We start from the raw sequence: 57,671 nt of genomic DNA, 5'->3' as shown, positions 1-57,671 counted from the left end.
TGTAGGTCAGCCAATGATTCGTATTAGTGAAATAACCGTCGGTGGAACAAAGGGGGAATAAAAGATGAATATTACTGACTTCCAGGAAGAGTTACTAAACAAGGCGATGGATGCAGGGTTTAAAGAAGCTGAAGTCTATTACGAACGTACTGAATCATTCCAATGTATGATTTTTGAAGGGGAAATTGACAGCTACGAAACTTCTGAAGATGGAGGTCTTGGTTTACGAGGTCTGTATAACGGGAAAATGGGTTACGCCTATACAGAAAAAATGGATGAAGATTCCATATCATTTTTAATCGATCGAGCTAAAGCGAATGCAGACGTGCTTGACGAAGATGATGGGACCGATATTTTCGAAGGAAGCAGAGAATATGTGGGTTATGATTTTTACAGTGAAGAGCTTGCAAATGTACAAATCCCTGAAAAAATTGAACTAATTAAATCCATTGAAAAGAAAGTCCTTTCATATGATCCACGGATTGTCTCGCTCAACTATTGCGCACTGCAAAGTTTTTCTGGAGATCGTGTGATGGCAAACAGTAAAGGCCTTTCATTAAAAGAAAAAAAGAACGGCCTAATCATCTTCATTTCCGCAGTCGTGAAAGATGGAGAAGAAATGAAGACAGGTGGCACCTATAAAGTAACACGTAATTTTGGTTCTTTCGATGCGGATGAAATTGCAAAAGAAGTGGCAGAAGAAGCTCTTTCGAATCTTGGGGAGAAATCAATTCCAACAGGAAAATATCCAATTATTATGCGACATAATGCGGCAGCATCCCTTCTTGCTACGTTTACGCCCATCTTTTCAGCTGAAAATACACAAAAGGGTCTGTCCCTATTAAAAGGGAAGGTTGGAGAAAAAATTGCATCTGATTCCTTTACCCTGCTTGATGATCCATTTCATCCGGATGCAGTTGCGGGATCAAATTTTGATGGAGAAGGTGTAGCAACAAAAAAACAGACAATCATATCAAATGGTATATTAGAAACGCTTCTTCATAACAGAAAAACAGCAAAAATAGAAGGTATCCAAACAACAGCCCATGCACATAAATCTTCTTATAAAAGTACACTTTCCATTGCACCACTGAATATGTATATTGCACCAGGAGTAAGAACGAAGGAAGAATTGATTTCTTCTCTAACTGAAGGTGTCCTTATTTCGGACTTGGCTGGTCTTCATTCCGGTACGAGTACGGTTTCTGGAGATTTTTCCGTTGCAGCAACGGGCTTTTATATTAAAGATGGTAAAATTGCCTCCCCTGTAAAACAGATGACAATAGCAGGTAACTTCTTCGATTTTATGAAGGATATCGAAGAAATTGCATCAGATTTATACTTTAGCCCGGGTGGTTTTGGTGCACCATCTGTCCTTTTGAAAGAAATTTCCATTACGGTTGACTGAGAACTTCAAGGGGCATCCTCCAAAACAGAGGGTGTCTTTTTTCTTTCGTTTAAACAAAACCATCCCTATCACTACAAAAGGAATGTAGAGATAAGGATGGTTATTACTATTTTGGTTTGGACTATTCGAAGTCTTCCTCGAGTCGTTTCACAAATTCCTCTGCAGCACTATAACCTTGTTGTTTTAAATACCAATTATTAGCCGCTGCTTCTATTAAACCAGCAACATCACGACCTGGTTGTAGTTGAATTTGAATATGCGGAATTTGAACACCCATATATTCGGTAAATTTCGTTTGCAACTCCAAGTCGTTATTCAGGGTATTTTGCTCCCACTTGGTCAATTCGATATCAAGTGCTATTCGTGTTTCTTCCTGAAATGCTGCTCTTCCATAAAGACGTACGACATTCAATAATCCGATACTTCTTAACGCCAGAAATTCCTTGTTCTTTTCATTATGTGATCCAAGAAGGGTTTGTGGACTTAACTTCTTCAACACGATTACATCATCTGCCACTAGTCTATGGCCACGTCCTATCAATGTGTGGGCTGTTTCACTTTTTCCAACACCCGACTTGCCTCGTAATAGAATACCAATTCCGGAGACATTCACACATACACCGTGAATTGCAATTTCCGGTGCCATTGCTTTCACGACAAATGCGTCCAGTTTCGCACTTACCTCACTCGTCGAGTCATGTGTACGTAAAACTGGTATTTCCTTTCCCACACAGTAATGAATTAATCCCAGCGGTTCTTCTTGATCGGATGTAATGATAATGCACGGAGGATCGTATTGAACGATATTTCCAATGCGTAGTTTACATTCTTCATCTGTCAGTGTATGTAAATAATTTATTTCATTCTTCCCTAAAATTTGGACATGCTCAGTAGCAATGAAATCGAATTTATCCATAAACTCAAGACCTGGACGTCGTACTTTCGATTGTTTTAACAGCCGATGCAATTGATCGTGACCCGTTAACACTTCAAAGGAATATTTCCGAACAATATCTTCTACTGTTATTGTTTTCATACTTAAACCACTCACCTTCTAGATTACAACTTACAAGCAATAATGCTTTATATTCTATTAATATATACGCCTATATATTATGAAATTATTAGTAATGCTACCTTAATAGTCTATCCAGTGCAAGTAAAAAAGATAAATAATCAATGGATAAATGTTACCTGTTTTAATAAATAATTGCGCCAACCATAATAAATCCAATTATTCCAGAAAGACTATATATCTTTATAATAGATAATAAAATGACTTTTTTCGATAACATCTTACAATTTCTTCATATTATGTTGACAATATTTGAAGTAATCATACAATATAATTAGGACATTCGTAGTTTATCGGAGTATTACCAATTAATTTATTCTACTTACTATCCTAGTTTATTTTGTTAATTGGCTTCAATTAATGGAAAATATTAAATTACAGGAGATGAACTTATGACTAAGGATAATAAAAATAAGTCCATGGGTTGGTTTAAAGGCGTTCTTTCCAATCCTCAAATAGAAAATGAAACCAAAGAAGTTTCAATTGAACTAATTGAGGAGTTTAGTAATATGGAAGATTTTATTCCTCCAGCAAACTCAACAAAAATATATACACTATCAAAGGATAATCAGGATAAATTATCTTTGGATTTAATCGTTTCTTTAGAAAATGTACTAAATGATCGACAATTGATGCTATATAAAAACGAAGGACTCGAAGGCCAGTTACATACAGCAAATGAGACGATTAGCCGTTTAAAGCATGATTTATTAATGAAAGAACAGCTTGTTCAGGATAAGAATAAAGAAATTCGTACATTAGAAGGTAATCTTACAAATAAACAGATGGGTTATGACCAACTGCTAGAAGATTATAAAGAATATCAAAGTAATTCTAGTAACGATTTTGAAAAGATCTCCAGTCAGCTGGAGAAAGAAATTAATAAATACAATTTGCTAAGAGAAGAATCTTCTAATATTCAATATCAAAATATGTTAGCTATTAGAGAATTAGAAGAAAAAATTAGAAACCTAGAAGTAGAAAATCAAAAATCTTCAGAGCAATACATAAAAATTCTTGATGAAAAAGAGGAATTAATGAGAACAATTAATGATTTTACAGAGCGAATGTCTTTCTCTTTCACCTCTAAAACTAATATTAACAAAGAATAATCTAAAGTAGACTCTCCATTCACAAGTAGAGAGAGGAGACAACTATGTCAGTCTATTTAGTAAAAATACTTGAATTATTATCACTCGATATAGAAATTAATCAATCTGTTTTGAGAGTAAGATTATCAACTGAGCACGATGTGGAACTACTTTGGGAAATCGACCAATATACAGCGGAGCATCTAAAGGAATTAACTGTACTAGGTGAACAATACAAGTACAGATTATCTTTCCATAGTTCATGGGATTCCAATAAAAATCACTATATAAGCTTCTTAACGAAAACTTATAAAGATCAAAGTGAAAAAATTTATTTCCCTTGCTCCGAAGCTTACGTCAATGGATTAAAAGCTATTAAATACAACGAACACATTACTCAGATTAGTATTGTAACACCTTTATCTGAGACCCCTTCATCAATTGATTTATTGGAAACAGAAGTAGTAGCTCCTAAAAAGTTTAACAGGAAGTTTGCTTGGATATCTCTAGCACTAATGTGTGTACTGACAATCATTAGTATAGACAACAGTTTTTTACATAAGGTAGAAATAAAAGGAATTACAAATGTAAAGTCAGAAAGTATACGTAAAGAGAACATTATAAATGTAGAAGAGACAGAAACTATAAAATCAAGTAGTGTTGAGAAAACCAAGCCTTCTAATAAATCAACTACTTCAGTAAATGAATCTGCAATTCCAATAGAAGAATTAAACGAGGTAATTAACTTTAATATCCAGGAAGGTAATGTAGCACTTACATTCGATGACGGGCCGTCCAAATTCACAAAAGAAATCACGGATATATTAAAGACATATGAAGTCGGTGGCACATTCTTTTTTATCGGAAATAATGTAGAAAAGCATCCTGATTCCGTTCAGTATGTACAAGCTAATGGTTACTCAATTGGCAACCATTCAATGAGCCACCCTAATTTTGCAAAATTACCTTCCGTTAAACAAGAGTACGAAATCTTACATACAAATCGCTTAATTGAAGAATTAATTCAGGAGAAAATTACTCTCTTTAGACCTCCTTATGGTATCAAAAATGAAACAACAATAGATTTAATGAATTTAACAAATAGTAAGATGGTTCTTTGGAATTCGGATACCGAAGATTGGAAAAGTAATAATGCGAATGAAATTTTTAAGAAAGTTGTTAATACTAAAGCATCTGGATCTATTATCTTACTACATGAATCACAAGCTGTAATAGACGCATTACCAAGAATTATTGAATATTTGCAAGGACAAGATTTGAATATTGTGAGTTTAAACTAAGATAAACAATATATTTAAGCCTGATAATTACTAAATATTATCGGGCTTATTTTAACTTACCTTTCTTCTATTATCTCCACAAACTTTGTGGAAGCTGGTGATAGAGGTACACTTTTTAAATAACATACTCCTATGCTTCGCTTCGGTATATTTTCCATTAGATTTACTTCGTATAGTAAGCCTTTATTTATATAGTCCTGTGAAAATTCTTTTGTCACACAGGCTATTCCTAAATTTATTTTAGCAAATTCTAATAATAAATCATGTGAGCCAAGTTCAAATTCTGGTGAAATCGCAATGCCTTTGGTACGGATATAATTTTCTACATACTTTCTGGAATTTGATTTTCGTTCTAGTAATATTAAAGGCAATTCCACTAACTCCTCTAGGCTTGTTGGTTTAGATAACCTATTCATATATTTCTCCCCACAAACAAAAATGTCCTGGATATCAATACACGGTCTTACCACTAAAGTAGGATCTTCAATCGGAAAGTTACAAATGGCAATATCGACTCCTCCCGATTTTAAAATGGAACAAATTTCTAATGTTGTACCATTAACAATGTTAAATTTAATGTTGGGATATTCATTGTGAAAGGCTTCTAAATACGGAAGTAAAAAATACCTTGAAATCGTATCACCTACACCTATCTTTAGTTTCCCCGTAGTTAAATTCTTATGCTCTAATATTTTTTCTTCTCCAGCGAGAATAAGGTTAAGCGCAGAATTGGCATATTCAAAGAGTAGAGTTCCTTCATTTGTTAATGTTACCCCTCTCGATGTTCTATTAAATAGACGTATTTCTAATTCTCTTTCTAATTGCATGATTGCTTGACTAACAGCTGGTTGTGTCATGAATAGATCCTTTGCCGCCTTTGAAAAGCTTTTGCTATTCGCTACCTTACAAAATACTTTATATAAGTCTAATTTGCTTATCATATAATTTCTCCTTATACCTGATATTACATATATTAATTTCACTTATACCATTAAATTGAGGTATAGTACAAGAGGAAACATTACATATATAACTATTATTGCTATAAGGAGCGATTATTTTGGAAAGAGTAGTTGGAACAGTTGTTAGAGGTCTTCGATGCCCAATCATCAATCAAGGCGATAATATTGAGGAAATTGTTGTAGATAGCGTACTAAAAGCTTCTGAAACAGAAGGTTTTAACATTAACGATAAAGACATTATTACCGTTACAGAATCAATCGTTGCACGCGCTCAAGGGAACTATGCTACGATCGATCATATTGCTAAAGATGTTAGCTCAAAATTTGGAGATGATACAGTAGGAGTAATATTCCCTATCTTGAGTCGTAATCGTTTTGCAATCTGTCTACGAGGTATTGCGAAAGGATCTAAAAAAATTGTATTAATGCTTAGCTACCCATCTGATGAAGTTGGAAATCACTTAGTAGATTTAGATATGCTTGATGAAAAAGGTGTTAATCCTTGGACTGACGTTTTAACAGAAAAACAATTCCGTGACCATTTTGGATACAATAAGCATCCTTTTACCGGTGTTGATTATATTGATTATTATAAGTCTTTAATTGAAGAGTATGGTGTGGAATGTGAAGTTATCTTCTCTAATAATCCAAAGACCATTTTAGAATATACAAAAAATGTTCTTACTTGTGATATTCATACAAGATTTAGAACAAAGAAAATATTAAGAGCAAACGGCGGAGAAAAAATCTTTAGCCTGGATAACATATTATCAGAGTCTATTGATGGCAGTGGATGTAATGAAGCATATGGTTTGTTAGGTTCAAATAAATCAACAGAGGATTCTGTTAAGCTATTCCCACGTAATTGCCAGCCTATAGTTGATAACATTCAACAAAAGATGAAAGAAAAGACAGGCAAAGATGTGGAAGTTATGATATACGGAGATGGAGCATTCAAAGATCCAGTAGGTAAGATATGGGAACTTGCCGATCCAGTAGTATCTCCTGCTTACACAGCTGGCCTTGATGGAACACCTAACGAAATTAAACTAAAATATCTTGCGGATAATAATTTTGCTGATTTAAGAGGAGAAGAGCTTCAACAAGCTATCTCTCAATATATTACAAATAAAGGCTCAAATCTTGTAGGCGCGATGGAAGCACAAGGAACTACCCCTAGAAGACTTACTGATCTTATCGGTTCTCTATCCGATTTAACATCAGGAAGCGGCGATAAAGGAACACCTATTGTCTTCATCCAAGGTTATTTTGATAACTATACAAAGTAATGCAAAAAGACGTTCACTTATAGACAGTGAACGTCTTTTCTATTAAATTTTTAATTTCTTGATTTCATTTCATAAATGATTGAAGCGGCTGGCGGCGACTCCAGCGGGATGTGTGAGAGGGCACTGAAAAAGTGGTATTCTAATAAAATTCGTAATAAATATCCGCTAATTGGATTTAGCACGGCTCTGTTCGCTTTCCGTGGGCGAGCGCCGAGCCTCCTCCTACGCTACGCTTCGTGCGGGGTCTCGGCTGTCTCGCTTTCCCACAGGAGTCTCACGCCGCCGTGCTAAATCCTATAGTACACAGTATCGTCACATCAAATATTTATCATAAAAAATTCTGTAATAGAGTTTTTCAGTGCCCTCATGTGTGAGACAGATAAGCCATCACCACGCGTGAGCAGTGGTGATGGCTTATCGCCCCCCTGCGGAAAGCGCCGCCTATAGCGGAAATCACCTATACTTTATTCCGTGTAAAATATATATTTCTTTAGTATTGTTCGTGTTTTTTGTGTAAATTAGAATGATGAAATTGATTCTCTTAGCAGTTTATTTCTTTAAAATATCGATAAACTTTGTCTAGTTTTTTTGTTTGTTTCCCTTTGGAGTTTTCCATATTACCAAATTCAAAAAACTTCACTTTCTTAATTCCTACAAAACTAAATAAAGCTCTTTTCATTAAAACTTTATGCGCATTATTTAACCAGAAAAACAGATAATTGGTTGGTCCCTTCATGGTAGAAATACACACAACTGACTTCCCTTTTAATAGACCATCTGGCAATAACCCTTTCTTATCCTTGTAGGCAAAATTTGCTGCAAATAATTGATCAATGTATCCCAATAGCATGGCGGGAGGTCTTCCCCACCAAATTGGATAAACAAATATTATTTTATCAGCCCAAGTAATTTGCTTTCTATACTTTTCTAGTTTTGGTTCTCGATACATGTCACGCCTTCGTTTATGCTCATTAAATACTAAAATCGGGTTAAAGTCCTCTTCATATAAATCTACAACCTGTAACTCCTTTATATGAGGGTTTTCATTACTTCCCTCAATTACTTTTTGTAAAAATGCATAATTTAAACTTTTATGATTTGGATAAGTGTAAATGACTAACGTATTCATCCTGCACCCCTTTTACTTATCAAATGATAAGTAAATAATAGCACTATATGCTTTTAGTTGTCAATTGATAATTGTTTTATGATAACTTTTTTGATATGTTATTCGTACGAGGTGATGATTATGGACAAAAATGCTCTTTTTAACAAATGTATTACATTTTTAACTTCTGTTCATCAGGTGACACACGAATTAACACAAAGCGCTAAATCAGATTCAATCACACCTGTTCAATATAAAATTCTTGAATATATAACTGTTAGCCAACCTGTTACTCCTAGTGAAATTAGTGATTGTCAACACATATCTATGCCAAATACAAGTCGTGAGTTAAAAAAATTAATTGAGAAAAATTTAATTGAAAAATTAACTGATACCGAAGATCGAAGAAAACAATTTGTTTGTCTTTCCAAAGAAGGAGAAATCATGATGAACGAAGCCTTTGCATCCATAGAATTACGTTTTCTAAATCGAATCCAAAATGCTTCAAAAGAAGATTTACAAGAAATTGATCGCGCTCTAGATATACTTCAGTCTAAACTATTTAATGCACAATGAATCAGTTGAAAATGCATATGTATAAACAAAACGGCTACCGATATCCTGGTAGCCGTTTTTCCTTCTTATTTCAACATGCATTTTTCCATTAATTACTTGAGGATGAATATGGACGCTGCAGAGTGGACACTTGAAAGACCCCCCATTACCTTACATAATTTCAAAGAGTCTAGGGAATTAAAAATTCAGCAACCTATCCCATTAAACTTTCTGCCTTTCAATCTAGACCATATTAGAGCTTTTTACTTATTATAAAAAATTCAAGCTTTAGTTTCTTGCTTAATAAGGCAATTGTCCACACCATAATAAATCCTTTGCGTAATATAAACCTAAATCTGTTATTAAGGAGGTGCCTGTTATGAAAGAAATGGAAGGAAGTTCATCCTCTAGTAGCTCGTCTACTGGAAGCACATCTACAAACAGTACATCTACTAGAAGCTCGTCTTCTAGTACCTCATCTACAGGAAGTACATCTTCTAGAAGTTCGTCTTCTAGTAGGTCGAAAGGAAAAAAAGGTAAAAAAGGTAAAAGAGGTAGTTCATCTTCTGGAAGTACATCTACTGGATCAACTTCTACAGGAACTACATCTACTGGATCAACGTCTACCGGATGTACATCTACTGGATCAACATCTACTGGTAGTTCGTCTACAAGCAGTAAATCTACTAGAAGCTCGTCTTCTAAGAGCTCATCTACTGGAAGCTCATCTTCTAGTAGCTCGAATGGAAAAAAAGGTAAAAAAGGTAATTCATCTTCTGGTAGCTCATCTACTGGATCAAAGTCTACCGGAAGTACATCTACTGGATCAACATCTACTGGTAGTTCGTCTACAAGCAATACATCTACTAGAAGCTCATCTTCTAAGAGCTCATCTACTGGAAGCTCATCTTCTAGTAGCTCGAATGGAAAAAAAGGTAAAAAAGGTAATTCATCTTCTGGTAGCTCATCTACTGGATCAAAGTCTACCGGAAGTACATCTTCTAGAAGCTCGTCTTCTAGGAGCTCATCTACTGGAAGCTCGTCTACTGGATCAACGTCTACCGGAAGTACATCTACTAGAAGCTCGTCTTCTAAGAGCTCATCTTCTAGTAGCTCGAATGGAAAAAAAGGTAAAAAAGGTAATTCATCTTCTGGTAGCTCATCTACTGGATCAAAGTCTACCGGAAGTACATCTACTAGGAGCTCGTCTACTGGTAGTTCGTCTACCTAAAATAAGTCTACTAGAAACAAGCGTGTAAAAGAAATGATAAATTCGAGAGCTTTCCTTTAACTAATACTCGATTGGTTAAAGGAGGCTTTTAAAGCTTAATAGATTTGTTATTTGCATACTGATACTTAATCCCTTAACTGGCTACTAACATAGCCGTTGTTCAATAGCCATGTACTAAGGCTATGTTAGTTGTCAGCTATAGTTCTAATATATAAATATATAAACCTATAAAATAATATCAAGGTGGTGAATATATGTCATATCAAATTCCATCTTATTTCTTAATGATCGAGGAAGAAGACCTAAATCATTTAAGAAAGAATTTAAATAGTGATGAATCTGTTCCAAGCAAATTAAAAGTAGAAGACATTATCCAGGATATTCAAATTGCCTATCGTGGTGCTTATACACGAAAGTTTCGAAAAAGATCCTATGTGATTGATTTTGATGATCCTGAAAAGTTATTTGGAGTTCGTAAGATTCATCTCAATGCGGAGTATAGAGACCCCTCACTTATTCGTAACAAACTTTCTCTTGACTTCTTTCAAGATCTCGGTGTTCTATCACCCGATAGTCAACATATAAATTTTTTCCGAAACGATACTTTCAAAGGTGTATATTTACAATTAGAGTCTGTAGATGATTTGTTTTTGGAAAAAAGGGGGCTTCCTGTTGGTCCCATTTATTATGCCACCAACAATGATGCAAACTTTTCTTTTACGAGATACGAGAAGCCAAAAGAATCGTTAATGGACGGCTATTTCCAAGCATCTGGAGAACCATCCGACGATACCTTTCTTCATGAATTGATTACTACCATTAATACTACCGCTCAATCTAATTTCTTTGATGAAATCTCCCAACTTCTTAATATGGAGAAATATTTGCTTTGGTTAGTTGGCGCAGTTTGTACAATGAATAATGATGGGTTTACTCACAACTATGCCCTGTATCGCAATAGTGATACTGGCTTATTCGAAAAGCTTCCTTGGGATTATGATGCAACTTGGGGAAGAAAAGTTAGTGGTGGTATCATGGAGCATACTTACGTCCCTATTGAAGGAAAAAAAGGAAATCACCTTTTAAATCTTCTCTTTCAAATTCCAGAATTCCGAAAGCGTTACAAAGAAATGTTGGAAGAAATCCTGGAAACCAAATTTACTGTAAAATATTTAGAGGATAAAGTATTTTCCCTACATCAAATAGTACGTCCTCACATTCTTCTCGATCCCTACAAAAAAAAGAAGATTGATATTTTTGATGATGAACCAGAATTAATCTTTCAATTCATTCGAAATCGCAATGAATATATAAAAGAGCAATTAAGGAATTTTGACTAAATAATAGCTTGTTAATAGCCTTGGCTACTTAAATAGCGGAAAGGAGTTTATGCTTTGGGTCCCATATGTATTAAAGAAACTGGTAAGTATGGTAGAGGGTTATTTGCTACACGAGATATTAAAAAGGATGAACTGATTGAGGTGTCACCTGTAATAATATCACCTAAAAAAGAATGGAAGTATTTGAAAAAGACTATACTTTTTAATTACTGCTTTTATTGGGGGAAACGTAACGATACAGCCATCGCACTTGGATATGGAGCCCTATTTAATCATTCCTACTCTCCTAATGTAAATTTTGATAATAATAAAGATAATTTATCAATCGACTTTTATGCAATTGAAGATATATTGGCAGGTGAAGAATTAACAATAAATTATAATGGTGACCCCAAAGATAGGTCAGAATTATGGTTTAAAGTAATGGAGTAACTGACAGCAATGAAAACTAATTGTTTCCAAGATAAAAATAACGTATTACCATAATTCAAACAAGCATGAACTTCCATAGTATAGCCCTCTCCTATTATCCACGAATAAAAAAATAGGAAGAACGTACCGAGAGTGTCCTACGGGTTCTTCCTCTATCAATCTAACAATTACTTTTACTCTCTATTAGTTGAGTTAATTACATAAATAGTACTTTGTCATTAAAATACGAACATTTATTGCTTGTTGATTGTAGCGCCAGGCGGCGACTCCAGTGGGATGAGTGAGACAGATAAGACATCACAAACGACGCGTGAGCGGCGATGATGGCTTATCGCTCACCCCGCGGAAAGCGTCCGCCTATAGCGGAAATCAACTATACTTTATTCCGTGTAAAATATATATTTTCTTTAGTTTCCTTTAGTATTGTTTGTGTTTTTTTAAGTAAATTGGAATTATGAAATTGATTCAGTTTACCCATAGATAGGCCTTTCACTCTCAAACAAATGAAAGGCAACATTTATCTGTGAAACTATATCTTCTAGGATATGCTTTACATTTTCCAAGTAATTTTGTACATATTCAGAATGGTATCTAGCACTTTTTGTACAAAGAGAATTGCAAAATAACAAGAGCCATTCAAAAAGACGCTTTCCAACTGATTGGAAAGCGTCTTTTCTGTTTATTTTAGTAAGCCTTGTTTTAAATCAGCATGCCATTTTGAAAGCATTGGTAAATCTGTTTCTGCTATTGTACCCGCTTCACGAGCAGCGTTTGTAAGTGCGTCATAATTAGTTAAACTCACAAATGAGATTCCAGCTTCTTTAAATGCTTGTTCCGCTTTTGGTAAACCGTATGTAAAAATACTTACAACTCCAAGAACTTCTAAACCTTCTTTTTGAAGCGCTTCTACTGCAACTAAGCTGCTCCCTCCAGTAGAGATTAAATCTTCAATAACCACTACTTTTTGTCCAGCAACTACTTTACCTTCAATTTGATTGCCACGACCATGCTCTTTTGCTTTCGAACGAACATACATCATTGGAAGTTCTAGTACATCACTTACCCATGCAGCATGTGGTATACCCGCAGTTGCAGTTCCTGCTACTGCCTCTGTTCCTGGAAAGTTTTGTTGGATTGCTTCTGCTAATCCTTTTGCAATTTCTTTGCGAATGGCAGGAGATGACATCGTAATTCGGTTATCACAATAGATTGGAGATTTAATTCCGGAAGCCCATGTGAAAAGATCGTTTGGTTTTAACTCCACTGCTCCTACTTGAAGCAATGCTTTTGCAATTTTATTTTCTAAAGTCATGCGTTTTCCTCCCACATTTTTAATATAGTGTCATATGCTTGTACCGGGTTTTCAGCTTTTGTAATCGCACGTCCCACAACAATATGAGATGAGCCTAGGATTCTCGCATTTGCTGGAGTAGCAACACGTACTTGATCATGTGCTTCTCCTTCAGCTAAACGAATTCCTGGTGTTACACGTAAGAATTCAACTCCACATGCTTCTACAATTTTTTTTGCTTCAAGAACGGAACAAACTACACCGTCTAAGCTTGCTTGTTTTGCTAGTTTTGCATAGTGAACGACTGATTCATCAATCGTCGTTTGAATTAATTGTTCTACTTGCATTTGCTTTTCAGAAGTTGACGTTAACTGAGTTACTGCGATGATGGAAGGTCTTTTATTCCCAGCAGTTGTTCCTGCTTCTAGTCCTTCACGCGCTGCAATCATCATAGCCTCACCGCCAGCAGCATGAACATTAACTAAGTCGGCTCCAAGTCGAGCTAACCCTTTCATTGCTTGTCCAACTGTATTCGGAATATCATGAAGCTTTAAATCAAGAAATACGTCATGTCCCATTTCTTTCAACTTATATACGATTGAAGGGCCTTCTTGTAAATAAAGCTCCATTCCTACTTTTACAAATAGGGATTGCTCAAAAGGAGTTAAAAATTGATATGCATCTTCTGCTGAAGCAAAGTCTAATGCAATAATTGGACTGTTTTTCATAATCGATGACTCCTTCCAACTAATTCAGTGATCGTTTCAAAGCCTAGTTCATCCAATTTTTCTGGAAGTTGATCAATCAAGTTTGGACATACAAATGGATCGACAAAATTTGCCGTTCCTACTGCAACTGCACTTGCACCTGCTGATAAGAAATCGATCACATCATCCATTGTAGAGATACCACCCATTCCGATAATCGGAATGGACACTTGTTTCGCGACATCATACACCATGCGCAGTGCCACTGGTTTAATAGCTGGACCTGATAATCCACCAGTTACGTTTGCGATAACTGGTCGTCCAGTTTTCGTATCTAATCGCATACCAAGTAGTGTATTAATCATCGTAATCCCGTCTGCTCCACCTGCTTCTACTGCTCTTGCAATTTCTCCTACATCTGTCACATTAGGAGATAACTTTACATAGACAGGAACAGAGGATACTGCTTTCACAGCTCTTGTTAATTCTTCTGCTACGAGGGGATCTGTTCCAAACGTGATACCACCTTGTTTCACATTTGGACAAGAGATATTCAACTCTAGTGCATGTACATTTGGTGCTTTTGAAATAGCTTCTGCAACAGCTACATAATCTTCTGTAATATAACCCGCTACATTTGCGATAATTGGTACATCAAATTGCTCGAGCCATGGAAGCTCATTTTCCATCACTTTTGTTAAGCCTGGATTTTGTAATCCAATTGCATTTAACATCCCAGCAGGCGTTTCTGCTACACGTGGAGTTGGGTTTCCAAGTCTCGTTTCAGGAGTTGTTGCTTTAATCATAATTGCGCCAAGCTTGGATAAATCATATAGTTGGGCATATTCTTTCCCAAATCCAAAGCAACCAGAAGCTGGCATAATCGGGTTTTTCAATGAAAGGCCTGGTAATTCGACCGCTAATCTATTCATACTCGAATCACTCCTGACTGGAACACTGGTCCATCTGAACATACTTTCACATAATCAGCATCTGTTTTTTCTGTTGTTTCACATACGCACGCAAAGCAAGCACCTATTCCACAGCCCATTCGTTGTTCAAACGATAAATATCCTTCTTTTTCAGGATACATTTTTTCAAGTGCAGAAAGCATCGGTGTTGGACCACAGCTATAATATACTGCGAAATCATCCGCTAATGTTTCTAGCACATTCGTGACAAAACCTTTATGTCCATAGCTTCCGTCTGCTGTTACGATATACGTTTCGCCTAGCTCTTGAAATTGTTTTTCGTAAAAAACAACATCTTCGGACTGAAATCCAAGTACATGAATTGGCTGTACACCTTTTTCCACAAGTCTTTTGGAAAGTTCGTAAAGTGGAGGTACACCAATTCCTCCACCAACTAGTAAAGCTTTTTGTCCTGCTTCCACTTTATCGATTGGAAAACCGTTCCCAAGAGGTCCAAGTACATCTACTTGGTCCCCTTGTTTTTTTTGAGAAAGAAGCGTTGTTCCTCTTCCTTCTGCACGGTAAATCATTGTGAATTCTAATGTTTCTTTATCTATAGATGCAATACTAATAGGTCTTCTTAAGAGTGGTTCCATTTGGTCAGACACACGTAAATGAACAAATTGGCCTGGCTGTTTCATGTCTTTTACGAGCTGCCCTATCAATGTTAATTCAAAAATGTTCGTCGCAATTTGTTTTTGTTTTACGACGCTCATTTGCTCTTGTCGAATCATGCACGAACCTCCTGATGTTTCATTGTTTCTGTTGAGAAAGTCATGGACTCAATTACTCGGAGCATTGCTTCTGCTGTATCTAGAGAAGTTAAACATGGTATACCATTTTCAACTGATTCTCTTCGAATACGGAAGCCATCGCTTTCTGGCTGCATTCCTTTTGTTAAAGTATTAATAACAAATTGTGCATCCCCTTTTTGAATAACATCTAACAATGTCGTTCCTTTTGAACCGATTTTGTCTACGATATCCACTGGGATACCTGCTTTTTGAATTGCTTGAGCTGTTCCTTGTGTAGCAATAATACGGAAGCCAATATTATTAAAACGTTTCGCAATCTCCGTTGCTTCTTCTTTATCTTTATCAGAAATCGTCATTAAGACAGATCCATGGTCTTTAATTTCCATACCTGCAGCAACTAAGCCTTTATATAATGCTTTTTCTAAAGTAATGTCTTTCCCCATTACTTCCCCAGTTGACTTCATCTCTGGTCCAAGCGTAATGTCCACTCGGCGAAGTTTCGCAAAACTGAATACGGGAACTTTTACGTAAACTCCCGGACTATTTGGAGCAAGTCCTGGCGTGTACCCTTGCTCTACAATCGATTGTCCTAGAATTGCTTTTGTAGCAATGTTCGCCATTGGAATCGATGTAATTTTACTTAAAAATGGTACTGTACGGCTTGAACGTGGATTTACTTCAATTACAAATACTTCATCTTTAGAGATAACGTATTGAATGTTCATTAATCCTACAATTTTCAATCCTTTTGCAAGGCGAGTAGTGTAATCCACAAGTGTATCAATATGTTTCTGTGCTAATTTTTGTGGTGGATACACAGCAATTGAGTCACCAGAGTGAACTCCAGCGCGTTCGATATGTTCCATAATTCCAGGAATCAATACATTTTCACCGTCACAAATTGCATCTACTTCAATTTCTGTTCCTGTTAAATAACGATCGATTAACACTGGTTTTTCCGGACTTGCTTCAACAGCATTCTCCATATAATGTTTAATCTCATCTTCGTTATAGACGATTTGCATTGCACGACCACCAAGTACGTAAGATGGTCTTACTAATACTGGATAACCGATTTCATTAGCAATAACAACTGCTTCATCAACAGATACTGCTGTTTTTCCAAGTGGCTGAGGAATATCGATTTCATGTAATGCAGCTTCGAATTTGTTACGATTTTCTGCACGGTCGATATCTTCTAGTGTGGTACCTAGAATTTTTACGCCTCTTTCTTCGAGTCCTGCAGCAAGATTAATTGCCGTTTGTCCTCCGAATTGTACAACTACTCCCTTTGGCTGCTCCAAGTCTACAATATGCATCACATCTTCGAGTGTTAGTGGCTCAAAGTAAAGTTTATCTGAAATGGAGAAATCCGTTGAAACTGTTTCAGGGTTATTATTGATAATAATCGCTTCATATCCTGCTTCTTTGATTGCCCATACAGAATGTACGGTTGCATAGTCAAATTCTACCCCTTGTCCAATACGGATCGGGCCAGAACCTAGCACAATAACACTTTCTTTGTCTGTACGAATGGATTCGTTTTCTTCTTCATACGTTCCATAGAAGTATGGAGTTTCTGATTCGAACTCTCCTGCACAAGTATCGACCATTTTGTATACTGGTACAATGCCATGTTCTTTTTTATAGTTATACACTTCGATTTCTTTTACATTCCAATATTTCGCGATTGTTTTATCTGCGAAGCCCATTCGTTTTGCTTTGTATAATACTTCTTTGTCAAAAGGATTGGCTTGAATTACTTCCTCGTAGTTCACGATGTTTTGAAGTTTATTTAAGAAAAATACATCAATTTGACTCCACTCATGGATTTGCTCTACAGACACACCTCTACGAAGTGCTTCACCAATGAAGAATAAACGCTCATCACCTGCACGGCGGATACGTTTTTCCATCCACTCGTCTGTTATCGATTCATTATTTTTCATTTCGATATGGAAGTGTCCTGTTTCTAGTGAACGAACTGATTTTAGAATCGCTTCTTCAAATGTACGTCCTAGAGACATTACCTCACCAGTTGCTTTCATTTGTGTGCCAAGATTACGTTTAGCAGATTCAAATTTATCAAATGGCCATCTTGGAATTTTTGCAACAATATAGTCTAGTGCTGGTTCAAAGCATGCGTAAGTTTTCTCTGTTACCGGGTTCATCATTTCGTCCAAAGTTAATCCTACAGCAATTTTCGCAGCAAGTTTCGCAATTGGGTAACCAGTTGCTTTTGATGCAAGTGCTGATGAGCGACTTACGCGTGGGTTTACTTCGATAATATAGTAATTGAAGCTATGTGGATCAAGTGCTAATTGTACGTTACATCCACCTTCAATTTTTAGCGCACGAATAATTTTCAAGGATACATTACGAAGCATTTGGTTTTCACGGTCCGATAATGTTTGCGTTGGAGCAACTACGATGGAATCTCCAGTATGAATTCCCACTGCATCTACGTTTTCCATATTACATACGACGATTGCGTTGTCAGCAGAGTCACGCATTACTTCATACTCAATTTCTTTGTAACCAGCAATCGATTTTTCTAGGAGACATTGTGTTACTGGGCTGTACTTCAATCCACTTGTTACGATTTCAAGCAAGTCTGCATCATTGTGACAAATACCGCCACCAGTTCCACCTAGTGTGAAAGCTGGGCGTACGATAACTGGGTAACCGATTTTCTCTACAAATGCTTTTGCTTCATCTAAGTTATGGATAATATCACTTTCTGGAACTGGTTCATTTAATTCATTCATCAATGTACGGAATAAATCACGGTCTTCTGCTTTATGAATTGCTTCTAGCTTCGTACCTAAGATTTCGATTCCAAGTTCATCTAAAATTCCTGATTTATCTAGTTCAATCGCCATGTTCAATCCTGTTTGTCCACCTAATGTAGGGAGAATCGCATCTGGACGTTCTTTACGAATGATTTTGCTTACGAATGGTAATGTGATTGGTTCGATATATACTTTATCTGCTATTTCTGTGTCAGTCATGATTGTCGCTGGGTTCGAGTTCACAAGAATTACACGGTAGCCTTCTTCTCTTAATGAAATACAAGCTTGTGTACCAGCATAGTCAAACTCAGCTGCTTGTCCAATTACGATTGGGCCAGATCCGATTACTAATATTGTTTCTATATCTTTACGTTTAGGCATGTGAACTCTCCTTTTTGCTTTCAGCATTCATTAATTCGATAAATTGGTCAAATAAGTGTGTAGAATCTTCTGGTCCACATGATCCTTCTGGATGGAACTGAACGCAGAACACTGGGAATTTTTTATGTCTTACACCTTCGACAGTACCGTCATTTAAAGCAACATGTGTAATTTCTAAATCTGTATGTGCGATGGAATCTGCATCAATAGCAAAACCATGATTTTGAGAAGTAAGCTCTGTTCGTCCTGTTGTTAAGTCTTTTACCGGATGATTTCCACCGCGGTGACCGAACTTCAATTTGAAAGACGTTGCGCCACTCGCAAGTGAAATCAGCTGATGTCCAAGGCATACCCCGAATATCGGAACTTGACCGATAATTCCTTTTACCATTTCAATTACTTCTGGGATGTCTGTTGGGTCCCCAGGTCCGTTTGATAGCATGACACCATCTGGGTACATACCTAAAATCTCTTTTGCAGATGTGTTATAAGGAACGACAATAATGTCGCAGTCACGTTTGTTTAATTCTCTTAAAATACCGTGTTTCATACCAAAGTCTACTAACACAACTTTTTTCCCACGTCCTGGACTTGGATATGGACGAGTAATAGAAACTTGTTCGACTACATTTCTTTTAATTTCAGTAGTTTGCAGTTCTTTTACTACTTGCTCCACATTCACTTCTTCCCCAGCATTTGTAAGCTTTCCTTTTAAAGAACCATGTTTTCGAATAATACGCGTTAACTTTCTAGTATCGATTCCTTCAATTCCTGGAACATTTTTTGCTTCTAAAAATTCACTTAATGTACCTGCACTTCTAAAATTAGATGGTTGTTCTGCAAGCTCTCTTATAACTACCCCTGAAAGCCCAATTTCAATTGCTTCAAAATCATCTGGATTAACACCGTAGTTTCCAACCATTGGATAAGTAAATGTTAATATTTGTCCACAGTTCGAAGGATCTGAAATCGATTCTTGGTAACCTGTCATTGCAGTAGTGAAAATTACTTCACCGATAGTTCCTTCCTCACTTCCAAATGCATTTCCTTTAAATACAGTACCGTCTTCTAAAATTAAATATCTCGTTTTCATGCTTCTTCCTCCTGCCATACGATTTCTCCGTTATAAATAGTAACTTGTGGCCAACCTGTGCAAACCCATCCATTGAATGGTGTATTTTTTCCTTTAGATAAAAATGCCTCTTTATCAATAGCTTGTTCTTTTTCTAAGTCGATTAATACTAAATCCGCTGGAGCACCTTCTTCAAGCTTTCCAAATTCAAATCCGAAAACATCCGCTGGTTTATTTGTTAAATAATCTAGGAGTTGTTTTATTGTCCATTCCCCATTTTTGACGAAATGTGTATATAAAAGTGGGAATGCAGTTTCCAGTCCAACAATCCCGAATGGAGCTTTTTCAAAGCCGTTTGCCTTCTCTTCATCCGTATGTGGCGCATGATCCGTTGCAATCAAATCTAATGTTCCATCCAATAAACCTTCGCGTAATGCCATCATATCGTCCTTCCCTCTTAAAGGAGGATTCATTTTCCAAACAGCATCATTCGCAGGAATATCGTCTTCACAAAGTAATAAATGATGTGGACTTACCTCCGCAGTAACATGCACACCAGCTTTTTTTGCATCTCTAATGACTCTTACTGATTCTTTCGTGCTCACATGACATACATGATAATGAGCTCCTGCTGCTTCTGCTAGTAATATATCCCTTGCTATATGTACTGATTCTGATACAGAAGGGATTCCTTTTAAGCCAAGCTCTTCGTTGCGTTTCCCTTTATGCATAACACCACCGTAGATAAGTGTATTGTCTTCACAGTGTGCGACAACTGGAATGTTAAATTTCGCTGCTTCCTCCATTGCTTCTAGCATCGTTCCAGCAGCTTGAACACCAACTCCGTCATCTGTTAGAGCAAATGCTCCAAGTTTTTTTAATGCTTCAATATCCGTTCTTTCTTTTCCAGCCTGGCGAATCGTAATCGAAGCATAAGGTAACACACGAACAAGTGCTTTTTTCTCTATTAAATCTAATACGTGCGCGAAGTTTTCGGCTGTATCTGGTACTGGTCTTGTATTTGGCATGGCACAGATTGTTGTGTATCCGCCTTTAGCAGCAGACTTGGTTCCCGTTTCAATCGTTTCTTTTTGTTCGCCACCTGGCTCACGTAAATGGACATGTACATCGATAAAGCCTGGAGAAAGAAGCATTCCTTTTCCTTCTATTACTTGTGCATTATCAGCAGTGACGCTTGATCCGATTTTAGCTATTTTTCCTTCTTGGATTAAAACGGAGGTAGTTTCAAAATCTCCTTCATTGTTAACTATTTGAACGTTTTGAATAATTTTTGTCATGTTATTCTCTCCCTTTCAAAATTATTTCAATGATTGCCATGCGAATATAAACGCCATTTTCCATTTGCTTAAAAATTCTTGACCGGTCACATTCTACTAATTCACTAGCAATTTCTACATCTCGATTAAATGGAGCTGGATGCATGATAATTGCTTTATCTTTCATTTTGCGTTCTCTTTCGACTGTTAAGCCAAATGCTTGATGGTAGTCTTCCTTAGAAAATGTCATGTTGCTGTCATGTCTTTCATGTTGAACACGCAGCATCATGATCACATCGCTAGATTCAATGACTTTATCAAATTCATTAAAGGTATCAAATTCCCCTTGCCACTCTGGCGGGCAAACAAGATGGACGATTGCACCAAGTCTCGTTAATGCATCTGCATTGGATCTTGCTACTCGACTATGTGCAATATCTCCAACTATTGTAACTACTATGTCCTGTAATGTGCCGAACTCTTGCCAAATTGTATAGATATCAAGGAGGCTTTGTGTTGGATGATTACCAGTTCCATCTCCTCCATTTATAATAGCTGGTTTTACTCTTCCAACTAATTGCTCAAAGAAACTATTTTCTTCATGTCTTATAACTAACGCATCTAAACCAATCGCTTCTAACACCTTCACTGTGTCATAAAGAGTTTCACCTTTTAATGTACTCGAAAAACCTGCTTCAAAAGGTATTACTCCTACTTGTAAGTTTCTTTCAGCCATTTCGAAACTCATTTTTGTTCGAGTGCTTGGCTCAAAAAACAGATTAGCCATTGTATAACTGTTTTTCACTGTAGAATGGGCGCCTTCACGAAACGCTTGAGCTTGTTCTAATATAGCCATTATTTGATCAACAGATAGATCTTTCATTGATACTAAATTTTTCATGAAATTCCCCTCTTTCTTATAAAAAAACCTCCTCGAAGACTCGAGAAGGTTCGTTTAAGTACAGATCAGTAGAAAGACTTTATACAAAGTCCCTACTCATCTATCCGAACCCTTTGCTGACTCTCTGTCCAGCTATTTAAAAGGTTATTTATTTAGTTGAATCCATACTGGAAGTTTCAGCTTCTTTTCTCCCGGGAAGGACTAGATTTAAGACAACACCGATGATTGCTGCTAAAGCCATTCCTTCTATACTTAGTGATTCTGTCACGATGAATTTTGCTCCACCGATTCCAATTACTAAGATTACGGATGCGATCACAAGATTTCGGCTATTTCCAAAGTCTACTTTCGCCTCCACTAACATGCGTAAACCGCTTGAAGCAATGATACCGAATAATAGAATGGAAACTCCTCCAAGAACCGCTGTTGGAATTGTTGTAAGAAGAGCCATTGCTTTACCGAAAAATGATAGTAAGATGGCAATCACTGCTGCACCCATGATGACATAGATACTGTAAACACGTGTAATTGCTAGAACTCCGATGTTTTCACCATATGTTGTTTTCGGAGGACCACCGATGAATGCACTGACAAATGTTCCTAAACCATCACCTAGTAATGAGCGGTGTAAGCCCGGAGTTTTAATATAATCGCGGTCTACTACTTTACCAAGAACAAGTTGATGACCAATATGCTCTGAAATCGTTACAATGACGATTGGCACCATCACAAGTAGAATTTTAGATGTCACTTCGAATTCATAATGTACACCGGGAATTAGAAAGTCCGGCAAAGCAAACATGCTTGCTTCTTTGATAGGAGTAAAGTCAACAATTCCGATTATCATGGAATAAATATAGCCGACTACCAATCCGATTAAGATCGGCATCGTGCTTAAAATATTTTTGAAATAGATTGTACAGAAGATTGCTGTAAATAATGTAACCAATGCTGCTGAGAAATGTAAGAAACTATATTCTTTTAAATCTGTACCTTCAATTGGAATATTCATCGCCATATCAACTGCAACTCCTGAAAGACCTAACCCAATAACCATTATTACTGGACCAACAACGATAGCAGGTAACAATTTCATGATCCATTTATAACCACTTTTCCAAATAACGAGTGACACAATACCATACACTAAACCTACAAACATCGCACCTATCATTGCATTACCAGGGCTTTCACCATAATTAGTTGCAATAAGAATCGGTGTAATAAAGGCGAATGATGAACCTAAATAAGCTGGTACTTGGAATCTCGTTACTAATAAAAAGATTATTGTAGCAATTCCACTCGTAAGTAAAGCAATCGCAGGGCTTAATCCAACTAACTGCGGTACTAAAATCGTTGATCCGAACATCGCGAACATATGCTGAAAACTTAACGTGATCAATTGCCCACCTGTTGGCTTTTCATTTACATCTAATATCGCATTCGACATGAAGGTCCCCACCTTTTTATCTAGATTATTATTCAAAAATTGTTACAGCATCTATATCATCTGTTTCTGTAACTTTTACTACAATTCGTTCACTACTTGATGTAGGAATATTTTTTCCAACATAATCCGCTCGAATAGGTAGCTCTCGATGTCCTCGATCTATTAATACTGCCAATTGAATTTGCGCAGGTCTTCCTAAATCCATTACCGCGTCCATTGCTGCTCGAACCGTTCTACCTGTATACAAAACGTCATCTACCAAGATTACTTTTTTATCTGTTACATCATGTGTAATATCTACTTGCTGAACTAACGGCTCATTTGATTCATTTTTTAAGGATAAGTCATCTCTGTATAATGTAATATCGAGTTCACCTGTTTTTATTGCTTTTCCTTCAATTCGTTCAATTCTATCTGCCAATCTCTTTGCTAAAAAAGCTCCCCTAGTTTTAATTCCCACTAATATACACTCATCAATACCTTTATTTCGTTCGATAATCTCATGTGCAATTCGAGTAAGTGCTCGGTTTATTGATTGTTCGTCTAATATACTTGCTTTTTCTACCGTCATTTTGACTTCCTCCTTCCGGAAATATAAAAAACCTCTTGAGCTAGAGATGCCCAAGAGGTTGTATGTGTGTAATAAAATAGGGTGAACCCTAAAAATCCGCGGATTGATAGTGAGTCACTTTCACATGTACCTTCTCAGCCTCTCTGGACTGTTATTAAAGGTGATACTATTCAATTGTGTTTGCTGATTTACTTTTCTTCAATCATTATAATACACTAGTCTTCTTTAATCAATGATTGTTTTTTTAAATCTTGTAACAGATTTGTGAATTCCTCTGGAAGTGGAGAAGAAAACTCTAAATACTCGCCAGTTTTCGGTTGAATAAACCCTAATACTCCCGCATGTAGAACTTGGCCATCAAAGTCGATTGTTTTCTTCGGACCGTATTTCGGATCTCCAGCTAAAGGATAACCAATATACTTCATGTGGACGCGAATTTGATGCGTTCTTCCTGTTTCAAGCTGACACTCCACTAACGTAAACTTATCGAATCGTTCCAATACACGGAAATGAGTCACTGCATGTTTTCCATTATCAACAACTGCCATGCTTTGTCGTTCTTTTTTATCCCGACCAATAGGAGCGTCAATTGTTCCTTTATCATGTGCAATATGCCCATGTACAAGTGCAGTGTATTTACGAGTTACTGTTTTCTTCACCAGTTGATCGACTAAAGATACATGTGCAACATCATTTTTTGCGACCATTAATAGTCCGGTTGTATCTTTATCGATACGATGAACGATTCCAGGACGTAAAACTCCATTTATGCCTGATAAGTCTTTTATTTGATACATTAACCCATTTACAAGTGTCCCGCTCGTGTGACCAGGTGCAGGATGAACAACCATTCCACGTGGTTTGTACACTACCACTACATCCTCGTCCTCATAAACGATTTCTAAATTCAAGTTTTCAGCAACGATGTCTAGTGGAATTGCTGCAGGAGGAGATACAACAATAACGTCTCCTTCTTTCACTTTATAGTTCGTTTTTGGTGCTTCATTATTCACTAACACATGTCCATCTTTTATAAAGTTTTGGATTTGTGTGCGTGACCATTCCGTCTCAAATGTGGCAATTGCTTTGTCAATTCTCTCTTTTTCTTGTTCTTTTTCTATTACAAATGTTAACTCTTCCATTACTTCACCTTTTTCTTTTCTGCTCGTTCTTCTTGTAGTATGAATAATATAATGAATACTACTCCTATTGTTAATGCCGCATCTGCAATATTAAAAATAGGAAAATCATAGTTTATAATTGGTATTAAAACATCCACAAAATCAACTACTTCTTTTCTCCAAAGTCGATCGATAAAATTCCCTATTGCTCCACCTAATAGCATCATTAAACCTACTTGAAACAATGGTTTACCATTAGCTTCTTTATGAAAATAATAAATAATCCCAATGATTACAATAATCGTGATGATTGCAAACAAACCCATTCGACCTTGTAGCATTCCCCATGCAGCTCCGCGATTTCTATGCGAAAGCAGTGCTAAATAAGGATCCAAAAGAATGATATTTTCACCTAGCGTCATATTTTTAACAACAAGCCATTTTGTCCATTGATCTAAAGCAATGACAAACGCTGCAAGTCCGTAAAATTTCCACACATTAATTCCTCCGATAATGAATTTCTCCACTTTTTACTGATATGGAAAATTTCTGCTGAATGAATTTAAAGAATCTTAACTAGTTTACCATAAAAGTATGCTATTCGTAAAAGAGCATATAGATTAAATGTATATAAAAAAATGTGGCTGTCCCTAAAGTCATATAGTGACTGAGAAATGGTCCATTTTCCAATGTATTGATTTCCGTTCCAGACGGACGCTTTCCGCGGGCATAACTTCAGTCTCCTCAGGCCAACACGATGTTGGTCACGAAGGCGTTGCCACACGAGGTGGCGTTCTTAGCCTTCGTTCCTTTGTTCGCTCCTGCGGGGCCTTCAGCTCATGCTATTCCCGCTGGAGTCGCCGTCTTTCACTACTATTAATTCCCTACAAAAAATAGTAGGTTATGAAAAGTATACAAAAAACAGGTGTAGAAAAAGACTCGTTTTTCTACACCTGCTTCAATTTATGGGCTTATTGGACAGCCCCATTCACTTTATTAGATATAATTATTTTCTACAACATCCGCACAACGAGTACATAATGTTGCATGTTTTTCATCTGAGCCGACTGTTTCAGAAATTGTCCAGCAGCGTTCACATTTCTCGCCATCTGCTTTTTCCACTAACACAGAACTATGCTCCAGTACTAAGCTATTTGCTGGTGCTTCCGATTGAGCTCCACCTAATGCAAACTTAGAAACGATGAATAATTGAGCAAAATCAATCGCATCTGTTTCAAATAATGATTTATAATCGTCTTTTACATACAAAGTAACTTTTGCTTCCAGAGATTTACCGATTGTTTTAGCATTACGTGCTTCTTCTAACGCTTTTAATACATCATCACGTAATTCGATAATTTTCGTCCACTTTGGTGCTAGTGCTTCAAACGCTGGATATTCTATCGCATCCGGCATATCTGTTAATTGTACACTTTCTTCTGTTTCATGTTCTAGATAAGCCCAAAGCTCATCTGTTGTATGTGGCAAAATAGGTGTCATTAATTTTAATAAAGCAAGAAGTGTGTCATACATAACTGTTTGCATTGCACGACGATCTTTATGATCTGCTCCATAAATATACACAACATCTTTTGCAACATCTAAATAGAATGAGCTTAATTCACCAGCAACGAAGTTATTTACTGCATGATAAACACTCGCAAAATCATAGCGCTCATAAGCAGCTCTTACTGTTTTAATAACCTCTTGCAGCTTCATGTACATATATTGATCTACTTCGCGAAGATCTTTAAATTCTACACGATCATTTACTGGATGGAAATCACTAATATTCCCATGTAGGAAACGGAAAGTATTACGGATTTTACGATATACTTCTGTTACTTGTTTAATGATAGCATCGGATACACGTACATCTGCCGTGTAATCAACAGAAGCAACCCATAAACGAAGAATGTCTGCACCAAGTTGATTCATCACTTTAGAAGGAACAATTACATTCCCTAGTGATTTACTCATTTTACGGCCATTACCATCCAAAATAAATCCATGACTTAAAAGTCCTTTGTAAGGTGCATGACCAAACATAGCAGTACTAGTAATTAATGAAGAGTTAAACCATCCACGGTATTGGTCAGAGCCTTCTAAATATAAATCAGCTGGGAATACTAAATCATCTCGCTCTTCTAACACACCTTGATGTGAAGAACCTGAGTCAAACCATACGTCCATGATATCTGTTTCTTTCGTAAAGATACCATTTGGACTGTTAGGATGTGTAAATCCTTCTGGTAATAACTCTTTCGCTTCTCTTTGGAACCAAATATTAGAACCATGTTCACGGAATAATTTTGATACATGTGAAATTGTCTCTTCGGTAAGAATTGGTTCACCATCTTCTGCATAAAACACAGGAATTGGAACACCCCATACACGTTGACGAGAAATACACCAGTCTCCACGGTCACGAATCATATTGAATAGACGAGTTTCACCCCAAGCAGGTGTGAAATTTGTATCACGAATAGCTTGTAATAATTCATCTCTAAATGCTTCAATTGAAGCAAACCACTGGGCAGTTGCACGGTAAATTACTGGTTTTTTTGTACGCCAGTCATGTGGATACGAGTGTGTAAAGAAAGTTAGTTTTTCAAGGGCTCCCGCTTCTTCTAAAGCTTCTGTAATAGCTTTATTGGCAGTATCATAAAATAAACCTTCAAATCCTGGTGCTTCTGCTGTCAATACACCACGATCATCCACTGGACATAAAACATCTAAGCCATACGCTTTACCTACGTAGAAATCGTCTTCCCCGTGCCCTGGAGCAGTATGAACACATCCTGTACCAGACTCAGTAGTTACGTGTTCACCAAGAATTACTAGTGAATCACGATCATAAAGTGGATGTTTGGCAACAAGTCGGTCCATCTCTTTACCTTCTAGCGTACGTTCAATTGCGTATTCTTCCCAACCAAGTTCAGTTGAAACAGATTCCACTAATTCTTTTGCTACAACATACTTAGAACCTTTTGCACTTACAACTGCATACTCTACTTCAGGATGTAGCGCTATTCCTAAGTTCGCTGGAATTGTCCAAGGAGTTGTCGTCCAGATGATGAATTTCGTTCCCTCTTCTAGCACACCTTTTCCTTCTGTAACTGCGAAACTTACATAAATAGAAGGTGACTTTTTGTCTTGGTATTCAATTTCCGCTTCTGCAAGGGCAGATTCACTTGATGGTGACCAATAAACTGGTTTTAACCCTTTATAGATATATCCTTTTTTAGCCATTGCTCCAAATACTTCGATTTGACGAGATTCAAATGCTGGAGTAAGTGTAACATAAGGGTTCTCCCAATCACCACGAACACCTAGACGTTTAAATTGAGAGCGTTGGTTATTAATTTGTTCATAAGCATATTCCTCACATAGCTGTCTGAATTCTGCTAATGTCATTTCTTTACGTTTTACACCCTTGTTTGTTAGTGCTTGTTCAATTGGTAAACCATGTGTATCCCAACCTGGAACATAAGGTGCATGAAACCCTGTCATGGATTTATGACGAACAATCATGTCCTTTAATACTTTGTTTAAAGCATGACCAATATGAATATCACCATTTGCGTATGGAGGACCATCATGTAATACGAAGAAAGGACGATCTGCTGTTCTTTCTTGCACTTTTTTATAAATATCTTGCTCCGCCCATTGTGCTTGAATATCTAATTCTTTTACTGGTAAATTCCCTCGCATTGGGAAATCCGTTTTTGGCATTAATAATGTGTCTTTGTACTCCATCTTTCTTCCTCCTTATTTGAATCGTGCTCTTGCCTACATAATGCAGGTCAGTTAGTCGTTGTAGCATGGATGCGACGAAAATGGGCTAACATTTTTTAACTCTTCTTGAAATCTGTGACATCCGCCGGTGGCATTTATTTTATTCAATAGGTGTTTTGACCCTACTGAAAAAAATAAAAAAACCCCTCATCCCAAAAAGGGACGAGAAGTTAATGCTCGCGGTACCACCCTACTTGCGATTTTATTAAAAATCGCCGCTTAGTATGCCATAACGGGGCATATTCCGAAGACACTTACTATTAAATAAGGATAAAGTTCAGTGTCTTTGCTCCAAAGTGATATTCTAAAAAAGATTCATTGCTTGAGCTCTCACCATCCTCAAGTCGCTTAATCGAAATCTATTATAGACGTCTTTATCTTCGCATGTTTATTTGATATGCAATAATTATAGGAAAACTAAGCCAAACAGTCAAGAAATGTATTAATCCTCTGTTGCAGATATACGTTCTATTGCTGCTGTATCTGCATCATACTCCATTAAATGATTCCAATCGTCTGTATTGATCAAGTCTAATTGTGCTTCTATGAGCATTTTAAAGCGATTACGGAATACTTTCGATTGCTTCTTCAAATCCTCAATCTCAAGTGCAATTCTTCTCGCCTTTGTAAGTGCTTCGTTAACAATTCGATCTGCATTTTTTTCTGCTTCTTTTACAATTAGTTTTGCCTCTTTTTGAGAATTGCGTCTAACTTCTTCTGCTGCTTCCTGGGCAACAACGATAGACTTATGTAAAGTCTCTTCAATGGATGTGAAATGTCCTACCTTTTCGCTTGAAGATTTCAGTCTAGTTTCCAGATCCTTTTTCTCTTTAATAAGGATTTCAAGGTCCTTCATAATTTGATCGAGGAATTCATTTACTTCATCTTCACTGTATCCTCTAAATCCTCTACTGAATTCCTTGTTATGTATATCAAGTGGTGTTAATGGCATCAATTTCATCTCCTTTAATGTACTATCATTCTTTTCCTCTATTATACATTTACCATAGAGTGAATACATCTAAAATTCTAATATATTATAGATAATTTAATTTTTTTGCTCTAATCGACCTATTTGAAGTCGAATTTTATCTTTTTTTGTTCTACCTTCAATCATCATTAATTTAACTCTTCCTAACCCACGAATGGAGAGTAAGTCTAATTCTTGTAATTCCATCGACGTTTGATCTTTCTCTACCCAATTCACTTTCACTTTACCACTTTGAATAAGTGAAGCTGATTTTTGACGAGAAATATTAAAAACGGATGAAATGACTGTGTCTAACCTTAATGAACTAACAGTAAGACTTTCCGATGTCCATTCCTCCTGTTGTTGGAAATAGTTTAAAGGATCTTCCACTGTTTCTACTTGTACTTTCACTTTTCCTATTCCATTAAAGTTAGCTCGAACATACTCTAAAATTTCAGAAGCAACGACAAATTGAATGGCACCATCCTCTACACGAATATCTCCGAATTTACTTCTATCCATGCCAAGTGACATCATCGAACCAAGAACATCTTTATGACGCAAAGTAACAAACTTCTTAGGATAATTAACTTCCACAACAGTTAGCGCAAATTCATCATTAGCTGGGATAAAATAAGAAGGATACAAAAGTACTCTTTTTCTTTCTGCACCATCTAAAGCACCTTCTGCTGACGATTCGATACCATCATATTGTCTACGGATCGAATCGACGATAAATTGCTGTCTCGGATCCAAAAAATCTGTTAGCTTAGGAGCATATCGATCTTCAATTTCTCGCATCAAACTCACTACTTGTTCAATAAATGGCTGCTCTTCTTTTCTAAAATGCTGTAGCACATGTTCCATGTAAGTATTCCCTCTCAAATATAGTAAAAAACCCCACAACAGTGGAGTTTGAGGCTGTAGACAAAACCTTCATTCATTCATTCATTCATAGGTGTCACTCCAAACTGCTCTGTAAACACATGTCAGTTGAAAAGAGGTTTACAGCCTACCTTCGCACATTGTGTGGGTCTGCGCTTAGCCGACAATTTGAAGGTTTAAATGAATGAAGCTAGTGACCAAATACCTTTCATTGCAAGCTGTAAAACAAAAATTGCAACAATTGGTGAAATATCAATCATTCCAAGTGGTGGGATGATTTTTCGGAATGGCTCTAAATAAGGTTCACAAATTCTTCCTAAAAATTGACCAAACGTTGATTGCTGTATATTTGGTACCCATGACATCAATATATAAACAATTAATGCATACGTATATAAAGTTACTGCTTGACTTAACAAATATAATACAAAGCTCATAGTTAAATTACTCCTCTATCAATCAAGGTCGTTATAATAATAATCCGATATGGCGCCAGCTACTTCTACTGAGTCTGGTGCACAAAGGAAAATATCCGTCCCTATTCGTTGTATGTCTCCACCTAAAGCGTACACTGTTCCGCTTAAAAAGTCGATTATTCTTATTCCTTGCTCTTTATCAATACGTTGTAAATTGACAATAACTGCTTTTTTGCTTTTCAAGTGTTCGGAAATATCTTGAGCTTCTGCATACACACGTGGCTCAATTAAGATTACTTTGGAAGATTTTTGCATATTTTGAATACTCACAAGATTTGGTGCATTTGTTTCTTTGGTTGCTGTATTAAATTTACGCTCTTTTGATGAGGATTTAATTGGCTGTTGTCTTAATTGATTTTCCACGGGTCTTTGTTGTTGAGATCTTGGTTGTTCTGCTTCGGTTGCGTCTTCATCTTCGTCTAAATAGAAGAAATTTTTTACCCAGTTTTTCATGCTCATAAAACCTCCTTCTTCTCTTTGCCGACTAATGCTGTTCCAATTCTAACAAATGTAGCGCCTTCCTCAATAGCTATTTCATAGTCTCCAGACATACCCATCGATAACTCATTGCATGGAGCGTATGGTAATTGCTTATTTGCAATTTTCACTTGTAATTCTTTTAGTTTACGAAAAACATTTCGAATGACAGAATCATCGTCCGTATCTGGAGCCATCGTCATCAAACCAATGACACGTATACGTGAAAAGTTTTTTAACTCTTCGATAAAGGTTTCTACTTCTTCAAAAGAAAGACCATGTTTTGATTCTTCTTCTGCCACATTGACTTGCACAAAGCAATCTTTTATAGAAGTTGCTCTTTTTTCTATTTCTTCTGCTAAACTAATTCGATCTAATGAATGTAAATAATCCACTTCATTGATAACCGATTTAACTTTTCTCGTTTGTAAAGACCCTATGTAATGCCATTTAACATCGACTGAAATGGCATCTAATTTTTTCTTTAAACCTTCTGGTCTGTTTTCTCCAAGATGGTTTACACCAGTAAGAATAACTTCTTTCGTTCTATCCACGGAAACTTCTTTCGTTACTGCAATAATTGTAACATATTCCGCTTTTCTATTAGCACGAATACAAGCATCTTCCATTTTTTGTTGAATAAGTATTAAATTTTGCTGCACATTTGTCATTTAAAAACCAACTTTTCATCAATTGTTTTTGTTTATTGTAACAATGAAAGGCCGTTTTATCAATGATGAAACATGCCTATTCTAAGTTTTTTGAAACAATAATAACATCTTTTCCAATTATCGCTATATTTTGAACAGCAATTTTTTTCGTTTCTCTTTTTTTATTAAATATGGATGGATAAGCTCCATTTGTTTCTACAATAAATGAAATAATATGTCCGCTATCTTTATCTATTTCTGCATCCACTATAAATCCTAATAATTGACCGCTATTTGCTTCTATGACCTCTTTTTGTTGTGCCTCTGAAAATTTCATACTTAACCCCCTTTCTATATTATATGAACGAAAAAGAAAAAAACGCTTTTTCTATGCAGAAAAAGCATTTTTTGTGTAGGCCTGACCATTGACGTAGACCAAGCTATTATTTTGGATTCAATTGATTTTGGATGGTGGAAAGTGCACTTTTTTCTAAACGGGATATTTGTGCCTGTGATAACCCTAGATCCATTGCTATTTCGGTTTGGGTAGCTCCGAAATAAATCCTTTTTGTCAAGATTTTCTTTTGCCTTGTATCTAACTTTTGAAAACTCTCTTTCACGGTAAAATAAGTAACCCATTGATCTTCTGACACATCATTGTCACATAATTGGTCCATCATATAGATAGCATCTCCCCCATCACTAAAAATAGGTTCTTGAAGAGAAACAGGGTCTTGAATGGCATCTAATGATAGCAATATGTCCTCAACTGGAATTTCTAATATTTTCGATAAGTCTTCTAGTGTAGGCTCTTCTAAATGGTCATTTATATATTGTTCTTTTGCTTTCATGGCTTTATATGCAATATCTCTTAATGACCTCGAAACACGTACGGAATGATGGTCACGCAAATGTCTTTTTATTTCTCCAATGATCATAGGGACAGCATACGTAGAAAATCGTACGTTATGCTTTAAATCAAAATTCTCTATGGACTTAATAAGTCCTATACAACCAACCTGAAACAAATCATCGGCTTGTTCTCCTCGATAAGCAAACCGTTGAACTAAACTTAAAACTAATCTTAGATTACCCATTACTAATTCTTCTTTTACGGATTCTTCTCCTGCTTGTAACCGAATAAACATTTCTTTCATTTGTTCGTGGGAAAGTAAAGGAAGCTTAGATGTATCAATGCCGCATAATTCAACTTTTGTTCTCGTCATAGATCTTCCTCCGGACTTTTTAATTGTTCTAAGTCAGTTTGTCCGTGAGTTTGAAGTTTATTCGGAGCTAGCAGCATCCAATTTCACCCATTAAGCTATCGGTTCATTTAACAGCTCTTTTAAATCTAAAATTATTTTCTTTTCTAAACGAGATATATAAGACTGGGAAATTCCTAAATGATCAGCTACTTCTTTTTGAGTCATTTCTTCCTGTCCATTTAATCCAAAACGACATTGCATAATATACTTTTCCCGATTTCCAAGCAGATTAATCGCTTCAAATACATGCTGACGCTCTAATTTTTTTTCCACATCCTCAATGATTAAATCTTCACTAGTTCCTAATATATCGGATAAGAGGAGCTCATTTCCATCTGAATCTGAATTTAATGGTTCATCAAAGGAAACTTCCGATTTCATTCGGTTTGTTTTCCGCAAATGCATAAGTATTTCATTCTCAATACATCTAGATGCATATGTTGCAAGCTTAATACCTTTATCCAGATTAAAGGTTTCCACTGCCTTGATAAGTCCAATAGAACCAATACTAATCAAATCTTCGATATTTGTATTCGTTTGATCAAATCTCCTTGCAATATAAACAACCAGTCTTAAATTCCGCTCAATTAAAACGTCTCTTGCGTGTTCATTACCTTCCATAAAGGATAAAAGCATTTCTCGTTCTTCTTCTCTTGAGAGTGGCTTGGGTAGGGATTCATTGCCACCAATATAATGTACTCCCTTTCTCCTAAGAGAAAGAAACCAAAAATACACTCGGCGTAACAAGTTCAACAACATTATTTGACACTCCTTTTCTTTAAATAAAAGTACGAGGAACTATGCAAAATTCCATCCGCTCCATGTGGAAATTTGTCTTTTACCCTAGTCATCACAATATATCCTTTAGGCAATACTAGATCGTTTACAATCCATTGTTCGTACTTAATACCAATAACCCATGCTTTTTCTTTTTGTATAGTAGAAATAGGTATTAAACGTAATTTACTTGCATATTCTTTTGGAAGTTTATCCAACCCTACATTTTTTTCAAATTCCCAATTGCTGATTGCTCGAAACAGAGATTCTGGAAGGACACCTTGTAGCACTTCAGCGGCTACAAAATGGACTGGAGCATTAGAAAGCGGCTCTTTACATTCATTTCCGGAGTCAATAAAAAGAGTTAACTCTTTTGTGTTTCCAAACAAAGTGACATTAGATGAATATAGTAATTCTCTATCCGAATGTGCAATATTTAGATGCAGAACATGTTTCGTTAGCAAATATAATCCGCCCGTTGCTATTAACGCAAAATTTACGATCATAAATGTATTACTACTATTTGTATACATTGGGGCAATCGCTGTTAATAAACCACCAGCAAAAATACTTGCGAGTAACGTCAATGTTATTGCTTTGACAATTTGTGTACGTTTCTTCCAAAAAGCGATTCCGATCATGAGGAAGAAAGTAAAAAACAATGTCATAACATGATGTGAAAAAATTACTGTTATCACTCCAGCAGTAAAAGCAGAAAGTAGCAAATATCTTTTTTGATTTTCAATCCAACCAATTCTGTTTGCAAATGCTAAAACGGTATAGTTGAAAAAAGTATTAGTTGCTATCATAACTTCCGCGTACATGGCTCTCCTCCTTTTGTCTAAATCTTAGCATCCCTTATCTAAGAAATTTGTCAAAAGAACGTTCCAAAACCACTTTTTTAAACGACAAAAAATTAATACAATAAAAATAATATTTCTAAATCTACTCATCCTCAGTAGTTGCCAAGCAATCCTCCCTAATTTTTTTGGGATATCACTTGGAATAGAAGTTTTTTGGGGCAGCTTATTCTGAATCGTTTCTAGAGTAATTTGGACAGACTTCACTTCACTTCACTCTACTCTATTTTCTGTATTCTTGTGGCAGTATTCTGTAAGTCGTTCTCCTCCAACTTTTGGAGACATGTTGCTTGTTTGATTAAGAAAAGCGCAGGCGCCCTCTAAGTACTAAACCTGTTTTGTATCGTTTTCGGAGGTCTTTGGACAGACTTATTGCTATATCACTACCGATTGATTTTTTAGAGAGGCTGATCGTGACTAACGTCACGACCAGCCTCTCTTTTCTCGGTAATCTTATGGCATTTGTCTGTCCGTCGCCCTCCTTCAACGGTACGAATAAGGGTAAGATCTTTTTGGATAATGAGGGAAAAGATGCTTTCCAACTAATAAAGCTTCAGAGGAGGACAGTCTAAGTTCGCGACTTCATGGTGCTCCTGCGCAAAGCTCGTCGCAAAATAAAAGAACATTTCGCAACGACTGTCTGACCCGCATCGTGCGGGCCTCCGTAGATACAATTTCGGGTGCTCTAGTGCTCCTCTATACATGGATGCTAACTATTTTTTTGTCATATACTCTTTTACCAGTAGAAGAAAATTAGCAGAAATGCTCTTCTTAAAGATTCTTACTAGCTAACAGGTCCATCCGCTCTACCTTACCTTGTGTAAATCCATTGCATTTTCATATCGTTCAAAGTATTAGTGACTTTATACACCCAAAAAGTATATACTCCCTCTTATCTTTTAGTTATCCTTTCTTTGATGATTGAATATTTACTTGATTGTAGTAGAAGGCGGCGACTCCAGCGGGATGAGTGAGACAGATGAGCCATCACAACGAACGCGAAAGCGGCGGTGATGGCTTATCGCTCACCCCGCGGAAAGCGTCCGCCTGTAACGGAAATCAACAGTAGTATTGAATCGATCTTTTTCTCCAAAATATCTAAAACACTGGATTTATGGAACGGAAAATTATCTACTTTCTTATTCTTTAATAAGTGGATAGAACCTTTATTATTCGTTGATAAAGGCTCTGTTAAATTAGGCTGTTGCATTTTATTTTGAGACGAAAATCCGCGATACTCCACTGGAAAATGGGCTGCCAAGACCCCATAGCGGGCTTATAGGGACAAATACTACATTCGCCACATCCATGTGGCAGGCAGTTCGACAGCGGAAATCGACGGATTTTCGGCAGGTAACAACATAATCTTTAAACAGAGCCTTGAACAAAAAAAAGCAACCACCGATAAGGTGGTTGCTTTTCTATTAATATATGAAGATTAGTTTCTACGTTGACGATTTCTCAAAAACGTCGGAATGTCTAGTGCATCTTCTTGTTGATGACTTGATGTTTGACGTTCTTGGTGTAATGGTTGTTGTGTATGTTGTTCTTCTTTTCGTGGTTCACGATTAGGTGTTGTTGCAGCATGTTGAGCTCTAGCAGCACCGAATCCTGTACCTCTAGGTTGTTTTTGCGTAATTACTTCTTCGTTAAACCCTGTTGCAATTACAGTAACGACTATTTCATCTTTCAAGTTATCATTAATAACTGAACCAAAAATCATATTTACTTCTTCATCCGAAGCAGAAGCAACAATATCAGCAGCTTCTTGAACTTCAAATAAACTTAAATTGGATCCACCTGTAATATTCATAAGTACACCTGTCGCTCCATCAATAGATGTTTCAAGAAGAGGACTTGAGATTGCTTTTTTCGCAGCTTCTGCAGCACGATTCTCACCTGCAGAAATACCAATTCCCATTAGTGCTGCCCCTTTATTGGACATAATCGTTTTAACATCTGCAAAGTCTAGGTTAATTAATCCTGGAACAGCGATTAAATCTGAAATACCCTGAACCCCTTGACGTAAAACATTATCTGCTTCTCTAAATGCTTCAAGCATTGGCGTATTTTTGTCTACGATTTCAAGTAAGCGATCATTTGGAATAACGATAAGCGTATCAACCGCTTCTTTCATCATCCCGATACCACCTACAGCTTGCGTAGAACGTTTACGTCCTTCAAATGTAAATGGACGAGTAACTACTCCTACTGTTAGAGCTCCTAAATCACGGGCAATTTGAGCAATTACAGGAGCTGCTCCAGTACCGGTTCCTCCACCCATTCCAGCAGTAACAAATACCATATCAGCGCCTCTTAATGCTTCTTCTATTAGTTCTTTGCTTTCTTCCGCTGCTTTCTTTCCAACTTCGGGATTCGCGCCTGCTCCTAATCCTCTCGTCAATTTACCACCAATTTGAAGTTTCACTTCGGCTTTTGACATATTTAGAGCTTGTGCATCCGTATTAACTGCTATAAAATCAACACCTTGAACTCCGTGTTCAATCATTCGATTTACTGCGTTGTTACCGCCGCCACCGACTCCAATAACTTTAATAATCGCTAATTGATCTTCGTTTGTTTCAAATTCTAACATGCTATTGCCTCCTATATTCTTTCAACTATGATAAAGGTTTGTCATTCAAAAAATTTGTCGAAGAATTTCTTCGCTTTTGTCATCGCACTCTCTTTGTTTTCACTTGTCAAATTTTGTGTTTGTTTTTGTTTTTTTGGACTAGAAACTACTTCATTATGCGCAAGCTGAGATAAAGCATGGCTATTCCCAATTTTACCATAGAAAAGATCTTCTTTATAGGCATATCTTATAAGACCAACCGCTGTTGTGTATTGCGGCTCACGAACACCAATATAGTCTGGTGTATACAATCTCACTCTTGTTTGTAAAATATGTCTTGCCAGTTGACCAATACCTTCTAATTTTGATACTCCCCCGGTAATAACAACACCACCTGGCAAGTCTTGGAGACCAATACGGTAAAAATCTTCCAATATCAATTCAAACAATTCCTCTAAACGAACCCCAATTATCTCCGCAATATATCGTTGAGAGTATTGTTCTTTCATATCTGCACCAATAACTGGAACCTCAAAAAGTTCGTCATCTGAAGCATCATCATAAAAAGCATGTCCATATTTTAATTTAATCATCTCTGCTTGTTCTGTTGGTGTTTTCAAAACGATCGATAAATCTTTTGTAATATGATCTCCACCAACTGGAATAACAGAAGTATTAATCAAGTGACCTTCATTGAAAATAGCAATTGTTGTGGATCCGCCACCAATATCAATATAAGCGGTGCCATGATTTTTTTCGTCTTCTGTTAAAGCAAAATGACCGCCTGCTAGAGGCTGTAAATATATCTCTCTTACCTGAAGACCGGCTCTTTCCACACATCTTAACACGTTATGTAAAATTGTTTTTGATGTAGTCATCATGATTCCATCCATCTCAAGACGAGTACCTATCATGCCACGAGGATCTTTTATTTCTTCCAAGTGGTCGACGATAAACTGCTTAGGCGCAATATTAATTAGCTCTCTCTCAGGAGGAATAGACATTACTTGAGCAGATTCGATTACACGTTCCAAATCTCCATCCGTAATTTCTCTATCTTCTCTATTAACAGCTACTACACCTTTAACGTTTTGTATGTTTGCTAAGTTAGCAGGGATTCCTAACACTATTTCTTGAATAGACATTCCAATCATTCTTTCAGCCTCACTTATGGCTTTTTTAATAGACTGAACTGTTGCATCTATATCTACAATGGTGCCTTTACGGATTCCATTTGATTTTACATTTCCTACTCCTATAACATGCAGCGAGTCATCATTCATTTCTCCAATCAAAACTTTAATGGAAGACGACCCGATATCTAATGATACGTACAATTCAGATTGATTCAACCCGTAGCACCTCCTAAAAACTCTTTATTTATTATTCTATTGTAAAAAAGGTATAAAGTCTAAAATTTTCTAAAGAAATAGTAAATTATTCATGAAAACTTTATGCATTTTTTCTCTCACTCCATTTTGTTAATAAAATTCTTCGTATCACAGCAATATTTTGAAACAAACGCACACCGAATGCAAATATAGCAGCTAAGTATAAATCAACCCCCAGATGAACTCCTAAGAAGGCTAGCGCAGCGGCTAGCGCAATATTAAAGAAGAATCCAGATACAAATACCTTATCATCATAGACATGCTGCAATTGTGCTCGAATTCCTCCGAACAGAGTATCTAATGCAGCTAAAACGGCTATGGACAAATAGCTTTCATATATTTTTGGAATTTGTATATCTGTTAAAAGACCAAGTGAAATTCCAAGTATTAGACCTAATAATGGTAACCACATTTCATTACTCTCCTCCTGGAACTTCTTGTAGAAATTGCTTACTTACTGTTTGGTCATATGCAGATATACTCATGCTATGTTGTGGCTCTCCAATTACTAGTCTTAAATTATCAATATAAAAGTCGTCACCTATTGCTGAAGCCTCCAATTGATTGTACATTTTTTTGGCATCTTCATATGTAGAAGTTCCTATTTTAATGTTAAATGGAGCACGTCTAATCGCAAGGTTGTTTACAGTTGTTTTACCATTGACATCTCTTATAGCAGAGGAGTATATAATCCGTTTCCCGTCTACTTCTACTGCTTTTGCTTTAAATCGATTAATTTCATTTATTAAACGGACAAGTAAATCGGGTGAAATCTCTTCTATTGCTTGTCCTACAATCATACTTTCTAAAGAGGGTTCTACAGTTATCATAAGCCCTGGACTATTCACATCATCTAATCCAATTTCTCTTTCTAACTGTTCCACCGTATCATTTAAAGCAATTTTTGGACTTTCGTTGACCATATTCTCGTATTTACCAATGGTTTGTTCAAGTACACGAACTTCCGATAACAACTCTGAATGTAATTCTGTTTCTTTCGCCAGTTCTTGTCGAATTGCCCAAATATCTCTCGTATCTCTAGTTTCTGGATTTTGTACTGTGTTATATTGAACCGATAACATAAAACCAACTATTAACAAAATTATAGTAAACCGAATATAGACGGTTCTTTTCATTATTCGGCCCCCTTCACCTTTGTTAGTTTTTGTCGCCTCGTAAAGCTGGCATCGTTATTTTCTCTCTTTCTTCGACAGTAACTATAATATTGTCGCTTGTTAGCTGATCCACAATTCCTCCACCCAAATTAACGGAGGCTAATAATACGGATGGATCACCTACTGCTTCAATTGTAAATGGCGCCGGGAATGTCTTGCCATCTACCGTAATAACTGGACCTGTACAACGTATAAACGAATTCGCATGAAGTCTCTGTCCATTAATGGAAATAGCTTCAGCACCAGAAATTTTTAATTCATTTATCACTTTAAAAACATGACTTTCATGCACAATATAGTCATTTGGATTTTCTTGAGATGGATTATAAGCGCCATCTTGTAAAGAAACCGCAATCCCTTTTCCTTGAGAAGGTATATCACCTATTAATAACCTTAGCTTTTCTGCTTCTTTTACTAACTCTTCTACACTTTCTTCACTACTTGCAAATGACTGTTCAAAATCTCTAATTTCCTGTTGTTTTTCATTAATTTCTTCCGTGAGATCTTTGTTTTTTTCTTTTTGATTAATCAATTCTTCTCTATATTTCTCCATTTCCTCGAATGAATAGGAACTCCCAGAGGTTTCTTTTTCATTTTTGGAAGAAATACTATAGGAGTAGGCGAGTATAAAACCTAGCACTAAACTTACCATGGAAATGAGTACTAACCCTCTAGAAGGAATTTTAAGGAGTCTGCTCTTCTTCAAGCTCCATCGCCTCCTCATCTGTCTGTTCGCCATAAACATCTACATATGGTTGGAAAAATGACCCCACTTCCAAATCTATAATTCCCTTCACAGTTGGTTCAAGTTGCGAAAAAATGAATGGATAAAAATTCATTTTCTCAGAGAATGAAGGGATCATCGCTTGTACCTCATTGCCATCATTCATAAACACTTGTATGGAATGTTTGTCATTCTCATTCGGTGTATAATTTATTTGTGAAATAGTTAATAGAACTTCGCTATTTAAGTTTTTTAACTCTTTTATTAAACGCAGTCGAATTTTTTCATCATCAAATCCCGACAATATCGGCCCTTCTAACGGTAAGACTTGTCCATCTGTATCCATAATCTCTCCGTTTTCTAGGGTAATACGAAGAAAGTCTCCATCTTCTACATATCCAATTTGTTTATATTCTTCTATTTGGATTTCCACTTCAGTTAACCATTTTCGTTTCACAGTAACCGCTTGTACCCACTTATTTTGTTTCAGTAATTCCTCTAAATTCTTTTCTCTAAACCCCCACATGGAGTCACCAATTTCCAACGAAATTTGCTCTATGTACTGTTCTTTTGGAACAAGTGATGCCCCGTCCAATGTAATTGTTTGGACTTGGCTATAAGAAGATTGAAAATAGAGGACTACCAATAATGTAGAGACAAAGAGAAAAAGTAGAATGGAAAACTTTTTGTTTGTTCTACGTCTTCTACGCTCTTTTAAAGTAGGTATGCGATCCTCAATATCTATGATTTTTTCCATTCTACCGCCTCCCTTCATTTGAAGATGTATTTGCTAAATTTAATATGATGCCAATGATTCCCCACGTCATAACTAGAGAAGACCCTCCATAGCTAATGAATGGCAGTGTAACTCCAGTAACAGGAAGTAAACCTGTTACCACTCCCATATTTAAAAACGTTTGTACTACCAATAAAGAAGTAAATCCGATGATCATTAGTTGAGCTTCCCTCGTTTTTGCTCTTGCAGCCATCGTAAAGCTTGTCGAAAAAAACATAACAAAAGCTGTAATGACGATTAACCCACCAATAAAACCTGTTTCTTCAAGCAAAATGGAGAAAATAAAATCATTTTGAGGCTCTGGCAAGTATAAAAACTTTTGTCTACTGTTCCCATATCCAAAGCCAAACAATCCAGCGGGCCCTATAGCTAGCAAAGATTGAATCGCTTGAAACCCTGAACCTAAAGGATCCTTCCATGGATCTAAAAAAGCTTGAATTCGAACAAGTCTATAGGGAGCTGAAACAATTAATAATACAAAAGCAATAATTCCTGACATTCCAATAGCTGCAAAAAATTTCATTGGAAGACCCGCTGCAAATAATAAGAAGAAAACCCCAACGACAAGGACAAATGCTGAACCAAAATCAGGCTGCAGCATGATAAGACCAATTGGCAATATTAGTAATACAGCACTTTGAATATATACTTTACTTTTTGATTTCTTTTCATTTGCTAATGCACTAGCTAGCACTCCTAATACAGCAATTTTAGCTAGCTCAGCCGGCTGGAAATTCATAAACCCGAGTGAAATCCAGCTTTGAGAACCGTTTCGCACTACACCTATACCCGGTATTAATACACCAACTAACAATGCAATGGATACTAAATACAATACACGCCAAAATGTCGGAAGTCGGATAAGGCCATTATTTTGAATTAAAAAGGCTCCTAAAATTCCAACAATTAAATAACTCCCTTGCTTCAGTGCAAAAGGCAATTGTCCTTTATAATGTACTTCGCTCCAATAAGAGCCTGCTGAGTGTACAAATAGAATTCCAATAATGGATAGAAAAAGGACGGAGGAGATGAAAAGTAACTTTCTTATATCTTTCGATTATTTCATCCTTTCATTACTCTTGTAACGCTAGAACTTTTTCTATAAACTCATCCCCACGAAGCTCAAAGCTTTCGTATTGGTCCCAGCTCGCACAAGCCGGTGATAATAAAACAACATCTCCTTCTACCGAAACGTTTACCCCTTCTTGCATTGCTTCTGCTAAGTTGTTCACTTGAATGACAGTAGGAATACCTTGTTGTTCTCCAAACTCCTGCAGACGATCGGCAGTTTCCCCAAAGTGAATTAAAGCTTTCACATTATGTAAATAAGGGACTAATTCATCAAATGAGTGTCCACGATCCACTCCGCCAGCGATTAAAATAATTGGTTCCGAGAAGCCTTCTAATGCGCTCTTTGTAGCAAGAGCATTTGTAGCTTTGGAGTCATTATAAAACTTGCGACCTTTCCACTCTCTAACAAATTGAGTGCGATGCTTAACCCCTTGAAATGTAGAAAGCACATGGAGGATACTTTCCAAAGAGCAATCCATAAGTAATGCAGAAGCAGTTGCTGCCAACACATTTTCTAGATTATGTTTACCACGAAGTGCGATAATCGAACGTTCAAACAGTTTTTCCCCATTCCAATATATATACAAATCATCGGCACTTATGCCATCGTTTGTTTTATTACTAACATAGAATGGTACTTTGGAAGCCATGCTTTTCTCAGCATAATCCTTAACTATCCTTTGTTCTCCGTTAAAAATAAACCAGTCTGTAGCATCTTGTTTTTTGGCAATATTAAATTTTGCATCCGTGTATTCTTGGAAATCAGCATGATAATCTAAATGAGCTTCATACAAATTCAGCAATACAGAGATTTTTGGTTTTAACTGCTCTACACCCATCAACTGAAATGATGATAACTCTGTTACAATCGTATTTTCATTCGAAGCTTCTTTCGCAACGCTACTTGCAACAGTTCCGATATTTCCGGCAATTAGCGGATGCTTATCGCCTGCTGCTAGCATTTCAAAAATTAAAGTAGTTGTAGTCGTTTTCCCATTTGAACCTGTTATTCCAATCATTGGTGCATCACTAATTCGATAAGCTAGTTCTACCTCTGTCCAAACTGGAATGCCTCTTTTTTGGGCTTCTTTAATGACTACATTAGTATACGGAATTCCTGGATTCTTAACTACAAGACTGAAACCCTCGTCTAAAAGATCCTCGGGGTGACTTCCACAAATAACAGTTAACCCTTTTGTAAGTAAATACTGTGCGTTATCATTTTGTTCAAATGGCTTAGAATCATTGACAGTTACAAATGCACCTAAATCATGCAAAATTTCTGCTGCAGCTGTACCACTTTTCGCTAAACCTAGTACAAGTATTTTTTTATGATAGACAAACGGTAATTGTTTCACTTTACATAACCTCCATGATTACTACCAGCATTGCCGCAATAAAGTTAATCGCCCAAAATACGGTTACGATTTTTCGTTCATTCCAACCAGAAAGCTCAAAATGATGATGGATCGGGCTCATTTTGAAAATTCGCTTACCTGTCGTTTTAAAGCTAATCACTTGTAAAATAACAGATAACGTTTCGATCACGAATATTATCCCAACGAGTAATAGCAATACCTCTTGTTTTACCAAAATGGAGACCATTGCAAGAGCTCCACCTAATGCAAGAGATCCTGTATCACCCATGAACACTTTCGCTGGGTTTTTATTGAATAAAAGAAATCCTAAAAGTGCTCCGGCTACACTAAAAGCAAAGATGGCAATGTCCGCTTGTTCATAAGCAAGTGCAAGTACTGCGAATGTTGCAAAGGAGACCGATGCTGTTCCAGAAACTAATCCATCTAAACCATCAGACAGATTTACTGCATTTGAAAATCCAACTAACCAAAAGATGAGAAATGCTACATAAAATTGTCCAAGTGAAAAATGTATATCTGTAAAAGGAATTGCAAGAGATGTATCAAATGGTCCAAGCTTCAATAAGAAATACGCGATAACCGAAATAATAATTTGACCAATCAATTTTTGAATGGATGTTAAGCCAAGATTTCGTTTTAATACTACTTTAATAAAATCATCTAAAAATCCAATAAGACCAAATCCAACTAATATGATAAGCAAGACAATTGATTGCGTCGTTAGCTCACCAAAGTATAATGAAATAGCAAGTGTGGAAACAATAATGGAAGTTAAAAATATAAGTCCCCCCATAGTTGGTGTACCTGCTTTTTTCTGATGTGATTCCGGGCCTTCTTCTCTTATGCTTTGCCCAAATTTCATCCTCCTTAAATAAGGGATGACGATTGGGGCAAGAATAACAGATAAGAGAAAGCTAACAAAAAGTGTAATGATCGTTGTTGATAATGTCATAAAAAAATCTCCTTAAAAACAATGAGCTATTAATAAACGCTATAGTTATTTTATTTTGTGTAAACATGTATGGTCCCATCCAATGGAATAAGACTATTTTCTTTTGGTAATTGGGTTAGTATTTCTTCCCCGTCCCCGTGCCAAACAATGGAGAATGGATACATATAGGATGTTATTTTGTTTTTCTTCACTCCTACTAAGTTTGGAACGCGAACTTGCTGGATATCCCCCCATCTATATTCTTTTTCTATCTGTTTACCACCGTCAGAAATTTCGAGGGAATCTTCAATAATTTGCCCAACGATTGGTGCTGCAATGACAGACCCAAACACGGAAGAATTTTTGGGATTATCTATTGCAACGTATACAACTATTTCTGGATTATCCGCTGGGGCAAAACCGATAAAAGATACGATATATTCACCATCCATATATCTACCGTCTTTTACCTTTTGGGCAGTTCCTGTTTTTCCACCAATTCGCAAACCATCTCTATACGCATGCCTTCCTGAGCCTAACGCTACAACATGTTCTAGCGCATCTCGAACTTTTGCAGAAGTTTCTTCACTGATTACTTGGTTTTTCATCTCTGGTTCGGTACTCGATAAAATATCATTCGTTTCTCCGTCTAAGATATTTTTAACAATATATGGTCTATATAAATAACCGCCGTTCACTGCTGCAGCAACTGCTTGCACTTGTTGTATTGGTGTTACCGATATCCCTTGACCGAATGATGTGGTGGCATGCTCGACGGGTCCATAACCTTCTTCACTAAATAGAATGCCCGTTGATTCTCCAGCCATTCCAGATCCTGTTGACTGTCCAAAACCAAATTTACGTATGTAATCCTGAAGCTTATCCGGACCTACTCTTCTACCTAGCTCGACAAAACCTGGATTACAGGAATCTTGGACTACTTCTAGGAAAGTTTCATCTCCATGCCCTTGCCTTTTCCAACACCGGAGTCTAGCACCTTCTACCATTGCGTATCCAGGATCAAAAAAATGATCATTTTCTAAATCCACTACATTTTCTTCTAATGCAGCACTTAGTGTAATTATTTTAAATGTCGAGCCAGGTTCAAATGTCATCCAAACTGGTAAATTACGATTATAAATAGTAGAATCCGCCTCTTGATACGCTGAGGGATCAAAATTTGGTGCGGAAGCTAATGCAAGTATCTCTCCATTATTCGGATTCATCGCTATTGCAATTGCTTGCGTTGCATCATACTTCAGCATTGCTTGAGAAAGCTCTCTTTCTACGACTTCCTGAATTTTCATATCAATTGTTAATTGGACATGATTCCCAGCATCTCCACTTTTCCAACCATCATCCACATGAGGTAGAGGTACCCCTTTTGCATCTGTAAACATACGTATTGCTGATGACTTTCCTTTTAATATGGAATCATATTGGTATTCAATCCCTGCTAGTCCTTGAGCATCGTAGCCAGTGAATCCTAGCAATCTCGAAAGCATCTCCCCATGTGGATAGTCTCGTATATAATCGACACCCGCATACAAGCCTTTTATATTTTTATCTTGAATTTCCATCGCAAGTTCGGTCGAAATATTTTTTCCTGCTGGGGCAATTTTAACAATAGAAGCTCTTTTATTAAGTTGTTCAAATAGTGCTTCTTTTTCCATTTCTATAAGTGGTGCAATTTGCTCCGCAACTTTTTCTGGTTCATCGTTTTGAGATGGCATATAAAATAAGGTTGGTGAAAGCTTATTTCCTACGATTACTTCACCATTTCTATCCAATATACTACCTCGAAGTGATGCGTATGGTAATTCTCGATCCCAGCTTTCTTTCGCTTTCAGCGTCAGTTCATCAAATTGAAAAAACTGAAGTTGTACTAACTTCGAAGCAACTAACAAGAATAATATAACCGTCATAATCCAAATCATCCGCAAACGTATAATTTGTTTTATTTTAGAAATTACCTTTTCCCCTTTTATCCGTTTTAGATAGCGTATGAAAAAATGGCACTAACTATTCTATCTCTCTTTTAGTCTTGAGGAAGACCTTCCTCTGTTTCCTCTACCAAAAGAGCGTTTGTAGTTTCCTCTGGAGTCTCTAATTGAACGACTATTGGTGTGTTATCTGAAACTACAGAACCTGCTGTCAGACTTTGTTTTGTTACGAATCCTTCTCCAATAATTTCTATCGGAAGATTTGCTAATGATTTATAAATCATTAAATTCCTTTTGGACCAGCCAGAGAAATTTGGTAATTGAATTTCCCCTTGTCCTTTAATAAATACCAACCCACTGGAAATAATAGAAGTTCCCGCTGTTGGGTATTGCTCCACTACATTTTCTGACTGTCCAATTATAACAGTTTTCAATCCTTGTGACTCTAGTGCTATTTGGCTTTCCACAACATTATTACCAACAACATCTGGCATTTCAATTGGTTCAGATAATTCAAGATTTTCAGGTTGAATGTTTAAATACTTCAGACTATTTTCTGTCACGGAATTAAATATATCTGAAACAGGCTGCGACCCAACTTCAGTATCTTCTAAATGTGGTTTATGAACTGTGACATATACAACTAACTGAGGATCCTCGACAGGTGCCATTCCAAGGAATGAATATAAAAATAATTCACGCCCCCAATAATATCCTCCATCAGGCTTTGCTATTTGCGCTGTCCCTGTTTTCCCAGCGGTTGTATATTCATTTAACTTAAATCGTTTTGCTGTACCATGTTCAGATGTAACCGTACTTGCCAGTATTTCTTTAACCTGATCAGCAGTCTTTGCTGAAATCGGCGACTCTTTTTCAGTAGGCTCATGGTTACTTACTATTTCACCCGTATTCGGATTAACAATTTTGTCGATGACATACGGCTGCATCATTTTCCCTTTATTCGCAATGGCTGTCATGGCTTGCACTAACTGAATAGGTGTAACTGTGGAACCTTGCCCATAAGTGGTTGTCACTCTATTGATTGGGTACTGATCACTTATTATTCCACTTGCTTCGTTTGGCAAGTCAATTCCAGTTTTCTGACCAAATCCAAAACGATGAATATAGTCAAGAAAGGTATCTTCCCCTAGACGTTGAAGCAAATAAGCCATTGAAACGTTGGACGAACGTTGAAACCCTTCTAGAAAGGTAATATTTCCCCAACCTACCACGTTATGATCTCGAATTGTTCGGTCATATACACTGTACGAACCTGATTTATACGTTGCATTAGGGTCCCATACACCTTCTTCAATTGCCGCAGCTAACGTGAAAATTTTCATTGTAGAGCCTGGTTCAATTGTTTGTTCGGTTGCTTCGTTTAACCAGTTGGTTGATAAGCCCTCTCTCGTGTTCGGCTCAAATGTTGGCCTTTGAGACATCGCTAAAATTTCGCCCGTTTTTGGGTTTGCTACAATTGCTGTCATACGTTCCGGACTATATTTCTCTTCCGCTTTATTTAGTGCATCTTCTAAAAAGTTTTGAATGGTTTTATCAATGGTTAAGTAGATATCTTGTCCATCTTGTGGCTCCGTCACCATTTTCTCAGCATTCGGAAGTAAAAATCCCTTTGTATCACTTTTAAATTCTACTTTTCCAGGAGTACCTGTTAACTCTTTGTTATAAATATATTCAAGTCCCATTTTTCCTACTGTATGGGCTTCCCCATCTTCTGTTTCTTCTTTAAGCGCAAAGCCAATTAGGTGGGAAGCAAACTCCCCATTGGGATATAGCCTTTTCAAATCTTGAATAAAAATAATACCAGGTAGCTGATACCCTTGTATCTCCATCATTTCTTCATGACTAATGTCTCTTCCAGCTTTTCCGAATTCTACTTGATATTTTTCAGCTTGTATATTTTTATTGAGTAAATCTAGTATTTCCTGTTCTGTCATATCAATATATTTCGATAATACTTGAGCCGTTTTTGCTGGATCAATTACATGTCGAGGAATACTACTATTCTTGGAAGCATCTGATCTAATAACGGCAATCATTTTATAGCTTATTGTATCTTCCACAATGACTTCTCCATTACGATCTAAAATCTTCCCTCTACTTGCTTGTAAAACTTGTTCTCTACTATACTTGGAATCTGCTCTTGTTGCTAATACTTGCCCTTCTGCTGTACCAGTTACTTGGATAAATAAAAATCGGCTTAGCAATAGAAAAAAGAGCCCTCCATAAAGTAAAAACATTAGAAAGGCTCCCCATTGAAAACGAAATTTCTTATTCATTGTCCTGGTACTACCTTTACGTTTTGCTCATTCAGTTTCAAACCGAGCTCTTCCGCCTTTTTCCAAATACGCTTATAGGTAGATAATTCACTTACTTGAATGGACAAGTCTGTATTTTCTTTTGAAGTCGTGTCTATTTGTTGTTCAAGTAGTGAAATGTCCGCAGATGTTGCACGAACAGTCGCTTGAGTTTGAATAATCATTATACCAAGTATAGTTACGACAGTTAATAACATAAGAAACAGAACTCGTTCACCTTTTGTAATTAGATACCTCTGTTGTTTTGCTTGCTTCTTCAATTGTGGTTGTTTAGGAGAAGAAGGCTGAGTTATGTAAGTTTTTGACTGATGATTACGTAAAGCCATTTAAACACTTCCCTTTTCAATTAGTTTTTCCACAATTCGCAGCTTAGCAGAACGAGAACGATTATTTACTTCTAATTCTTCTTCCGATGGCAAAATCGGCTTTCTTGTTACTAGTTTTAACATTGGCTCCAGACCTGCTGGAATTACTGGCAAGTTAGGCGGCAAGTTAGGTACCGATGATGCTTCTTTGAAAATTGTTTTAGTTAATCTATCTTCTAGAGAATGGAATGTAATAACACTTACTCTTCCACCCACTTTAATCATTCGAATTGCATCTTCTAAGGAATCCTCTGCTGCTCCTAGTTCATCATTAACAGCTATTCGGATTGCTTGGAAAATTCTTTTAGCTGGATGTCCACCAGTTCTCCTTGCAGCTGCAGGTATTCCTGCTTTTATTAACTCTACTAATTGAAATGTTGTTTCGATCGGAGCGACTTCTCTTGCTTGTTCAATTTTTCGCGCTACTTGCTTCGAAAATTTCTCTTCTCCATAACGGAAAAAGATTTTCACTAGTTTTTCATACGGCCATTCATTCACTACATGGAAAGCTGTTAACTCACTTGTTTGATCCATTCGCATATCTAATGGCGCATCGTAGTTGTAACTAAAACCACGTTCTGGAGTATCTAGTTGAGGTGATGAAACACCTAAGTCATATAAAATACCGTCTACTTTTTCAATCCCTATTTTATATAGTTCTTCTTTTAAATAACGGAAATTAGCATGTACAAATGTTACTTGATCTAAATAGGCTGCAAGTTTAATCTTTGCATTCTCGATAGCAGTCATGTCTTGATCAAAACAGATTAACCTGCCCTGTTCGTTTAATTGTTTAACTAAATATTCACTATGTCCCGCTCCGCCAAGGGTACAGTCTACATAAATACCATCTGGACGAATAGCTAGTCCATCTACTGTTTCTTTAAGTAATACGGTTGTGTGATGAAACAAGCTCTTTCCCTCCAATTCTTATATATCAAAACCGATCATATTTTCCGCAATATCGTTGAAGGAATCCTCAGATTCTTCAAAGTAATTTTCCCAAGCTTCCTTCGCCCAAATTTCAAGACGATTTGAAACGCCAAGGATTATACACTCTTTGTCCATTTTTGCATAGGAACGAAGATTATTCGGAATGTTAATACGGCCTTGTTTATCAATTTCAACTTCAGTAGCACCCGAGAAGAAAAAACGAGTAAAAGCACGTGCATCTTTTTTGGTGACAGGAAGTTCTTTTAATTTTTCTTCGAGCTTTCGCCATTCATTCATAGGATAACCAAATAAGCAATTATCAAGACCACGTGTTAAAACAAAGTAATCTTCTAAATGCTCACGAAATTTGGAAGGTATAATTAACCGACCTTTCGCATCAACGTTATGTTGATATTCGCCCATGAACATGCTACTCACCCCACTTTATGTCAATAACATACCACATCCCCCCACTTTCCTCCACTCATTTCTTAAAAATATAACTATAATTTTACAAAATGGATAAATAGTACTTATTGAGACAGTAATAGTGCGGATTTGACATAAAATTTAACATAAAAAAGCCCCACATTTTATTGTGGGACCCAGGTTTATATATATACTACATGATGCTTTCCATTAAATTCATACTTAACCTCTAAAAGATCATTAACTAGACTTAATCCTACTTCATTTAATAATTGAAGTGGTGAATATATTCTTTCCTGTAGCCCACCATTAGGAGTCAGTTCCATCGTAATTTGTTCGTATCGATAAATAGAAGCATCTAGTTTCCCAATTAAAGTATCTTCTATCGCATTTCCTAAAAATGATAGCTGTTTTTCATGATAACGCAAATTTTTCTGAACTAATGGAGTTAATTTCAAATCTTCACTTAACAGAAGTTGCTCTAGTCCTTCATACTTAGCCGCAAGTTCTTCTCTCATTTTTTCAATCATTTGTGGAATTTGTTCATTTCGGTGATCGTTGATGTATTGAACTTTTGCCTCTTCGACTAATCCGCCCCACACATCTTGAATTGTAAACGATAACTTTTCTAACAAAGACTGCGTTTTAGAATTCACAATTGTTACACTCAAGCGAGGCATAATGACAGGCATCTTCATATTAAATAATTCAAATGCTGTTTTTAATGTAGCCCAGTATGCAATTTCTCCTGGTCCACCGATAAAACTTAAAGTAGGGAAGACCATTTCTTGCATAATTGGTCTTGTTACTACATTATTACTTAGCTTTTCCGGGTGATTTTTCGCAATATCCATCAATTCTTCTTTGGTAAATGAAATTCCCTTTGCCTCATGGATGAACATATGATCTTTTCTTTCCAATAAAAAGCGTTCTCCATCTTCCACATAAAATAAGTGAGCAGCTGATTCTTTTGTTTGAATCGGTGTTCCAAATCCAGCTTGTTCAAAGACTGCTTCTTGTTCAAATACCACTCTAGCTAGTTCCGAAGACTGTTGTACAAACAATTGGAAGTACTCACTTTCCAATTGTCGAAATGGTCCATATGCTGCATCTATTAGAAGTAAGCCTTCTTCTTGAAAAAGATCATTCATTAATGCAGCAAAGAAGTCGGGATAATAATTATTTCCCTCTAAAAGATTCATAACCTTTGAAAAGAGCTCTTTCGTATACAGTGTTTCCGGCAGACTTTGAAAAATCTCATCTAAATAATTTTGCATTAATTGTTTATCAAAATTTGTATCAGATGCCATCTTTTTTATTCTTGATTTTTCAGGATATACAAGTTTTTGAAGTTTTCTACTTCTCTCTATGTAAACATGGTTTATCTCATCAATATCGTGATCTTCCCCTGCAATCCAGAAAACAGGTATGACCGGCACTCCTAAAATATCTCTTTGTTGCTTTGCTAATGTAATAACAGAAATTGCTTTGTGGATGGAATACATTGGACCAGAAAGAATCCCTGCTTGCTGCCCCCCGATTACAACCACACCATTATCCTCTAATTCTTCTAAATGCTTTCTACTTTTTTCGGATATACCAAACTTACTCATATAATTTGTTAATACTTTTACAAGTTCATTTCTTTTATGTTTGCTAAAGTCAGTTTCCTGAAGTCTTTTAATAATTGCCTTTTGATTCCACTCATAATGAAAGAATGAAGATAAACTAGCTGTATCCTCTAAATACTTCTTATAAAATGAGGAAGCGAATGGTTGTGTGTATTGCTCTAATCGCACGATTTTTCCACCTCTTTACTATAAATACTTAAAGAGTATATCACTTCATAAGTAATAGGTAAAAATAATTAGCTTATATATCGTAAAACATATCGGATAACTCCGAATAACCATAGAAATCCATAAAATACGCAAAGTAGAAGAAAAAATAGTCTCCAAATTTTTCGTAAAAGAGGGATAACTTCTATTTCTTTTTTTGATCGCCAGTCAAAATAAGTAATAATGGTAGCTATTAATATGGAACTTACTACTAAAATAAACCCTATATTTTCGGAAAATATAATTGAATAGACAAGGGAAACCGACAAATATAAAAATAGAGTTGTGACATCAGCTGCAATTCCAAGTGACTTTTTTCGTTTATGTAAAATATATTTAGAAATGCTAAAAACTATTACATATATTAATACAGGAAACAAAATGAAAAAAGAAAGAATCTTAACGATCTCTTTCACCTACCTTATTCGCTTCAATTAACAATAAATAAAATGTATTTAGTATTGGTAATGCTTTATTTCTTTTAGTTGCTTCCTCGATAATTGCCCCAACTATCGTATCGAGTTCCATAACACGACCATTTTCATAATCTTTTAACATAGAGGAACGATTATATTCGGTATTTTTGCAAAGTGTCACTACTTCTTCCCAGCTAAGATGCTCTTTCCATTCTTCAAACGCTTCGATCAATTCATCGTATACACTCTTTAATATCTTTTTATATGTATCATTCTTTATGAGTTCCCCGTTTTGGACTTTTGTAATGGTTGTTAAAGGATTAATGAGACAATTTAACATCGCTTTTTTAAAAAGAATCTGCTCTATATTTGTGGTGAACTGAAGTGGGAAGTCTTCTTTTTCAGTACAGAGAAACTCTTTCATTCTACTCCAATTTCCTTTATATAGACCAATAGAGGTTATTCCTACACCTAAATGTTGAACAGTAGTAGAATTTACTTTCGTTGCTCCATGCAAAACAGAACCAAGAATTATTGTATGTTGTTTTAAATTTTCTACATAAGGCAAATGGAGTAACCCATTTTGCAAAAATAAAAGAGGAGTTTTAGAGGGTATTAAATCTAGTTCTTTTTTTAGCTGGTGCAAGTGATGGTATTTCACTGCGATAATAACTAAATCCATGTCATACAGTTTTTCTATGTCATAGACAAGATTGCAATGGATTGGCTGTTGAGATGTATCGCCTTTTTCTATGTATAATTGATCAGTCATTTCACGATTGCGGATTAAAAAGGTCACATCATGCTTTGCTTCCGATAAATAAGCACCAAATAACATACCAATAGCTCCTGCACCTACAATACCAATGTTCATCTCAATCACCTCAAGTTATAAAAAGGTCTACCAAGAAGGCAGACCTTATTTTTTTTTGTAATTATACAGGAAGCACAGGGTGTTTTCGAGGTGCACTTGCAATTTCCTTATCTTTATAATAGCGGAGACGATTCGCAAGCTCCCCACGTAATTTGCTAGGAGCAACAATTTCGTCAATAATCATTTCAGAAGCCAATTTATAAATATTAATTTCTTCTTTATATTCTGCATGTTTTTCTTGCACAAATTTCACACGTTCTTTTGGATCTTCTATCGCTTCAATTTTATTTGAATAGACAGCATTTACGGCAGCTTCAGGACCCATTACTGCAATTTGAGCGGTAGGAAGTGCAATACATACGTCTGGTTCAAAGGCCGGTCCAGCCATTGCATACAATCCTGCTCCGTATGCTTTACGAACAATAACCGATATTTTCGGTACGGTTGCAGAACTCATCGCTGCAATTAACTTCGCTCCGTGTCGAATAATACCTGCTCGTTCTACCTTCGTTCCAATCATAAATCCTGGTACATCTGCCAAAAATAGTAACGGAATCGAAAATGCGTCACAAAGCGAAATAAACTTAGTGGCTTTGTCAGCAGAATCTACGAATAAAACGCCACCTTTTACTTTTGGCTGATTGGCAATAATTCCGACAGCCTGACCTTCTATACGAGCAAGTCCCGTAATAATTTCAGGTGCAAACAGGTGCTTGATATCAAAAAATGAATCCTCATCAATAATCTGACCAATGGCTTCATACATATCGAATGGTGCATTTTGATTTTCAGGAATAATAGCTTCGAGTGAACGCCCCTTAACTACTTCTTTCGGCTCTATCTCTTTAGGCTTTTCCGTATAATTAGCAGGGAAAAAGCTTAAGTATCGTTTTGCCTCTGATATCGCTTCCTCTTCAGAAGTAACAAGTACATCGCCTACTCCACTCACAGTACAATGCATGCGAGCTCCGCCCATTTCCTCAAGTGTCACTTTTTCACCAATTACTTTTTCAGCCATACGAGGCGACCCCAAATACATTGAAGCATTGCCTTCCACCATAATCACTACATCACAAAATGCAGGAATATAGGCTCCACCTGCTGCTGAGGGACCAAAAAGCAAACAAATTTGCGGAATGAAACCTGAAAGTCTTACTTGGTTATGAAATATCTTCCCTGCTCCTCGACGATTTGGAAACATATCTAATTGATCTGTAATACGAGCACCAGCCGAGTCTACTAAATATAACATTGGTACTCTATTTTTTTCTGCTATTTCTTGAATACGAATAATTTTTTCAACTGTTCGGGATCCCCATGAACCAGCTTTAACAGTTGAATCATTCGCCATTACGCAAACTGTTTGACCATTTACTTTCCCGGTTGCTGTGACAACCCCATCCGCAGGTAAATCACCTGCTTCTACATTTGCGAAACGACCATCCTCTATATAATCCCCATTATCAAATAGTAAAGCTAAACGGTCACGAACAAATAACTTCTTTTGTTCCTTCATTTTTTCGTGATATTTTGAATGACCACCAGAAAAAATGGACGTAAGCTTTTCTTCTAATCTTTCGTTGTAACCTTTAGTTTCTCCCACTTTGTATAACCCCCTTATTTAAAGCAATTGAACCTGAAAAATCTATGTTAATAGAGATGTCTTGAAAACGCTTGTTGGTCTAGGCGAGCCAGCACATGTAGATGTTAGCAACTTAAATGCGCCACATCGTGAAGAAACGGTTGCCTGACTCACATCGTGTAAGCCCGCGAATAGAACTTAAGTTCATGAGCTTACAACGAGTGCAAATATAAAACACATTTGTCAACAATTTGAGTTATTCGAACGTAACTAGGATATCCCCTTCGTTTACAAAATCACCTTCTGATGCATTGATCGTAGCAATTTTACCCGCTACTTCTGACTCAATCGGAATCTCCATTTTCATCGATTCTAACACTATTAGCACTTGTCCTACAGCAACTTCTTCTCCAACCTCTACATTTACTGTAAATACAGTTCCAGCCATTGTCGATTCTAAATTTTTCATTTTAAGTCTTCCTCCCTTTGATTTTCCATCCATTCCCCTAATACAGATGTTGAATATATCCCACTTAGAAAACTTTCAGCTTCTAAGAATTGTTTGAAAAGCGGAATATTTGTTTTCACACCTTCTATTTTAGCAGAAGAAAAAACTTTTTGCGCTTTCTCTATTGCTAATTTTCTGTTCTCTGCGTGAATGATGACTTTGGAAATCATAGGATCATAGAAAGGCGTTACTTTATCCCCTTCTTCATATCCAGCATCAATCCGGACACCTTCTAATGCTCCCCAATTCTGAGATGTTATCGTCCCAGGTGATGGGAAAAATGTTTTTGGATCCTCGGCATAAATTCTAAACTCAAAGGCATGACCTTTTGAAGAAATAGCTTGTTGGTCTTTCACAGGCAATTCTTCCCCCGCCGCTACTTTTAGCTGCCATTCTACTAAGTCAAATCCTGTTATCGCTTCTGTTACGGGATGCTCTACTTGTAATCTTGTATTCATTTCTAAAAAGTAAAATTGATGGTCTTGATCTACGATAAACTCAACTGTACCTGCATTTACATACTCTACTGCTTTCGCAGCATTTATTGCCGCTTCTAATAGTTTTTTTCGAGCTTCCTCTGGAAAATTAGGAGAGGGCGACTCTTCTAACACTTTTTGATTTCTCCTTTGAACGGAACAATTTCTTTCGAACAAATGAACAATATTTCCTTGAGAGTCACCAAAGATTTGTACTTCGATATGACGGGATGCTTCAATATATTTCTCTAAAAATACAACATCACTTCCAAAATATGATTTTGCACGTGTTTTAGTGGATTCAAAGTGTTTGATTAATGTGGCTTCATCATCACAACGAATCATCCCTATGCCACCACCCCCAGCACTTGCTTTCAACATTACTGGATATCCAATAGTGAATGCAGCTTCTTTTGCAGCTTCTAAAGACGTTAAGCCTGCTTCTGTTCCAGGAACTACCGGAACATTTGCTTCCAGCATTGAAAGTCTAGAAGCTATCTTATCTCCCATTTTCTCTATTGTTATTGGCTTAGGACCAATAAATTTAATACCTTCTTCTTCCGCCTTTCGAGCAAAATCTGCATTTTCCGATAAAAAACCGTATCCTGGATGAATAGCATCAACCTGTTCTCTTTTTGCAAGTGCAATTATGTCATCTGCTTTTAAATACGATAGTTGGACTTGGCTTGG

General features: G+C 36.6%; 54 protein-coding genes and 1 other annotated feature (2 of these 55 running past the window's edge). Of the genes, 9 read left to right on the top strand and 45 right to left on the bottom strand.

The genetic code is table 11. The annotated features are described in order from the left end of the window. Together MHB48_RS05860 and MHB48_RS05855 are read left to right on the top strand one after the other, a co-directional pair. Positions 1–61 carry the final stretch of a TldD/PmbA family protein gene (locus MHB48_RS05860; RefSeq protein ID WP_342600597.1) on the top strand. Its footprint begins 1,328 nt before the window's first position, so 61 of the gene's 1,389 nt are visible here — the last part of the coding sequence; its start codon lies beyond the left edge, outside the window; it ends in the stop codon at positions 59–61. Between the two features lie 3 nt (positions 62–64). Further along, the gene (locus MHB48_RS05855; protein WP_342600596.1) at positions 65–1,408 is read left to right on the top strand and encodes a TldD/PmbA family protein; all 1,344 of its coding nucleotides are present in this window, start codon (positions 65–67) and stop codon (positions 1,406–1,408) included. Positions 1,409–1,529: 121 nt separating this feature from the next. Here MHB48_RS05855 and hprK read toward each other — a convergent pair whose 3' ends face one another. Then, complete coding sequence (gene hprK / locus MHB48_RS05850) at positions 1,530–2,444, bottom strand: HPr(Ser) kinase/phosphatase (protein ID WP_342600595.1); 915 nt, start codon at positions 2,442–2,444, stop codon at positions 1,530–1,532. Between the two features lie 431 nt (positions 2,445–2,875). On the opposite strand from hprK, the gene MHB48_RS05845 reads away from it, so the two are divergent. Together MHB48_RS05845 and MHB48_RS05840 are read left to right on the top strand one after the other, a co-directional pair. Further along, on the top strand, positions 2,876–3,595 hold the full coding sequence (locus MHB48_RS05845; RefSeq protein ID WP_342600594.1) for a hypothetical protein: 720 nt from the start codon (positions 2,876–2,878) through the stop codon (positions 3,593–3,595). 44 nt (positions 3,596–3,639) lie between these two features. Next, positions 3,640–4,875 (top strand): polysaccharide deacetylase family protein, encoded by a 1,236-nt coding sequence (locus MHB48_RS05840; RefSeq protein ID WP_342600593.1) that lies wholly within the window; start codon positions 3,640–3,642, stop codon positions 4,873–4,875. Between the two features lie 56 nt (positions 4,876–4,931). Here the strand turns inward: MHB48_RS05840 and MHB48_RS05835 are convergent, their stop codons facing one another. Then, positions 4,932–5,816, bottom strand: coding sequence for a LysR family transcriptional regulator (locus MHB48_RS05835; RefSeq protein WP_342600592.1), 885 nt, complete (start codon positions 5,814–5,816; stop codon positions 4,932–4,934). Positions 5,817–5,935: 119 nt separating this feature from the next. Between MHB48_RS05835 and MHB48_RS05830 the strand changes: the two genes are divergently transcribed. Then, the gene (locus tag MHB48_RS05830) at positions 5,936–7,126 is read left to right on the top strand and encodes a coenzyme F420-0:L-glutamate ligase (protein WP_342600591.1); all 1,191 of its coding nucleotides are present in this window, start codon (positions 5,936–5,938) and stop codon (positions 7,124–7,126) included. Positions 7,127–7,667: 541 nt separating this feature from the next. Here the strand turns inward: MHB48_RS05830 and MHB48_RS05825 are convergent. After that, the gene (locus tag MHB48_RS05825) at positions 7,668–8,255 is read right to left on the bottom strand and encodes an NAD(P)H-dependent oxidoreductase (protein WP_342600590.1); all 588 of its coding nucleotides are present in this window, start codon (positions 8,253–8,255) and stop codon (positions 7,668–7,670) included. Positions 8,256–8,375: 120 nt separating this feature from the next. Here MHB48_RS05825 and MHB48_RS05820 point away from each other — a divergent pair, with 120 nt between their 5' ends. Then, on the top strand, positions 8,376–8,810 hold the full coding sequence (locus tag MHB48_RS05820; RefSeq protein ID WP_342600589.1) for a MarR family transcriptional regulator: 435 nt from the start codon (positions 8,376–8,378) through the stop codon (positions 8,808–8,810). Between the two features lie 279 nt (positions 8,811–9,089). Here MHB48_RS05820 and MHB48_RS05815 read toward each other — a convergent pair whose 3' ends face one another. Continuing rightward, entirely contained in the window at positions 9,090–9,647 is a 558-nt protein-coding gene (locus MHB48_RS05815; RefSeq protein WP_342600588.1) for a hypothetical protein, read from the bottom strand. Positions 9,648–9,712: 65 nt separating this feature from the next. On the opposite strand from MHB48_RS05815, the gene MHB48_RS05810 reads away from it, so the two are divergent. The 3 genes from MHB48_RS05810 to MHB48_RS05800 all read left to right on the top strand — a co-directional run bounded on the left by MHB48_RS05810 (position 9,713) and on the right by MHB48_RS05800 (position 11,792). Beyond that, positions 9,713–10,048: a hypothetical protein gene (locus MHB48_RS05810; protein ID WP_342600587.1), complete on the top strand. Its 336-nt coding sequence runs from the start codon at positions 9,713–9,715 to the stop codon at positions 10,046–10,048. A gap of 226 nt (positions 10,049–10,274) precedes the next feature. Further along, the gene (locus tag MHB48_RS05805; protein ID WP_342600586.1) at positions 10,275–11,360 is read left to right on the top strand and encodes a CotH kinase family protein; all 1,086 of its coding nucleotides are present in this window, start codon (positions 10,275–10,277) and stop codon (positions 11,358–11,360) included. Positions 11,361–11,414: 54 nt separating this feature from the next. Further along, on the top strand, positions 11,415–11,792 hold the full coding sequence (locus tag MHB48_RS05800) for an SET domain-containing protein (RefSeq protein ID WP_340918849.1): 378 nt from the start codon (positions 11,415–11,417) through the stop codon (positions 11,790–11,792). A 679-nt stretch (positions 11,793–12,471) separates the two neighbouring features. Here the strand turns inward: MHB48_RS05800 and pyrE are convergent. From pyrE to MHB48_RS05595, 41 genes are all read right to left on the bottom strand, one after another. Next, positions 12,472–13,104, bottom strand: coding sequence for an orotate phosphoribosyltransferase (gene pyrE, locus MHB48_RS05795; protein ID WP_342600585.1), 633 nt, complete (start codon positions 13,102–13,104; stop codon positions 12,472–12,474). Continuing rightward, the gene (pyrF, locus tag MHB48_RS05790) at positions 13,101–13,811 is read right to left on the bottom strand and encodes an orotidine-5'-phosphate decarboxylase (RefSeq protein WP_342600584.1); all 711 of its coding nucleotides are present in this window, start codon (positions 13,809–13,811) and stop codon (positions 13,101–13,103) included. Before pyrF ends, pyrE begins: the two co-directional genes overlap by 4 nt. Continuing rightward, positions 13,808–14,722: a dihydroorotate dehydrogenase gene (locus tag MHB48_RS05785; protein ID WP_340918841.1), complete on the bottom strand. Its 915-nt coding sequence runs from the start codon at positions 14,720–14,722 to the stop codon at positions 13,808–13,810. Before MHB48_RS05785 ends, pyrF begins: the two co-directional genes overlap by 4 nt. Continuing rightward, positions 14,719–15,495 (bottom strand): dihydroorotate dehydrogenase electron transfer subunit, encoded by a 777-nt coding sequence (locus tag MHB48_RS05780; RefSeq protein ID WP_342600583.1) that lies wholly within the window; start codon positions 15,493–15,495, stop codon positions 14,719–14,721. Before MHB48_RS05780 ends, MHB48_RS05785 begins: the two co-directional genes overlap by 4 nt. Next, positions 15,492–18,689 (bottom strand): carbamoyl-phosphate synthase large subunit, encoded by a 3,198-nt coding sequence (gene carB / locus MHB48_RS05775; RefSeq protein WP_342600582.1) that lies wholly within the window; start codon positions 18,687–18,689, stop codon positions 15,492–15,494. The genes MHB48_RS05780 and carB overlap by 4 nt, the downstream gene beginning before the upstream one ends. Beyond that, positions 18,682–19,782, bottom strand: coding sequence for a carbamoyl phosphate synthase small subunit (locus MHB48_RS05770; protein WP_342600581.1), 1,101 nt, complete (start codon positions 19,780–19,782; stop codon positions 18,682–18,684). The genes carB and MHB48_RS05770 overlap by 8 nt, the downstream gene beginning before the upstream one ends. Next, complete coding sequence (locus MHB48_RS05765) at positions 19,779–21,059, bottom strand: dihydroorotase (protein ID WP_342600580.1); 1,281 nt, start codon at positions 21,057–21,059, stop codon at positions 19,779–19,781. The genes MHB48_RS05770 and MHB48_RS05765 overlap by 4 nt, the downstream gene beginning before the upstream one ends. A gap of 1 nt (position 21,060) precedes the next feature. Next, positions 21,061–21,939 (bottom strand): aspartate carbamoyltransferase catalytic subunit, encoded by an 879-nt coding sequence (locus MHB48_RS05760; RefSeq protein WP_342600579.1) that lies wholly within the window; start codon positions 21,937–21,939, stop codon positions 21,061–21,063. Positions 21,940–22,087: 148 nt separating this feature from the next. Continuing rightward, on the bottom strand, positions 22,088–23,389 hold the full coding sequence (locus MHB48_RS05755) for a solute carrier family 23 protein (RefSeq protein ID WP_342600578.1): 1,302 nt from the start codon (positions 23,387–23,389) through the stop codon (positions 22,088–22,090). A 28-nt stretch (positions 23,390–23,417) separates the two neighbouring features. Beyond that, complete coding sequence (gene pyrR / locus MHB48_RS05750; protein ID WP_340918828.1) at positions 23,418–23,960, bottom strand: bifunctional pyr operon transcriptional regulator/uracil phosphoribosyltransferase PyrR; 543 nt, start codon at positions 23,958–23,960, stop codon at positions 23,418–23,420. Positions 23,961–24,175: 215 nt separating this feature from the next. Next, a complete protein-coding gene (locus MHB48_RS05745) occupies positions 24,176–25,102 on the bottom strand; it encodes an RluA family pseudouridine synthase (RefSeq protein ID WP_342600577.1) in 927 nt (308 codons plus the stop codon). Beyond that, positions 25,102–25,578 (bottom strand): signal peptidase II, encoded by a 477-nt coding sequence (gene lspA / locus MHB48_RS05740; protein ID WP_342600576.1) that lies wholly within the window; start codon positions 25,576–25,578, stop codon positions 25,102–25,104. Before lspA ends, MHB48_RS05745 begins: the two co-directional genes overlap by 1 nt. 499 nt (positions 25,579–26,077) lie before the next feature. Next, positions 26,078–28,840 (bottom strand): isoleucine--tRNA ligase, encoded by a 2,763-nt coding sequence (gene ileS / locus MHB48_RS05735; protein ID WP_342600575.1) that lies wholly within the window; start codon positions 28,838–28,840, stop codon positions 26,078–26,080. Positions 28,841–29,034: 194 nt separating this feature from the next. Continuing rightward, positions 29,035–29,269 (bottom strand) — a binding site (T-box leader). A gap of 52 nt (positions 29,270–29,321) precedes the next feature. Next, positions 29,322–29,831 (bottom strand): DivIVA domain-containing protein, encoded by a 510-nt coding sequence (locus tag MHB48_RS05730; protein WP_340918819.1) that lies wholly within the window; start codon positions 29,829–29,831, stop codon positions 29,322–29,324. A gap of 96 nt (positions 29,832–29,927) precedes the next feature. Next, positions 29,928–30,716, bottom strand: coding sequence for a YlmH/Sll1252 family protein (locus MHB48_RS05725; RefSeq protein ID WP_342600574.1), 789 nt, complete (start codon positions 30,714–30,716; stop codon positions 29,928–29,930). Between the two features lie 194 nt (positions 30,717–30,910). Then, positions 30,911–31,171: a YggT family protein gene (locus MHB48_RS05720; protein WP_342600573.1), complete on the bottom strand. Its 261-nt coding sequence runs from the start codon at positions 31,169–31,171 to the stop codon at positions 30,911–30,913. An 18-nt stretch (positions 31,172–31,189) separates the two neighbouring features. After that, a complete protein-coding gene (locus MHB48_RS05715) occupies positions 31,190–31,669 on the bottom strand; it encodes a cell division protein SepF (protein WP_342600572.1) in 480 nt (159 codons plus the stop codon). Continuing rightward, on the bottom strand, positions 31,666–32,358 hold the full coding sequence (locus MHB48_RS05710; protein WP_342600571.1) for a YggS family pyridoxal phosphate-dependent enzyme: 693 nt from the start codon (positions 32,356–32,358) through the stop codon (positions 31,666–31,668). Before MHB48_RS05710 ends, MHB48_RS05715 begins: the two co-directional genes overlap by 4 nt. Positions 32,359–32,434: 76 nt before the next feature. After that, the gene (locus tag MHB48_RS05705) at positions 32,435–32,674 is read right to left on the bottom strand and encodes a YlmC/YmxH family sporulation protein (RefSeq protein WP_340918806.1); all 240 of its coding nucleotides are present in this window, start codon (positions 32,672–32,674) and stop codon (positions 32,435–32,437) included. Positions 32,675–32,780: 106 nt separating this feature from the next. After that, entirely contained in the window at positions 32,781–33,563 is a 783-nt protein-coding gene (gene sigG, locus MHB48_RS05700) for an RNA polymerase sporulation sigma factor SigG (RefSeq protein ID WP_342600570.1), read from the bottom strand. A 90-nt stretch (positions 33,564–33,653) separates the two neighbouring features. Beyond that, positions 33,654–34,361: an RNA polymerase sporulation sigma factor SigE gene (gene sigE, locus MHB48_RS05695; RefSeq protein ID WP_340918801.1), complete on the bottom strand. Its 708-nt coding sequence runs from the start codon at positions 34,359–34,361 to the stop codon at positions 33,654–33,656. Beyond that, positions 34,361–35,203 carry a sigma-E processing peptidase SpoIIGA gene (locus tag MHB48_RS05690; RefSeq protein WP_342600569.1) on the bottom strand — a complete coding sequence of 281 codons (843 nt, stop codon included), beginning with the start codon at positions 35,201–35,203 and terminating at the stop codon, positions 34,361–34,363. The genes sigE and MHB48_RS05690 overlap by 1 nt, the downstream gene beginning before the upstream one ends. A 1,474-nt stretch (positions 35,204–36,677) precedes the next feature. Next, the gene (ftsZ, locus tag MHB48_RS05685) at positions 36,678–37,835 is read right to left on the bottom strand and encodes a cell division protein FtsZ (protein WP_342600568.1); all 1,158 of its coding nucleotides are present in this window, start codon (positions 37,833–37,835) and stop codon (positions 36,678–36,680) included. A 41-nt stretch (positions 37,836–37,876) separates the two neighbouring features. Then, on the bottom strand, positions 37,877–39,166 hold the full coding sequence (gene ftsA, locus MHB48_RS05680) for a cell division protein FtsA (protein ID WP_342600567.1): 1,290 nt from the start codon (positions 39,164–39,166) through the stop codon (positions 37,877–37,879). A 100-nt stretch (positions 39,167–39,266) separates the two neighbouring features. Then, positions 39,267–39,617, bottom strand: coding sequence for a DUF1290 domain-containing protein (locus MHB48_RS05675; protein WP_340918793.1), 351 nt, complete (start codon positions 39,615–39,617; stop codon positions 39,267–39,269). 4 nt (positions 39,618–39,621) lie between these two features. After that, a complete protein-coding gene (locus tag MHB48_RS05670) occupies positions 39,622–40,341 on the bottom strand; it encodes a DUF881 domain-containing protein (protein WP_342600566.1) in 720 nt (239 codons plus the stop codon). Between the two features lie 22 nt (positions 40,342–40,363). Further along, positions 40,364–41,032, bottom strand: coding sequence for a DUF881 domain-containing protein (locus tag MHB48_RS05665; protein ID WP_342601304.1), 669 nt, complete (start codon positions 41,030–41,032; stop codon positions 40,364–40,366). Between the two features lie 31 nt (positions 41,033–41,063). After that, on the bottom strand, positions 41,064–41,861 hold the full coding sequence (locus tag MHB48_RS05660) for an FtsQ-type POTRA domain-containing protein (protein WP_342600565.1): 798 nt from the start codon (positions 41,859–41,861) through the stop codon (positions 41,064–41,066). Between the two features lies 1 nt (position 41,862). Continuing rightward, complete coding sequence (locus MHB48_RS05655) at positions 41,863–42,930, bottom strand: putative peptidoglycan glycosyltransferase FtsW (protein WP_342601303.1); 1,068 nt, start codon at positions 42,928–42,930, stop codon at positions 41,863–41,865. 43 nt (positions 42,931–42,973) lie between these two features. Continuing rightward, positions 42,974–44,329 carry a UDP-N-acetylmuramoyl-L-alanine--D-glutamate ligase gene (murD, locus tag MHB48_RS05650; RefSeq protein WP_342600564.1) on the bottom strand — a complete coding sequence of 452 codons (1,356 nt, stop codon included), beginning with the start codon at positions 44,327–44,329 and terminating at the stop codon, positions 42,974–42,976. A 1-nt stretch (position 44,330) separates the two neighbouring features. After that, positions 44,331–45,302 carry a phospho-N-acetylmuramoyl-pentapeptide-transferase gene (mraY, locus tag MHB48_RS05645; RefSeq protein WP_342600563.1) on the bottom strand — a complete coding sequence of 324 codons (972 nt, stop codon included), beginning with the start codon at positions 45,300–45,302 and terminating at the stop codon, positions 44,331–44,333. Between the two features lie 50 nt (positions 45,303–45,352). After that, positions 45,353–47,206, bottom strand: coding sequence for a penicillin-binding transpeptidase domain-containing protein (locus MHB48_RS05640; protein ID WP_342600562.1), 1,854 nt, complete (start codon positions 47,204–47,206; stop codon positions 45,353–45,355). Positions 47,207–47,319: 113 nt separating this feature from the next. Next, a complete protein-coding gene (locus MHB48_RS05635) occupies positions 47,320–49,521 on the bottom strand; it encodes a penicillin-binding transpeptidase domain-containing protein (RefSeq protein ID WP_342600561.1) in 2,202 nt (733 codons plus the stop codon). Then, on the bottom strand, positions 49,518–49,886 hold the full coding sequence (ftsL, locus tag MHB48_RS05630; protein ID WP_342600560.1) for a cell division protein FtsL: 369 nt from the start codon (positions 49,884–49,886) through the stop codon (positions 49,518–49,520). Before ftsL ends, MHB48_RS05635 begins: the two co-directional genes overlap by 4 nt. Continuing rightward, a complete protein-coding gene (rsmH, locus tag MHB48_RS05625; RefSeq protein ID WP_342600559.1) occupies positions 49,887–50,837 on the bottom strand; it encodes a 16S rRNA (cytosine(1402)-N(4))-methyltransferase RsmH in 951 nt (316 codons plus the stop codon). It lies immediately after the preceding gene. Positions 50,838–50,855: 18 nt separating this feature from the next. Beyond that, positions 50,856–51,287: a division/cell wall cluster transcriptional repressor MraZ gene (mraZ, locus tag MHB48_RS05620; RefSeq protein ID WP_342600558.1), complete on the bottom strand. Its 432-nt coding sequence runs from the start codon at positions 51,285–51,287 to the stop codon at positions 50,856–50,858. Positions 51,288–51,469: 182 nt separating this feature from the next. Continuing rightward, positions 51,470–53,086: a bacillithiol biosynthesis cysteine-adding enzyme BshC gene (gene bshC, locus MHB48_RS05615; protein ID WP_342600557.1), complete on the bottom strand. Its 1,617-nt coding sequence runs from the start codon at positions 53,084–53,086 to the stop codon at positions 51,470–51,472. Positions 53,087–53,524: 438 nt separating this feature from the next. Beyond that, on the bottom strand, positions 53,525–54,415 hold the full coding sequence (locus MHB48_RS05610) for a 2-dehydropantoate 2-reductase (protein ID WP_342600556.1): 891 nt from the start codon (positions 54,413–54,415) through the stop codon (positions 53,525–53,527). 61 nt (positions 54,416–54,476) lie between these two features. Beyond that, positions 54,477–56,018, bottom strand: a complete 1,542-nt coding sequence (locus MHB48_RS05605) for an acyl-CoA carboxylase subunit beta (protein ID WP_342600555.1) — start codon at positions 56,016–56,018, stop codon at positions 54,477–54,479. A gap of 235 nt (positions 56,019–56,253) precedes the next feature. Continuing rightward, positions 56,254–56,466, bottom strand: coding sequence for an acetyl-CoA carboxylase biotin carboxyl carrier protein subunit (locus tag MHB48_RS05600; protein ID WP_342600554.1), 213 nt, complete (start codon positions 56,464–56,466; stop codon positions 56,254–56,256). Continuing rightward, positions 56,463–57,671: the 3' portion of a biotin carboxylase N-terminal domain-containing protein gene (locus MHB48_RS05595; RefSeq protein WP_342600553.1), read on the bottom strand. The gene runs 153 nt beyond the window's last position; 1,209 of the gene's 1,362 nt are visible here — the last part of the coding sequence; its start codon lies off the right edge, out of view — the gene reads right to left on this strand; the stop codon is at positions 56,463–56,465. Before MHB48_RS05595 ends, MHB48_RS05600 begins: the two co-directional genes overlap by 4 nt.

This window comes from Psychrobacillus sp. FSL H8-0483 (assembly GCF_038637725.1).
Classification (GTDB): domain Bacteria; phylum Bacillota; class Bacilli; order Bacillales_A; family Planococcaceae; genus Psychrobacillus.
This window is presented reverse-complemented; position numbering and strand designations above follow the sequence as displayed.

Excerpts from the sequence above, each read along its gene's own strand:
- carB (WP_342600582.1), bottom strand. The coding sequence starts at position 18,689 with ATGCCTAAACGTAAAGATATAGAAACAATATTAGTAATCGGATCTGGC.
- MHB48_RS05785 (WP_340918841.1), bottom strand. The coding sequence starts at position 14,722 with ATGAATAGATTAGCGGTCGAATTACCAGGCCTTTCATTGAAAAACCCG.
- MHB48_RS05810 (WP_342600587.1), top strand. The coding sequence starts at position 9,713 with ATGGAAAAAAAGGTAAAAAAGGTAATTCATCTTCTGGTAGCTCATCTA.
- MHB48_RS05715 (WP_342600572.1), bottom strand. The coding sequence starts at position 31,669 with ATGAGCATGAAAAACTGGGTAAAAAATTTCTTCTATTTAGACGAAGAT.
- MHB48_RS05745 (WP_342600577.1), bottom strand. The coding sequence starts at position 25,102 with ATGGAAGAGTTAACATTTGTAATAGAAAAAGAACAAGAAAAAGAGAGA.
- MHB48_RS05720 (WP_342600573.1), bottom strand. The coding sequence starts at position 31,171 with ATGAGCTTTGTATTATATTTGTTAAGTCAAGCAGTAACTTTATATACG.
- MHB48_RS05755 (WP_342600578.1), bottom strand. The coding sequence starts at position 23,389 with ATGTCGAATGCGATATTAGATGTAAATGAAAAGCCAACAGGTGGGCAA.
- MHB48_RS05835 (WP_342600592.1), bottom strand. The coding sequence starts at position 5,816 with ATGATAAGCAAATTAGACTTATATAAAGTATTTTGTAAGGTAGCGAAT.
- MHB48_RS05670 (WP_342600566.1), bottom strand. The coding sequence starts at position 40,341 with ATGAAAAGAACCGTCTATATTCGGTTTACTATAATTTTGTTAATAGTT.
- MHB48_RS05760 (WP_342600579.1), bottom strand. The coding sequence starts at position 21,939 with ATGAAAAATTTAGTATCAATGAAAGATCTATCTGTTGATCAAATAATG.
- pyrR (WP_340918828.1), bottom strand. The coding sequence starts at position 23,960 with ATGACGGTAGAAAAAGCAAGTATATTAGACGAACAATCAATAAACCGA.
- MHB48_RS05780 (WP_342600583.1), bottom strand. The coding sequence starts at position 15,495 with ATGATTCGACAAGAGCAAATGAGCGTCGTAAAACAAAAACAAATTGCG.
- MHB48_RS05705 (WP_340918806.1), bottom strand. The coding sequence starts at position 32,674 with ATGAAATTTTCAGAGGCACAACAAAAAGAGGTCATAGAAGCAAATAGC.
- MHB48_RS05665 (WP_342601304.1), bottom strand. The coding sequence starts at position 41,032 with ATGGTAAGTTTAGTGCTAGGTTTTATACTCGCCTACTCCTATAGTATT.
- MHB48_RS05840 (WP_342600593.1), top strand. The coding sequence starts at position 3,640 with ATGTCAGTCTATTTAGTAAAAATACTTGAATTATTATCACTCGATATA.
- ftsL (WP_342600560.1), bottom strand. The coding sequence starts at position 49,886 with ATGGCTTTACGTAATCATCAGTCAAAAACTTACATAACTCAGCCTTCT.
- MHB48_RS05845 (WP_342600594.1), top strand. The coding sequence starts at position 2,876 with ATGACTAAGGATAATAAAAATAAGTCCATGGGTTGGTTTAAAGGCGTT.
- MHB48_RS05710 (WP_342600571.1), bottom strand. The coding sequence starts at position 32,358 with ATGACAAATGTGCAGCAAAATTTAATACTTATTCAACAAAAAATGGAA.
- mraZ (WP_342600558.1), bottom strand. The coding sequence starts at position 51,287 with ATGTTCATGGGCGAATATCAACATAACGTTGATGCGAAAGGTCGGTTA.
- MHB48_RS05855 (WP_342600596.1), top strand. The coding sequence starts at position 65 with ATGAATATTACTGACTTCCAGGAAGAGTTACTAAACAAGGCGATGGAT.
- MHB48_RS05675 (WP_340918793.1), bottom strand. The coding sequence starts at position 39,617 with ATGTGGTTACCATTATTAGGTCTAATACTTGGAATTTCACTTGGTCTT.
- MHB48_RS05730 (WP_340918819.1), bottom strand. The coding sequence starts at position 29,831 with ATGCCATTAACACCACTTGATATACATAACAAGGAATTCAGTAGAGGA.
- MHB48_RS05690 (WP_342600569.1), bottom strand. The coding sequence starts at position 35,203 with ATGTACGCGGAAGTTATGATAGCAACTAATACTTTTTTCAACTATACC.
- MHB48_RS05825 (WP_342600590.1), bottom strand. The coding sequence starts at position 8,255 with ATGAATACGTTAGTCATTTACACTTATCCAAATCATAAAAGTTTAAAT.
- MHB48_RS05600 (WP_342600554.1), bottom strand. The coding sequence starts at position 56,466 with ATGAAAAATTTAGAATCGACAATGGCTGGAACTGTATTTACAGTAAAT.
- sigE (WP_340918801.1), bottom strand. The coding sequence starts at position 34,361 with ATGTTGTTGAACTTGTTACGCCGAGTGTATTTTTGGTTTCTTTCTCTT.
- pyrF (WP_342600584.1), bottom strand. The coding sequence starts at position 13,811 with ATGAAAAACAGTCCAATTATTGCATTAGACTTTGCTTCAGCAGAAGAT.
- MHB48_RS05635 (WP_342600561.1), bottom strand. The coding sequence starts at position 49,521 with ATGAATAAGAAATTTCGTTTTCAATGGGGAGCCTTTCTAATGTTTTTA.
- MHB48_RS05765 (WP_342600580.1), bottom strand. The coding sequence starts at position 21,059 with ATGACAAAAATTATTCAAAACGTTCAAATAGTTAACAATGAAGGAGAT.
- MHB48_RS05820 (WP_342600589.1), top strand. The coding sequence starts at position 8,376 with ATGGACAAAAATGCTCTTTTTAACAAATGTATTACATTTTTAACTTCT.
- sigG (WP_342600570.1), bottom strand. The coding sequence starts at position 33,563 with ATGACGAGAACAAAAGTTGAATTATGCGGCATTGATACATCTAAGCTT.
- MHB48_RS05660 (WP_342600565.1), bottom strand. The coding sequence starts at position 41,861 with ATGGAAAAAATCATAGATATTGAGGATCGCATACCTACTTTAAAAGAG.
- ileS (WP_342600575.1), bottom strand. The coding sequence starts at position 28,840 with ATGGAGTACAAAGACACATTATTAATGCCAAAAACGGATTTCCCAATG.
- mraY (WP_342600563.1), bottom strand. The coding sequence starts at position 45,302 with ATGACATTATCAACAACGATCATTACACTTTTTGTTAGCTTTCTCTTA.
- ftsZ (WP_342600568.1), bottom strand. The coding sequence starts at position 37,835 with ATGTTAGAATTTGAAACAAACGAAGATCAATTAGCGATTATTAAAGTT.
- MHB48_RS05770 (WP_342600581.1), bottom strand. The coding sequence starts at position 19,782 with ATGAAAACGAGATATTTAATTTTAGAAGACGGTACTGTATTTAAAGGA.
- MHB48_RS05640 (WP_342600562.1), bottom strand. The coding sequence starts at position 47,206 with ATGACGGTTATATTATTCTTGTTAGTTGCTTCGAAGTTAGTACAACTT.
- MHB48_RS05805 (WP_342600586.1), top strand. The coding sequence starts at position 10,275 with ATGTCATATCAAATTCCATCTTATTTCTTAATGATCGAGGAAGAAGAC.
- pyrE (WP_342600585.1), bottom strand. The coding sequence starts at position 13,104 with ATGACTTTAGAAAATAAAATTGCAAAAGCATTGCTTCAAGTAGGAGCA.
- hprK (WP_342600595.1), bottom strand. The coding sequence starts at position 2,444 with ATGAAAACAATAACAGTAGAAGATATTGTTCGGAAATATTCCTTTGAA.
- MHB48_RS05725 (WP_342600574.1), bottom strand. The coding sequence starts at position 30,716 with ATGGAACATGTGCTACAGCATTTTAGAAAAGAAGAGCAGCCATTTATT.
- MHB48_RS05610 (WP_342600556.1), bottom strand. The coding sequence starts at position 54,415 with ATGAACATTGGTATTGTAGGTGCAGGAGCTATTGGTATGTTATTTGGT.